This window comes from Billgrantia lactosivorans (assembly GCF_003254665.1).
Taxonomy (GTDB): Bacteria; Pseudomonadota; Gammaproteobacteria; order Pseudomonadales; family Halomonadaceae; genus Halomonas; species Halomonas lactosivorans.
This window is the reverse complement of sequence record NZ_QHGY01000016.1, coordinates 1-57671: the sequence shown is the minus strand read 5'-3', so window position 1 is coordinate 57671 and position 57671 is coordinate 1. Positions and strand designations below refer to the sequence as shown.

General features: G+C 67.1%; 46 protein-coding genes (1 of these 46 running past the window's edge). 26 read left to right on the top strand and 20 right to left on the bottom strand.

From position 1 onward, the window contains the following. The 9 genes from DIS04_RS18920 to DIS04_RS18880 all read left to right on the top strand — a co-directional run. A protein-coding gene (locus DIS04_RS18920; protein ID WP_111415343.1) for a methyl-accepting chemotaxis protein crosses the window boundary here: on the top strand, positions 1-741 show its end. It extends 1020 nt beyond the left edge of the window; the window shows 741 of its 1761 coding nt (coding positions 1021-1761); its start codon lies off the left edge, out of view; its stop codon occupies positions 739-741. Positions 742-799: 58 nt separating this feature from the next. After that, positions 800-1189 (top strand): chemotaxis response regulator CheY, encoded by a 390-nt coding sequence (gene cheY / locus DIS04_RS18915; RefSeq protein WP_111415342.1) that lies wholly within the window; start codon positions 800-802, stop codon positions 1187-1189. Positions 1190-1228: 39 nt separating this feature from the next. After that, complete coding sequence (gene cheZ / locus DIS04_RS18910) at positions 1229-1921, top strand: protein phosphatase CheZ (protein WP_111415341.1); 693 nt, start codon at positions 1229-1231, stop codon at positions 1919-1921. Between the two features lie 167 nt (positions 1922-2088). Beyond that, a complete protein-coding gene (gene flhB / locus DIS04_RS18905; RefSeq protein ID WP_111415340.1) occupies positions 2089-3285 on the top strand; it encodes a flagellar biosynthesis protein FlhB in 1197 nt (398 codons plus the stop codon). After that, a complete protein-coding gene (gene flhA / locus DIS04_RS18900) occupies positions 3282-5363 on the top strand; it encodes a flagellar biosynthesis protein FlhA (RefSeq protein ID WP_111415339.1) in 2082 nt (693 codons plus the stop codon). Before flhB ends, flhA begins: the two co-directional genes overlap by 4 nt. Before the next feature lie 3 nt (positions 5364-5366). Further along, on the top strand, positions 5367-7577 hold the full coding sequence (flhF, locus tag DIS04_RS18895) for a flagellar biosynthesis GTPase FlhF (protein WP_245904624.1): 2211 nt from the start codon (positions 5367-5369) through the stop codon (positions 7575-7577). Next, positions 7578-8171 carry a hypothetical protein gene (locus tag DIS04_RS18890; protein ID WP_245904622.1) on the top strand — a complete coding sequence of 198 codons (594 nt, stop codon included), beginning with the start codon at positions 7578-7580 and terminating at the stop codon, positions 8169-8171. After that, positions 8168-8590 (top strand): flagellar protein FlhE, encoded by a 423-nt coding sequence (locus DIS04_RS18885; protein WP_111415337.1) that lies wholly within the window; start codon positions 8168-8170, stop codon positions 8588-8590. Before DIS04_RS18890 ends, DIS04_RS18885 begins: the two co-directional genes overlap by 4 nt. Positions 8591-8646: 56 nt before the next feature. Continuing rightward, positions 8647-9351 carry an RNA polymerase sigma factor FliA gene (locus DIS04_RS18880; RefSeq protein WP_111415336.1) on the top strand — a complete coding sequence of 235 codons (705 nt, stop codon included), beginning with the start codon at positions 8647-8649 and terminating at the stop codon, positions 9349-9351. Here the strand turns inward: DIS04_RS18880 and DIS04_RS18875 are convergent. Further along, positions 9348-10550, bottom strand: a complete 1203-nt coding sequence (locus DIS04_RS18875; protein ID WP_111415335.1) for an EAL and HDOD domain-containing protein — start codon at positions 10548-10550, stop codon at positions 9348-9350. The two genes, DIS04_RS18880 and DIS04_RS18875, sit on opposite strands and share 4 nt — an antisense overlap. 85 nt (positions 10551-10635) lie before the next feature. Further along, positions 10636-11412, bottom strand: coding sequence for an EAL domain-containing protein (locus DIS04_RS18870; RefSeq protein WP_111415334.1), 777 nt, complete (start codon positions 11410-11412; stop codon positions 10636-10638). A gap of 311 nt (positions 11413-11723) precedes the next feature. Here DIS04_RS18870 and DIS04_RS18865 point away from each other — a divergent pair, with 311 nt between their 5' ends. Both DIS04_RS18865 and DIS04_RS18860 read left to right on the top strand, forming a co-directional pair. Continuing rightward, positions 11724-12542: a motility protein A gene (locus DIS04_RS18865; RefSeq protein WP_111415333.1), complete on the top strand. Its 819-nt coding sequence runs from the start codon at positions 11724-11726 to the stop codon at positions 12540-12542. Then, positions 12535-13224 (top strand): OmpA/MotB family protein, encoded by a 690-nt coding sequence (locus DIS04_RS18860; RefSeq protein ID WP_111415332.1) that lies wholly within the window; start codon positions 12535-12537, stop codon positions 13222-13224. Before DIS04_RS18865 ends, DIS04_RS18860 begins: the two co-directional genes overlap by 8 nt. Before the next feature lie 91 nt (positions 13225-13315). Here the strand turns inward: DIS04_RS18860 and argF are convergent, their stop codons facing one another. Further along, positions 13316-14236 (bottom strand): ornithine carbamoyltransferase, encoded by a 921-nt coding sequence (argF, locus tag DIS04_RS18855; protein ID WP_111415352.1) that lies wholly within the window; start codon positions 14234-14236, stop codon positions 13316-13318. A gap of 171 nt (positions 14237-14407) precedes the next feature. On the opposite strand from argF, the gene DIS04_RS18850 reads away from it, so the two are divergent. Together DIS04_RS18850 and DIS04_RS18845 are read left to right on the top strand one after the other, a co-directional pair. After that, positions 14408-14758: a Grx4 family monothiol glutaredoxin gene (locus DIS04_RS18850; RefSeq protein WP_111415331.1), complete on the top strand. Its 351-nt coding sequence runs from the start codon at positions 14408-14410 to the stop codon at positions 14756-14758. Positions 14759-14976: 218 nt separating this feature from the next. Continuing rightward, the gene (locus DIS04_RS18845; RefSeq protein WP_179951308.1) at positions 14977-15621 is read left to right on the top strand and encodes an HPF/RaiA family ribosome-associated protein; all 645 of its coding nucleotides are present in this window, start codon (positions 14977-14979) and stop codon (positions 15619-15621) included. Positions 15622-15645: 24 nt separating this feature from the next. On the opposite strand, the gene rnt is transcribed toward DIS04_RS18845, so the two are convergent. After that, positions 15646-16311: a ribonuclease T gene (rnt, locus tag DIS04_RS18840; RefSeq protein WP_111415330.1), complete on the bottom strand. Its 666-nt coding sequence runs from the start codon at positions 16309-16311 to the stop codon at positions 15646-15648. Positions 16312-16510: 199 nt separating this feature from the next. Between rnt and DIS04_RS18835 the strand changes: the two genes are divergently transcribed. From DIS04_RS18835 to DIS04_RS18825, 3 genes are all read left to right on the top strand, one after another. Next, positions 16511-17731, top strand: a complete 1221-nt coding sequence (locus DIS04_RS18835) for an argininosuccinate synthase (protein WP_111415329.1) — start codon at positions 16511-16513, stop codon at positions 17729-17731. Between the two features lie 132 nt (positions 17732-17863). Beyond that, the gene (locus tag DIS04_RS18830) at positions 17864-18163 is read left to right on the top strand and encodes an HlyU family transcriptional regulator (protein ID WP_111415328.1); all 300 of its coding nucleotides are present in this window, start codon (positions 17864-17866) and stop codon (positions 18161-18163) included. A gap of 101 nt (positions 18164-18264) precedes the next feature. Next, positions 18265-19392 (top strand): DUF294 nucleotidyltransferase-like domain-containing protein, encoded by a 1128-nt coding sequence (locus tag DIS04_RS18825; RefSeq protein WP_111415327.1) that lies wholly within the window; start codon positions 18265-18267, stop codon positions 19390-19392. Positions 19393-19417: 25 nt separating this feature from the next. Here DIS04_RS18825 and DIS04_RS18820 read toward each other — a convergent pair whose 3' ends face one another. The 7 genes from DIS04_RS18820 to DIS04_RS18790 form a co-directional block, all read right to left on the bottom strand. Further along, complete coding sequence (locus tag DIS04_RS18820) at positions 19418-20686, bottom strand: EAL and HDOD domain-containing protein (RefSeq protein ID WP_111415326.1); 1269 nt, start codon at positions 20684-20686, stop codon at positions 19418-19420. Positions 20687-20810: 124 nt separating this feature from the next. Continuing rightward, positions 20811-22814 carry a methyl-accepting chemotaxis protein gene (locus DIS04_RS18815; RefSeq protein ID WP_340148180.1) on the bottom strand — a complete coding sequence of 668 codons (2004 nt, stop codon included), beginning with the start codon at positions 22812-22814 and terminating at the stop codon, positions 20811-20813. Positions 22815-23101: 287 nt separating this feature from the next. Then, positions 23102-25852: an ATP-binding protein gene (locus DIS04_RS18810; RefSeq protein ID WP_111415325.1), complete on the bottom strand. Its 2751-nt coding sequence runs from the start codon at positions 25850-25852 to the stop codon at positions 23102-23104. 4 nt (positions 25853-25856) lie between these two features. Further along, complete coding sequence (locus DIS04_RS18805; RefSeq protein WP_422668244.1) at positions 25857-26057, bottom strand: hypothetical protein; 201 nt, start codon at positions 26055-26057, stop codon at positions 25857-25859. Beyond that, positions 26054-28117, bottom strand: a complete 2064-nt coding sequence (locus DIS04_RS18800; RefSeq protein WP_111415324.1) for a 3'-5' exonuclease — start codon at positions 28115-28117, stop codon at positions 26054-26056. Before DIS04_RS18800 ends, DIS04_RS18805 begins: the two co-directional genes overlap by 4 nt. Next, positions 28117-28488, bottom strand: coding sequence for a response regulator transcription factor (locus DIS04_RS18795; protein ID WP_111415323.1), 372 nt, complete (start codon positions 28486-28488; stop codon positions 28117-28119). The genes DIS04_RS18800 and DIS04_RS18795 overlap by 1 nt, the downstream gene beginning before the upstream one ends. 127 nt (positions 28489-28615) lie before the next feature. Beyond that, entirely contained in the window at positions 28616-28903 is a 288-nt protein-coding gene (locus DIS04_RS18790) for a hypothetical protein (protein ID WP_111415322.1), read from the bottom strand. Positions 28904-29229: 326 nt separating this feature from the next. On the opposite strand from DIS04_RS18790, the gene DIS04_RS18785 reads away from it, so the two are divergent. Genes DIS04_RS18785 through DIS04_RS18775 form a run of 3 tightly spaced genes read left to right on the top strand, consistent with a single transcriptional unit; the run spans position 29230 to position 32271 of the window. After that, on the top strand, positions 29230-30903 hold the full coding sequence (locus DIS04_RS18785) for a carbon starvation CstA family protein (protein WP_111415321.1): 1674 nt from the start codon (positions 29230-29232) through the stop codon (positions 30901-30903). Between the two features lie 15 nt (positions 30904-30918). Next, complete coding sequence (locus tag DIS04_RS18780) at positions 30919-31218, top strand: cory-CC-star protein (RefSeq protein WP_111415320.1); 300 nt, start codon at positions 30919-30921, stop codon at positions 31216-31218. A 45-nt stretch (positions 31219-31263) separates the two neighbouring features. Further along, the gene (locus DIS04_RS18775) at positions 31264-32271 is read left to right on the top strand and encodes an ArsA family ATPase (RefSeq protein ID WP_111415319.1); all 1008 of its coding nucleotides are present in this window, start codon (positions 31264-31266) and stop codon (positions 32269-32271) included. On the opposite strand, the gene DIS04_RS18770 is transcribed toward DIS04_RS18775, so the two are convergent. The 6 genes from DIS04_RS18770 to metG all read right to left on the bottom strand — a co-directional run bounded on the left by DIS04_RS18770 (position 32268) and on the right by metG (position 39578). Beyond that, on the bottom strand, positions 32268-33011 hold the full coding sequence (locus DIS04_RS18770) for a YdcF family protein (RefSeq protein WP_111415348.1): 744 nt from the start codon (positions 33009-33011) through the stop codon (positions 32268-32270). The genes DIS04_RS18775 and DIS04_RS18770 overlap by 4 nt on opposite strands. Positions 33012-33024: 13 nt before the next feature. Continuing rightward, complete coding sequence (locus DIS04_RS18765; protein ID WP_111415318.1) at positions 33025-34086, bottom strand: carboxysome shell carbonic anhydrase; 1062 nt, start codon at positions 34084-34086, stop codon at positions 33025-33027. Positions 34087-34180: 94 nt separating this feature from the next. Then, the gene (gene nth / locus DIS04_RS18760) at positions 34181-34819 is read right to left on the bottom strand and encodes an endonuclease III (RefSeq protein WP_111415317.1); all 639 of its coding nucleotides are present in this window, start codon (positions 34817-34819) and stop codon (positions 34181-34183) included. Positions 34820-34845: 26 nt separating this feature from the next. Then, the gene (locus tag DIS04_RS18755; protein ID WP_111415316.1) at positions 34846-35619 is read right to left on the bottom strand and encodes an RnfABCDGE type electron transport complex subunit B; all 774 of its coding nucleotides are present in this window, start codon (positions 35617-35619) and stop codon (positions 34846-34848) included. Positions 35620-35724: 105 nt separating this feature from the next. Further along, on the bottom strand, positions 35725-37311 hold the full coding sequence (locus DIS04_RS18750) for a sensor domain-containing diguanylate cyclase (RefSeq protein ID WP_111415315.1): 1587 nt from the start codon (positions 37309-37311) through the stop codon (positions 35725-35727). Between the two features lie 224 nt (positions 37312-37535). Then, entirely contained in the window at positions 37536-39578 is a 2043-nt protein-coding gene (gene metG, locus DIS04_RS18745; protein ID WP_111415314.1) for a methionine--tRNA ligase, read from the bottom strand. Between the two features lie 231 nt (positions 39579-39809). On the opposite strand from metG, the gene DIS04_RS18740 reads away from it, so the two are divergent. Beyond that, complete coding sequence (locus DIS04_RS18740; RefSeq protein WP_111415313.1) at positions 39810-40079, top strand: hypothetical protein; 270 nt, start codon at positions 39810-39812, stop codon at positions 40077-40079. Between the two features lie 173 nt (positions 40080-40252). Next, entirely contained in the window at positions 40253-42628 is a 2376-nt protein-coding gene (locus tag DIS04_RS18735) for a DNA polymerase II (RefSeq protein WP_111415312.1), read from the top strand. A 48-nt stretch (positions 42629-42676) separates the two neighbouring features. Here DIS04_RS18735 and DIS04_RS18730 read toward each other — a convergent pair whose 3' ends face one another. The 3 genes from DIS04_RS18730 to DIS04_RS18720 all read right to left on the bottom strand — a co-directional run bounded on the left by DIS04_RS18730 (position 42677) and on the right by DIS04_RS18720 (position 47920). Beyond that, positions 42677-45901, bottom strand: a complete 3225-nt coding sequence (locus DIS04_RS18730) for a transglycosylase domain-containing protein (RefSeq protein WP_111415311.1) — start codon at positions 45899-45901, stop codon at positions 42677-42679. A gap of 134 nt (positions 45902-46035) precedes the next feature. Continuing rightward, positions 46036-47514: a tRNA uracil 4-sulfurtransferase ThiI gene (thiI, locus tag DIS04_RS18725; RefSeq protein ID WP_111415310.1), complete on the bottom strand. Its 1479-nt coding sequence runs from the start codon at positions 47512-47514 to the stop codon at positions 46036-46038. Positions 47515-47635: 121 nt separating this feature from the next. Continuing rightward, the gene (locus tag DIS04_RS18720) at positions 47636-47920 is read right to left on the bottom strand and encodes a hypothetical protein (RefSeq protein WP_111415309.1); all 285 of its coding nucleotides are present in this window, start codon (positions 47918-47920) and stop codon (positions 47636-47638) included. Between the two features lie 454 nt (positions 47921-48374). Here DIS04_RS18720 and DIS04_RS18715 point away from each other — a divergent pair, with 454 nt between their 5' ends. From DIS04_RS18715 to DIS04_RS18695, 5 genes are all read left to right on the top strand, one after another. After that, positions 48375-50597: a TolC family outer membrane protein gene (locus tag DIS04_RS18715; protein WP_111415308.1), complete on the top strand. Its 2223-nt coding sequence runs from the start codon at positions 48375-48377 to the stop codon at positions 50595-50597. 94 nt (positions 50598-50691) lie between these two features. Beyond that, positions 50692-52878, top strand: a complete 2187-nt coding sequence (locus tag DIS04_RS18710) for a type I secretion system permease/ATPase (RefSeq protein WP_245904620.1) — start codon at positions 50692-50694, stop codon at positions 52876-52878. Beyond that, complete coding sequence (locus tag DIS04_RS18705; RefSeq protein WP_179951307.1) at positions 52878-54320, top strand: HlyD family type I secretion periplasmic adaptor subunit; 1443 nt, start codon at positions 52878-52880, stop codon at positions 54318-54320. Before DIS04_RS18710 ends, DIS04_RS18705 begins: the two co-directional genes overlap by 1 nt. After that, positions 54320-54931: a response regulator transcription factor gene (locus DIS04_RS18700; RefSeq protein ID WP_340148179.1), complete on the top strand. Its 612-nt coding sequence runs from the start codon at positions 54320-54322 to the stop codon at positions 54929-54931. The genes DIS04_RS18705 and DIS04_RS18700 overlap by 1 nt, the downstream gene beginning before the upstream one ends. 145 nt (positions 54932-55076) lie before the next feature. Continuing rightward, on the top strand, positions 55077-57671 hold a 2595-nt coding region (locus DIS04_RS18695; RefSeq protein ID WP_422668238.1), incomplete at its 3' end, for a retention module-containing protein.

Below are 57671 nucleotides of genomic sequence, written 5' to 3'. Positions count from 1 at the left end.
GGCGAAGTGGTGGACCGCGTGGTCAAGACCATGGGAGGCATCTCCGCGAGTTCGCGGAAGATCAGCGACATCACCAGCGTGATCGACTCCATCGCCTTCCAGACCAATATCCTGGCGTTGAACGCCTCGGTGGAAGCGGCGCGGGCCGGCGAGCAGGGGCGCGGTTTCGCCGTGGTGGCCGGCGAGGTGCGCAACCTGGCCAGCCGCAGTGCCACCGCGGCCAAGGAGATCAAGGAGCTGATCGATGGCTCGGTGGCCCAGGTGAAGGAGGGCTCGAGCCTGGCCGAACAGGCCGGCGAGACCATGGACGAGGTGGTCAGGGCGGTACGCCGCGTTACCGACATCATGGACGAGATCTCGGCGGCTTCACAGGAGCAGAGCGATGGCATCGAGCAGGTGAGCCAGGCGGTGGGCCAGATGGACCAGGTCACCCAGCAGAACGCCTCGCTGGTGCAGCAGGCCACCGTTGCCGCTGCCTCGCTCGAAGAACAGGCCAAGCGCCTCGAGCAGGCGGTCGCCGTCTTCCGCCTCGCGGGGGACGCGCAGCCGGCGCCCGGTGCCGGTGCGGCCCAGGCCCCCGCGGGCGCGGCGCCGTCGGCGCAGCGTGGCGGCGTGCGTGCCCTGGCAGGGCCGAACGCCGGGGCTCGCCCCGCCACTCGCCAGGTGGCCGAGGTCGACCCCAAGCCCAGGCGCAAGACCCAGGCAGAGCCCGTTGTCGAGGGTGACTGGGAAGAATTCTGACCCTGACGGCATGCCAACGCCGTCCGTTTACCGTTACCTGAAAGATGAGGAATACCCGATGGCTGACAAGAACATGAGCTTTCTGGTGGTCGATGATTTCCCGACCATGCGCCGGATCGTTCGGAGCCTGCTCAAGGAGCTGGGCTACACCAACGTCGAGGAAGCGGAGGATGGCCAGGAAGCGCTGAGCAAGCTGCGTTCGGGTTCCTTCGAGTTCGTGGTCTCCGATTGGAACATGCCGAACCTCGACGGCCTGGAGATGCTCAAGCAGATTCGCGCCGACGACGCCCTCAAGCAGTTGCCGGTGCTGATGGTCACCGCCGAGGCGAAGAAGGAGAACATCATCGCGGCTGCCCAGGCAGGGGCCAGCGGCTACGTGGTGAAACCGTTCACCGCCGCCACGCTGGAAGAGAAGCTCAACAAGATTTTCGAAAAACTGGGCAAGTGACGCCGGCAGGTGAGTCCCGCTTGCGAAGGAGAGAATGAGATGAGCGCAAACGAGCAGCCTGGCCAGGCTCAACCGACTGGTGCCGCCGGCGAGGAGCTGGTCCAGCGCATCGGACAGCTGACCCGCATGCTGCGGGAAAGCATGCGCGAGCTGGGTCTGGACAAGGAGATCGAGAAGGCGGCCGAGGCGATTCCCGACGCGCGGGATCGCCTGAGCTACGTGGCGACGATGACCGAGCAGGCCGCCGAGCGCGCCCTCAACGCCATCGACCGCGCCCAACCGCTGCAGGACTCGATCAGCAACGGGGCCGAGTCGCTGGACAAGCGCTGGGCCGAGTGGTTCGCCGAACCCAAGGAGCTCGACGAGGCACGCGACCTGGTCAAGCAGACCCGCTCCTACCTGGCCGACGTGCCCGACAAGACGCAGGCGACGCAGAAGGAGCTGCTCGAGATCATGATGGCCCAGGATTTCCAGGACCTGACCGGCCAGGTGATCAAGAAGATGATGGACGTGATCCGCGAGATCGAGCACCAGCTGGTCCAGGTGCTGATCGACAACGTGCCCGAGGAAGTGGCGCGCGAGAACATGCAGCGCAAGGCCAACGACCAGTGGGAGAACGAAGCGCGGCGCAGGGAGGAGGGCCTGCTCAACGGTCCGCAGATCAAGCCGGGAGTCGATGTCGTCACCAACCAGGATCAGGTGGACGATCTCCTCGACCAGCTCGGCTTCTAGGGGCGGGCAGCCGCAAGCGGCTGGCCTGTCTCTTCTTTTACCGCTGCTCACTCTCCCCGCGCCGAGGGTCGTGGCCGATAAGGCTACGATCTTCGGCGCTTTTTGGCGTATCGCCAGTCTGCCGTTGACGCCACAATGGCCACCGTGCGGAGACGTGTACGGGTGCCATGGCCGACGAGAGCAGTGATCAGGAAAAGACCGAAGAGGCCACGCCACGACGCCTGGAGAAGGCGCGCGAGGAAGGCCAGGTCGCCCGTTCCCGCGAGCTGACCACCTTCATGCTGCTGTTGGGCGGCGTGGTGGGCATGTGGTCGATGGGCGCGCTGCTCTACGACCAGCTGGGGCTGGTGATGGAGCAGGCCTTCCTGTTCGAGCGTCGCCAAGCCTTCGAAACCGGTCCCATGCTCAGCAATGTGCTCGACCTGGCGAACTGTACCCTGGTCACCATGCTGCCGCTGTTCCTGTTGCTCACGCTGGTGGCCCTGGTGGCACCGGCCCTGCTGGGAGGCTGGCTGATCTCGGCCAAGTCGCTCAAGCCACAGCTGTCGAAGCTCAACCCGTTCAAGGGGCTGAAGCGCATGTTCGGCACCCAGGCGCTGGTCGAGCTGTTCAAGGCGGTGGCCAAGTCGGTGCTCATCGGCGGGGTCGGCATGGCATACCTTTATTTCAAGCGCGGCGAGTACCTGTCGCTGATGGATCAGCCGACGACCCAGGCGCTGGCCCGCGCGCTGATGATGGCCGCCGAGGCCTGCGGGCTGATGGTGCTGACGCTGCTGGTGGTGATCCTGATCGACGTGCCCTACCAGCTCTGGAGCCATGCCAAGAAGCTGCGCATGTCGAAGGACGAGATCAAGCGCGAGCACAAGGAGTCCGAGGGCGACCCGCACGTCAAGGCGCGGATTCGCTCCCAGCAGCAGGCGATGGCACGAAGCCGCATGATGACCAAGGTGCCGGAGGCCGACGTGATCATCACCAACCCGACCCACTACGCCGTGGCGCTGCAGTACGACGAGAAGCGCATGGGGGCGCCCCGGGTCGTGGCCAAGGGCGCCGACATGGTGGCGGCGCGCATCCGCGAGCTCGGCGAGGCCGCCGGAGTGCCGCTGCTGCAGGCGCCGCCGCTGGCGCGTGCCCTGTATCATCACGTCGACCTCGAACACGAGATTCCACTGGACCTGTATACCGCCGTGGCGGAAGTCCTGGCCTGGGCCTTCCGGCTCAAGCACGTATCACAAGAGGGGGGAGAGGTGCCGCCTACACCCGAGAACTTGCCGATTCCGGAGAGCCTGGCAGTGCCCGCGGCCGATGTGGCCGACGGCAACACTGAGCCGGGGCCGTCCGAGCCCGATGGAGCGCGTCGATGAAGTCCCTGAGCCATCTCATCGGGCGCCGCGACTGGGTCGGCGACGTGCGCATGAAGCTGCTGGCCGGCCCGATCCTGATCATCATGATTCTCGGCATGATGATCGTGCCGCTGCCGCCGTTCGCGCTCGATCTGCTGTTCACCTTCAACATTGCGCTGGCCATCATGGTGCTGCTGGTCAGCATGTTCACCCAGAAACCGCTGGACTTCGCCGCCTTCCCGGCGGTGCTGCTGTTCACCACGCTGCTGCGGCTGTCGCTCAACGTCGCTTCGACGCGGGTGATCCTGATGGAGGGGCACCAGGGCGGTGATTCGGCCGGCAAGGTGATCGAAGCGTTCGGTGAGTTCCTCATCGGCGGCAACTTCGCCGTGGGCCTGGTGGTGTTCCTGATCCTCGTCATCATCAACTTCATGGTCATCACCAAGGGCGCCGGGCGCATCGCCGAGGTAGGCGCGCGCTTCATGCTCGATGCCATGCCCGGCAAGCAGATGGCCATCGATGCCGATCTCAACGCCGGCCTGATTGGCGAGGAGGATGCCCGCAAGCGGCGCTCCGAGGTCGCCCAGGAGGCCGATTTCTACGGCTCCATGGACGGCGCCAGCAAGTTCGTGCGTGGCGACGCCATGGCCGGCCTGGTGATCATGGTGGTCAACGTCATCGGCGGCCTGCTGATCGGCATGCTCCAGCACGGCATGGGGTTCGGCGATGCCGCGAAGACCTATACCCTGATGACCATCGGCGACGGCCTGGTGGCGCAGATTCCCGCGCTGGTCATCTCCACTGCCGCCGGCGTCACGGTGTCGCGCGTCAACACCGAGCAGGACGTCGGCCAGCAGATGATCGGCCAGCTGTTCGTCAACCCCCAGGTCATGGTGCTGGCGGCGCTGGTCATGGGGCTGCTGGGCCTGGTGCCGGGCATGCCCAACATGGTGTTCCTGATCTTCACCGGCCTGCTGGCCGGCCTGGCCTGGATGCTCACCCGCCAGCAGGAGCAGCGCCTGGTGGCGCAGGAGCTCGACACCGAACCGCCACCGACACCCGAGACCCCCGAGGCCAGCTGGGAGGATGTCCAGCTGGTGGATACCCTGGGGCTCGAGGTCGGGCATCGCCTGATCCCGCTGGTCGACCAGCGCCAGGACGGCGAGCTGCTGGGACGCATCAAGAGCGTGCGCAAGAAGTTCGCCCAGGAGGTCGGCTTCCTGCCCGCCGTGGTCCATATTCGCGACAATCTCGAGCTCGGCGCCAACACCTACGTGATCACCCTCAAGGGGGCCGAGATCGGCCGCGCCGAGGCGTTCCCGGGCCAGTGGCTCGCCATCGATCCGGGCCAGGTCACCGGCCAGCTCCAGGGCACGCCGACCACCGATCCGGCCTTCGGCCTGCCGGCCGTGTGGATCGACGGCAGCCAGCGCGAGCACGCCCAGGTCTACGGCTACACCGTGGTCGACGCCGGCACGGTGATCGCCACCCACCTCAACCACCTGCTGCACCGCCACGCGGCCGAGATGCTGGGGCGCCAGGAGGTCCAGAAGCTGCTCGACAAGCTGGGCGAGGAGCAGAAGTCGCTGGTCGAGGACGTGGTGCCCAAGGCGATCAGCCTGACCGTGCTGCAGCGTATCCTGCAGAACCTGCTCGAGGAGGAGGTCTCCATTCGCGACATGCGTACCATCCTCGATACCCTGGCGGAGTATGCCCCCCAGCAGCAGGATCCCAACGAACTGACGGCGCTGGTGCGGATCATGCTGGGCCGTGCGATTACCCAGCAATGGTTCCCCGGACGCGATACGCTGAACGTGATCGGCCTGGACGCCCAGCTCGAGCAGGTCCTGCTGCAGGCGATGAACGGCAACGGGGCGCTCGAGCCCGGCCTGGCCGAGACCCTGATGAGCCAGACCGAGCAGGCCGTCGAACGGCATGAAGCGAGCGGTGAACCGCCGGTGCTGGTGGTGCAGCATAGCCTGCGTCCGCTGCTGGCCCGTTTCCTGCGCCGGCGCATGCGCCACCTGGTGGTCATGTCGCAGGCGGAGATACCCGATGATCGGACGCTGCGTATCGTGACGCTGGTGGGAGGTCGATAAACGATGAGTGTCATGCGTTTCGTGGGCGCCAACAGTCGCGAGGCCATGCGCCAGGTGCGCGCTGCCCTGGGTGACGAGGCCCTGATCCTGGCCAACCGGCACACCGAGCAGGGGGTCGAGATCCTGGCGATGGCCGAATCGGCAGCCGCGGCCGGCGACGCCGGCGAGCCCGAACCGCGGCCCCAGGCGCCGAGCCGCCCCTCGCCGCCCGCCGCACCGGCGAGCCCGGACCCGGCGCAGGCGTTCGAAGCCATGAGCGCGCGGCTGCTCGAGGAGATGCGCGACATGCGCGCCCTGCTGGCGGGCGGTCAGGGCCAGCCGGCAGCGGCCGCCACGCTCTCCGAGCAGCTGCTCGAGACGATGCTGGCGGCCGGTTTCAGCCAGGCGCTGGCCGACGAGGTGGTCTCGGCCCTGCCCGAGGAGCTTGCGGCCGCAGGCGCACTGGACGAGCGCGCCCTGGCGTGGCTGGGGCGCCAGTTGGCCAGGCGCCTGCGCGGCCTGGACGACGAGGCCGCCTTCATGGATCGCACCGGCATCGTGGCGCTGATCGGTCCCACCGGGGTGGGCAAGACCACCACCACGGCCAAGTTGACGGCGCGCTACGTCATGCGCCACGGCACCCGCCCGGTGGCACTGGTGACCACCGACAGCTTCCGAATCGGAGCGCACGAGCAGCTACGCATCTATTCACGGCTGCTCGACGTGCCGATGTACGCGCTCAACGCCGATCAGCCGGTGTCGGAGCTGCTGGGGCGCATGAAGGGCAAGTCGTGGATCATCATCGACACGGTCGGCATGAGCCAGCGCGACCACCGCGTCATCGAGCAGGTCAGCCATCTGCATGGCGGCGACTCGCCGGTGCGCCTGGTGCTGCTGCTGAATGCGGCCAGCCAGCCCGAGACCCTCGAGGAGGTCGTGGTGCGCTATCGCCAGGCGGCCCAGGCGGCCGGCGGCGAGCTCAACGACTGCATCATCACCAAGCAGGACGAGGCCGGGCGGCTGGCCCCCGTGCTCGACATCGTCATGCGTCACGGCCTGCGCCTGCTGTTCGTCTCGCATGGCCAGCGCGTCCCCGAGGACATGGCGCTCGCCGAGCCCGATGCCCTGATCGACCAGGCCCTGGCCGATCGCACGCCGCTGGCCAGGCCGGCCGCGCGCCAGGCGCCGGAGCCGGTCGTGCGCGGTTCCGGCAACCTGCTGGGGCAGGGCCGGCGCCTGGCCTCGGTGCTGCAGGCGTTGCGCCTGCGGCTGCCGGGCTTCGAGCGCCTCGAGGAGGTGTGGAACCTGCTGGGCATGCCCTCCACCATCCAGCAACAGCGTCTCGACCGTCTGCTGGAGGACTACCCCCGCGACGGACAGGCGCTGGGCATGCTGTGGAGCGAGCGCCGCCGGGTGCCGGGGGAGCGCTGGTCGATGCCGGACGTGGCGCTCGGTCCCGAAGGTACCTGGCTGCCGCTGCCGCTACCGCAGCATCGCCAGGTGGCGGGCCAGCGGGCGCGCCTCGAGGCGGCGCAGGCTCGCCATGCCGTCGAGGTCCATCTGCTCAACGGCCTGCCCGACGGCGAGGCGGGCGAGTGGCTCGAGCGTCATGCAGCCAGCTGGTGCAGCCAGGTGCGCGGCAGCCAGCGCGTCGAGCATTCCGGCGAGCGCCGCAGCCTGGCGTCGCTCGATGGCATTGGCGAGTCCGTCGGCGACCTGCGCTGCCGTTTCCGCGGCGCACCATGCCGTCTCGCCCTCGACAGCCTGGCCGTCAGTGTGGCGCTCAAGGGCAGCCGGCGCGACTCGCAGCGCCTGGAGGCACGCGCCTGGCTGGGGGAGCTTCGCGACGAGGAGAGCGGCAAGGTGCTCGGCAGGCGCTACTGGATCGCGCCGGCGCGGCTGGGGCGTGCGCCCAAGGCGCTGCTGCTGACGCTGCTGCAGGGGGATGTACTGCCGCAGCTGGCCCGTCGCGCCTGGCAGCGCCTGGACCCGGCCGAACTCGGCGAGCTTCGCGCGGACCTGCGCCTGCTGATGGCCAGCGGACTGGCCACGGTGGCGGCCCACCTTGACCTCGCCGAGGACGAGGCGGCGATGGATTTGCGCGCGGAACTGCTGGGGCTTGGCGGCGGTCGCCGTCGGCGGCGCGACGTCGCGCTGCTCGACTCGTTGCTACAACTCTTCCTGGTGCGCGATGCGATTCGCCACCTGGGGCTCGGTGAAAGGGAGACAGGCTAGATGGGATGGGACCAGGCCGCAGGGCTGCGCCAGTGGGCAAACGGCGAGGCGCAGGATTGCCCGACACACGTGGCCGAGATGCTGGTCGAGCTGGCCGCCAGCGGCGCCGACGGCGTGCCCGGGCCGCAGGCTGCCGTCCGCCCCGCGGTGGCCGGGCCGGCGGCCCGGGTCGGCGCCACGCCGCCATCGCGTGCGTCCAGCGGTGCTCAGGACAGGACGCTGATGGTGCTGGGCCTGCCGGGCACCGCCGAGCGTCACACCGCCAGGGTAGCCGAGCTGCTGGAGAGCTGGGCCGGCGAAGGGCGGCGCTGGGTCGGCGATCCACGCACCTGGCGCATCGTCGCCCTGTCCGTCAACAGCCCGCACCTGCCGCTGCTGGCCGCTCAGCAGGCCCGCTGGGCACTGTGGGTCGACGACGACCTGGAGGCGTTTCGTCGCGGCTATCGCCAGCTCAAGCAGATCGCCGCGCAGGGCGGGCCGCGCCGCTTGATCGCCGTGCACCCGCCGGGCGTGGGTCGACAGGGCCTATTGGCCAATCTGCAGTACGTGGCGGACGCTTATTTCGACATCGAGCTGCTGGTATTGGCGCGATGATAGGTGGCAGGAGCCGCTGGCTGGCCGGGGGCGCCCTGTGTGCTTGGGCGGCGGGTATCGCGCTCGCCAGCGGCAGCTGGGTCGCCACCGCGCCCTCGCTGCGGGTGGTCTCGGCCGACCGGCCGCTGGCGTCCGCCGCGCTGCTGCCGCCCTCGCCCGAGCTGGCCAGTGGCCAGGTGATGGGGCGAGTCGGCTGGCAGTACCAGCCGCCGGCCGGCAGCGAGGTGGATGCCTGGCTGTGCCATCCGGGCAGCTGCACGCCGCTGTCGGGGCCGCGCGGACAGACCGAGGCCATGGCAGGGCTGCCGGCCGATACGCCACTGCATTTCCAGTTTTCACTGCAGGATCGCCGGCAGCGTGCCGCGACCCTGCAAGGGCTGCAGGTGATCGTCAACCATGAACCCCTGCAACGTCCCTGACCCCTCGAGCGCCCGAGCTGACGCTCGGGGGGATTGTCAGCCGTGAGAGCAAGCGCATGTACACAGCACGAGGCAAGATCGAACAGGCGGACCTGCTGGATGAGTACCTGCCGCTGGTGAGGCGTCAGGCGCTCTCGATGCAGGTCAGGCTACCGTCGAGCATCGAACTCGACGACCTGATCCAGGCCGGCACGGTGGGACTGCTCGAAGCCATGGGCCGCTTCGACGCGACCCAGGGGGCCAGTTTTGCCACCTTCGCCAGCCAGCGAATTCGCGGCGCCATGCTCGACGAGCTGCGCAGCCGCGACTGGCTGCCGCGCAGCGTCAGACGCAACGCCCGCGCGGTCGACGAGGCGGTGCGCCGCCTGGAGCAGACGCTGGGCCGGCCGGCCGAGGAAACCGAGATCGCCGCCGAGCTCGCCATGGGCCTGGAGGAGTATCGCCAGCTGCTCAACGACACCAACAGCGGCCACCTGCTGCCTTTCGAGGCCCTGATGGCAGAGGGGGTCGAGCCCGGCATCGAGGATGCCTCGATCGATACGCCCTACCGCAATCTGATCGACGAGGAGAAGCGCCAGCAGCTGGCCGAGGGCATCGAGGCGCTTCCCGAACGCGAAAAGCTGCTGATGGCGCTCTACTACCAGGAGGAGCTCAACCTCAAGGAGATCGGCGTCGTGCTGGGGGTGACCGAGTCGCGCGTGTGCCAGCTGCACAGTCAGGCGGTGAGCCGGCTCAGGGCACGCCTGACCGTGGAAGGCTAGAGATTTTCCATCAGCGCCTTGGTGCTTGCCAGGGCGTTCATGTAGCAGCCATGTAACCGGTCGGCAGGCACGTCGTCGATGGCTTCCTCGACCTGGCGCTCGTGGTTCTCGCACAGGGTCAGCACCGCGCCGAGCGGCCCCGAGCGGTGCTTGAGGGCGTCGATGATCGGCGGGCCCAGCGGCAATTGCTCGAGCAGCGTGCTGCGGTCCTCCTCCAGCAGCGCATCCATCATCGAGAACAGGCCGGTGGTGAAGGCGTCCTCGGGCTCGAGCGAGGGGAAGGGCGCGGCCAGGTTGCGGCACATGAAGGCTCGGATCAGCGCCATGCGCAGCACGATGCGTGACGAGGGCTGCAGGCTGGCGAGGGTCAGGGTGAGGATCAGCCGGCGCAGCTCGATCAGCCCCAGCAGCTGTACCGCGCGATGCAGGTCGACCTCCTTGCCGCCACGGTGGAAGTAGCTCGAGTTGGCGCGGCGCAGGATGGCCACGTGCAGGTGTGGCACCTGGACCACCAGCTCGTGGAGCCGGTTGAGGTCGTTGTTGTCCTCGTACAGGGCGCGAATCAGGCGGATCTGGGCGGCACGGTTGCCATGGCGCCCCCGCGGAGCCGAGGCGATGAAGCTGGGCTTGGCGAGATAGTGGCCGTGGTAGTAGTCGCAGCCCATCGCCTGGTAGCGCTCCAGCTCTTCGCGGCTGTCGAGATTCTCGACCAGCAGCTTGACGTTGCGCCCGGGCAGGCGTTCCAGGGTCTCGTCGTCGAGGTCCTGGGGCGAGCCGAGCACGATGATGTCGCAGCGGCCGAGCATCGCCTGCAGGTCCTGTTTCAGCAGGCGGGACGACACGATGACGCGGTAGCCGCGCTCGCGGATGTCGTCGAGGCGGGCGAGCAGATCGGCATCGACCGTTTGCGCCTCGGCGATGCCGAGGGCCAGGCGCGGCGCCGGGGTCGGCAGCAGTTCGGGACGCTCGAGCCACTCGAGCGGCAGGTCGACGAACAGCGTCCTGTCACCCAGCAGGCCGCCGTCGCCGAGCTCGTAGACGGCGCTGGCCAGCGCCCGGGCCGTGGCGGCCATGACGTCCTCGGCCTCGGTGTCGGTGTGTCGGGTGTAGACCAGGCGATCCGCCACGTGGTGATGACTGGCGTCGTGAATCGGCTGAAGGGCGATGGTGAAAGGATCGGGGTCCCTTTGCTCAGACATGCGGTTTGGCTCCGTGCTGGCTGTGATGCAGCGGGAAAAAATGTTCTTGATTCAGGCTGTCATGATCGTGATCGAACCGCTTTACCTACAGGGCTTGCCGCAAGGCCGCGAGCGTCGGCTCGAGGCCCGGGGTCAGGCTCTCCAGGCGGGGGCGGGCAAAGAAGAAGCCCTGCTGCAGGGTGATGCCGCTGCGCGCCAGCCACAGCGCTTCCTCGCGGCTCTCCACCCCTTCGGCCACCAGGTCGATGCCGAGCTCCCGGCCCAGGCGGATGATGGCCCGCAGGATGGACTGGCGGCGTGCATCGCTGTCGCAGTGCATCACCAGGGCGCGGTCGATCTTGAGCCGGTCGGGATGCAGCTCCACCAGCAGGTCGAGATTGGCGAAGCCATTGCCGAAGTCGTCCAGCGCGGTGACGAATCCCGTGTTGCGATAGGCTTCGAGGATGTTGCGCAGGTGCTGCTTGTCCTGCACCTTCTCACTCTCGGTCACCTCGAACACCAGCCGCTGGAGCGGCCAGCCGACCTGGGCGGAAATCGCCAGCGTCGCCTGGATGCAGGCCATGGGTTCGTACACCGCATTGGGCAGGAAATTGATCGACAGGTTCTCGCGCATGCCGAGCCGGCTGGCGAGCTCGATGGCGCGGATGCGGCAGGCCTGGTCGAAGCGGTAGAGCAGCCGAGGCGTGACCTGGGCCAGGATGCTGCCCGCCGATTCGCCCGCGGGGCCCCTCACCAGCGCCTCGTAGGCGGCGATGCTGGCCGAGGCGAGATCGACGATCGGCTGGAAGGCCATGGTGAACGCGAACGGCAGCGGCCCCTCGCAGCGTTCGCAGTGTCCGTCCTTCTCGGCACATCGGTGCATGCTTCCTCCTGTCCGGTCGCTGTCGGCCAACGGGTCGTCCCCCTGCGCGTCGTCCACGCTGCAGGCATCGCGCGTTGGCCAGGCGCAGGCGCCCCGCCTGCGCCACCCGCCATGGCCGGCCAGGGTAAGGCCTGCTGCCGACAAGGATCCCATGATTCCGGTATCGGCCGGAGCCGGCGGAACTTTAGCGGGTGCGAAAGAATTGACCTGGGTCAACTCGATGCGCGCCTTTCCCATTTCCGGCTAAAGTGTCCGCCACTCTCGCCGATACTTCCCCTCAGACGCGATGCCCCGTATTTTCAGGAGCTTGAATGAACCCGTCCACCATTATCGGCATGATCGCCAGCATTATCCTGCTGGTCAGCGTGCTGTTCTTCACCGCCGAGTCGCCGCAGAGCTTCATCAACCTGCCGGGCCTTGCCATCGTGCTGGCCGGTACCATGGCGGCCACCTTCATCAGCTACCCGCTCAAGGAGGTGCTGCGCGTCGTGCGCCTGGTGGGCCTGGTGTTCCGCCGCGAGAACACCTACATGCGCGATGACATCAAGGAGCTGGTGGACATCTCGCGGCTGTGGTTCAAGGGCGACGTGCGGGCCGTCGAGGCGGCACTCGAAAAGGCGCGCAATCCTTTCCTGCGGACCGGTATCCAGCTGGTCATCGCCAATACCAAGGAGGAGGAGATCTTCGACCTGCTGCGCTGGCGCATCGCCCGGCTCAAGGCCCGCGAACACGCCGAGGCACAGATCTTCCGCACCATGGCCACCTATGCGCCGGCATTCGGCATGATCGGCACCCTGGTGGGACTGGTCAACATGCTCGAGGTGATGGAGTCCGGCGACCTGCACGTCATCGGCCCGCGCATGGCCGTTGCGCTGCTGACGACGTTCTACGGGATCCTGCTCGCCAACCTGGTGTTCAAGCCCATCGCCGTGAAGCTCGAGCGGCGCACCGAGGAGCGACTGATCGCCATGAACATGGTGCTCGAGGGCATCTCGCTGATCACCAAGCGCCGCCTGCCGTCCTTCATCGAGGAGACGCTCAACTCGTTCGTCGCCAACTACCACGACGAGATCCGCGACCCCGAAGTGGCCAGGCGCGAAGCCCCCGACGGGGAGGCGCAGAATGCTTGATCGCAGCACGCGCGACGTGCTGCATCCCCCCGCCGCCGAGGTCGGTGACGGGGAGGGCTGGCTGATGAGTTACCTGGATGTGCTGACGCTGCTGATCACGCTGTTCGTGCTGCTGCTCTCGCTTGCCGGCAACGGCACGGCCATCCAGGGGAGCCGTGACGGCGGAGAGCCCCGCATGCTGGTCACGCCCCAGGCCGAGGCCGCGGCCCGCATGGTGGCGGGAGCGGGGCTCAAGCCGCGGCATGACGGTCTCCAGCCGCGCTTCCCCGGGCTCAACATCGAAGGAGTGAGCGTGACCGAGGGGCAGCAGGGGATCACCCTGCGTATCGACGACAACCTGCTCTTCGACAGCGGTCGGGCGATCCTCACGGGGCAGGGGCGCCAGGTGCTGAGCCGGCTGCGCGACATCCTGGTGACGTTCGAGGGGGACATCTCGGTGGAAGGTCACACCGACAGCATTCCCATCGCCAGCGCTCGTTTCCCGTCGAACTGGGAACTCTCCTCCGGGCGCGCCATCGCCGTGCTGCGCTACCTGTCCGACCAGGGCCTGCCGGCCGAGCGGCTGCGTGCGGTGGGCTATGCGGCAACCCGGCCACTGGAAAGCAACGAGACCCCCGAGGGGCGGGCCGCCAACCGGCGCGTGGAACTCCTGCTGCATCAGGAGGCGGTGAGCGACAGCTAGTCTCGGCTGGCGCGTTCGCGCCGCAAGCGTGGGGCGCCAGCCAGGCCGCTGGCCGCCCCGTCGGAACGCATTCCGGCGGGGCGGCGCGGGATCAGTGGTCGACCCGGCCCAGCAGCAGGAACTCGATCAGCGCCTTTTGCGCATGCAGACGATTGCCGGCCTCCTGCCAGACCACCGCCCGCGGGTCGTCGAGCAGGGTCTCGCTGATCTCCTCGCCGCGGTGCGCCGGCAGGCAGTGCAGGAACAGCACGTCGGGCTTGGCGCGGTCCAGCATGGCCTCGCTGACCTGGAAGCCGGCGAAATCTGCCTCGCGCTTGGCCTGCTCCTCCTCCTGGCCCATCGAGGCCCACACGTCGGTGGTCACCAGATCGGCACCGACCACGGCCTCGCGCGGGTCGTGCAGCAGGCTGACCCGGTCGCCGGCCGCGGCGAGGATGTCCTGGCGCGGCTCGTAGCCTTCGGGGCAGCACACGCGCAACTGGAAGTCGAACTGGCGCGCGGCGTTGATCCACGAATGGCACATGTTGTTGCCGTCGCCGATCCACACCGCGGTGCGACCGCGAACGCTGCCACGCAGCTCGGTCCAGGTCATCACGTCGGCGAGCAGCTGGCAGGGATGGTAGTCGTCGGAGAGGGCGTTGATCACCGGCACCGAGCTGGCGGCGGCGTAGGTCTCGAGCCCGGCATGGGAGAAGGTGCGGATCATCACGATGTCGACCATCTCCGCCAGCACCCTCGCGGTATCCTCGATCGGTTCACCGCGACCGAGCTGGGTATCCCGCGGCGAGAGGAACAGCGCATGGCCGCCGAAGTGGGCCATGGCCGTCTCGAACGAGACCCGGGTGCGCGTGGAGGATTTCTCGAAGATCATCGCCAGCGTGCGATTGGTGAACGGGGCGTAGGAGGGGCCCTGGGCACGCAGGCGGTTCTTGATCGTGATGGCGCGCTGGACGAGGTAATGCAGTTCTTCAGGGCTCAGGTCCAGCAGGGTCAGGAAATGGCGTGTCGCCATGGCGATCTCTCCGCGCGAAAAAACCACCATCCTATCCAGCCGGCGGGGGATGCGCAATTCGCTCGTCATCAGTAGAATGGGGCCATGAGCAAAAGGCTGAGCAAGACGCTCAGGTATTCCGCTCCAGCGTCTTCCATAGCCCAGGCACTCTTGATCCAACAGGGAGCACCCATGAGCACTACCATCGAGAACATCCAGCGCCAGATCGGCGAGAACCCCATCCTGATCTACATGAAGGGCACCCCCCAGCTGCCGCAGTGCGGCTTTTCCGCCCAGACCGTGCAGGCCCTGATGTCCTGTGGCGAGCGTTTCGCCTTCGTCAACGTGCTCGACAACCCGGACATTCGCGCCGAGCTGCCGAAGTACGCCAACTGGCCCACCTTCCCCCAGCTGTGGGTCGAGGGCGAGCTGGTGGGTGGCTGCGACATCGTCACCGAGATGCACCAGAGCGGCGAACTGGAAACCCTGATCAAGGACGCGGCGGCACGCGCCAAGGCCAAGGAGGAGGGCGGCGACGCCTGATCCGCCCGCGACAAGCCGTGCCGACAGGGCCCGCGAACGTTCGTTTCGCGGGCCCTGTTCATTTCGGTGGTCGCCCAGGTTACGTCGGGAAACCAAAAGCCAAGGAGTGCCGATTGAAATCCCGCGACCCCGCTACCACGCTGGCTGTCAGGAGCCGAAAAGGATTCAGGCAACGAGGAGGCCTACATTCGCGCTTTCTCGAATGACAGGGAGGTAGCATGCAGACACCCTTGGAAATCACCTACCAGCACGTGTCACGCTCCGCATGGATCGACGAGTACGTCAGGTCGCGCGTGGCCAAGCTCGAGCAGTTCAACCGCGATATCGTCTCCTGCCGCGTGGTCATCGAGCAGACCCAGAATCCCCACAAGACCGGCAACCCCTATCGCGCTCACGTCGAGGTCACCCTGCCGGCCAAGGGCGAGCTCGTCGCCGAGAAGAGCGACAAGGTCACCGATCCCCAGGTCCAGCTGCGTCCCATCATCCGCAACGCCTTCGAGGCGATGGAGAAGCAGCTCAAGAAGCAGACCGCCAAGCGCGACGGCAAGGTCAAGCAGCACAATGACGAACCGATGCCGCCGGTGGCCACCGTGGTGCGGCTGTTCGACAACGATGGCTACGGCTTTCTCAAGAGCCTGAGCGGCGAGGAGTTCTACTTCCACCAGAACGCCGTGCTGCACGGCGACTTCGACCGGCTGACCGTCGGCACCCGGGTGCGCTTCGAGCCCGACGAGGGCGAGGAGGGGCTGCACGCCAGCACGGTGCAGATCATCGACAAGCCGGGCGTCGGCGGGGCGGCCGACGGCGAGGACGATCTCGACCTGCCCGCCGGCTGGGAGCAGGACGCCGGCGCCCGTCATTGAACGAGGGCGCAAGCGCCGCGGCGCTCAGAGGTCGTCGAGGCCCTGCTCACGCTGCGCCAGCGACCAGCCGCCCAGGTCCTTGTAGCGGTTGACCATGGCGCAGAACAGCTCCGCGGTGCGCTCGGTGTCGTAGCGCGCCGAGTGCGCCTCCTGGTTGTCGAACGGTATGCCCGCCGCGCGACAGGCGCGGGCGAGGACCGTCTGGCCGTAGACCAGGCCCGCCAGGCTTGCGGTATCGAAGCTCGAGAAGGGGTGGAAGGGGTTGCGCTTGATGCCGCAGCGATTCACCGCGGCATTGAGGAAGCCATGGTCGAAGGCGGCGTTGTGGCCCACCAGCACGGCGCGGGTGCAGCCGTGAGTCTTGATCGCCTTGCGTACCGGGCGAAAGATCTCGCCCAGCGCCTCTGCCTCGGAGAGTGCCACGCGCTGACGCAGCGGGTCGTCGAGCTTGATGCCGGTGAAATCCAGCGCCGACTGCTCGACGTTGGCCCCGGTGAAGGGCTGCACGTGATAGGCGTAGGTGGCATCGGGCATCAGATTGCCCTCCGGGTCCATGGTCAGCGTCACGGCGGCGATTTCGAGTATGGCGTCGCGCTCGGCGTTGAACCCCCCGGTTTCCAGGTCGACCACCACCGGCAGGAAACTGCGAAACCGCTGCGCCATCATCTCGCGAGTGATCGCCTCGCTCATGCGCCTCTCCTCATCACGTGCCTCTCACTGTCGTTTCCGGGACGGCTCCTTGCCGGCGGGCAAGCGCCGCGGCCGGGCCGATTCTCATCGGCGAAAAGTCTAACAGCTTGGCCGCGATACGTCCCGCCGCCGGTATTCGTCGGGCGGCAGCCACGCTATACTGAGCCTCTTGTGACGTTTACCTGAGAGGAGCCCCCGAATGTCCGATGTCAAGAAGGTCGTGCTTGCCTATTCCGGCGGCCTGGACACGTCCGTCATCGTCAAGTGGTTGCAGGAAACCTACAGCTGCGAGGTCGTGACCTTTACCGCCGACATCGGTCAGGGAGAGGAAGTGGAGCCGGCACGCGCCAAGGCCCAGGCCCTGGGAGTGAAGGAGATCTACATCGAGGACCTGCGCGAGGAGTTCGTGCGCGACTACGTCTACCCGATGTTCCGTGCCAACACCATCTACGAGGGCGAGTACCTGCTGGGCACCTCCATCGCCCGCCCGCTGATCGCCAAGCGCCTGATCGAGATCGCCAACGAGACCGGCGCCGACGCCATCTCCCACGGCGCCACCGGCAAGGGCAACGACCAGGTGCGCTTCGAGATGGGCGCCTATGCGCTCAAGCCGGGCGTCAAGGTGATCGCGCCGTGGCGCGAGTGGGACCTCACCTCGCGCGAGAAGCTGATGGCCTACTGCGAGCAGCACGACATTCCCGTCGACTTCTCCAAGAGCAAGAAGAAGTCGCCGTACTCGATGGACGCCAACCTGCTGCACATCTCCTACGAGGGCGGCATCCTCGAGGATCCCTGGGCCGAGGCCGAGGAGGACATGTGGCGCTGGAGCGTATCGCCGGAAGCCGCCCCCGATGCGCCTACCTACGTCGAGCTCACCTATGAGCGCGGCGACATCGTCGCCATCGACGGCCAGCCGATGAAGCCCCACGAGGTGCTCGAGAGGCTCAACAAGCTGGGCGGTGACAACGGCATCGGCCGCCTCGACATCGTCGAGAACCGCTACGTCGGCATGAAGTCGCGCGGCTGCTACGAGACACCGGGGGGCACCATCATGCTGCGCGCCCACCGCGCCATCGAATCGATCACCCTCGACCGCGAGGAAGCGCACCTCAAGGACGAGCTGATGCCCAAGTACGCCAAGGTGATCTACAACGGCTACTGGTGGAGCCCCGAGCGGCGCATGCTGCAGGCCGCCATCGACGAGACCCAGCAGAACGTCTCCGGGGTGGTGCGCATGAAGCTCTACAAGGGCAGCGCCACCGTGGTGGGCCGCAAGTCGGAGCAGTCGCTGTTCGACGAGTCCATCGCCACCTTCGAGGACGATGCCGGCGCCTACAATCAGAAGGATGCCGAGGGCTTCATCAAGCTCAACGCCCTGCGGTTGCGGATTGCCGCGGGCAAGGGCCGCCAGCAGAGCTGAGCGTCTGTCGATTCTCTGCGAGACGCGCCGGCCAGTGGCCGGCGCTCTCGTTTGGTGGGTTCGCATTGAAAGCCCTCGCAGGGGAAGGACTCGTAGGGAAGAATTCGTAGGGAAGAGCTGTAGGAGAGAACAATGCTGAAGAAGCTATTGGGCGGGTTGTTCGGAAGCGGCGAAGCCAAGCCGGGCAATGCCAAGGCCGCCGAGCCGGTCGAGTACAACGGCTACCAGATCGTCTCGGAGCCGGCCGAGCAGGGCGGCCAGTTCCGCGTGAGCGGCTGGATCCGCAAGCCGGGAGCCGCGGGCGAGACCCTGGAACACCGCTTCGAGCGCTCCGACCTGGTGCCGGGCCGCGATGCCTGCGACCAGCTGATGGTGAGCAAGGCGCAGCGCTACATCGATCAGGTCGGCGACGACATGTTCCAGCCGCGCTGAATCCGCAACGACGCCTGCCGGGGAAGCTCATCCCTTGGCCCAAGTGCCATGCTGTCGCTCCCTCGATACACTCGGCTGACGTGTAGGCGATGGGAGACGATATGCGCGTGCTGCATCGGGCCTCGCCCTGGCGAGAACTCTTCGCCGGCAACGACCTGCCGGCACCGGCCGACCTGCTGGCCCCGCTGTGCGAGGCGCTGGACGAACTGGGGCCGAATCCCGACCTGGCGGCCGCCCACGCCTGGCAGCCGCGCCTGGTCGAGGCCCTGCAGCGACTCGACCTCCCGGCCTGGCGCATCGGCCAACTGCTCAGCGACCACAACGACCAGCTCTACCGGCATGCGATCCAGCTCTCCCTCGACGAGATGCAAGGGCAGGGCTGGGGCACGCCGCCGGTGGCCTTCTGCGTGCTGACGCTGGGCTCCGCCGGGCGCCACGAGAGCCTGCTCGGCCCCGACCAGGACAACGCCATGATCGTGGCGGACTACCCGGACGCTCGCCATACCGAGATCGACGGCTTCTTCCAGGCGCTGGGAGAGCGCTTCACCGCAAGGCTCGACGCGGCCGGCATTCCGCTGTGCCACGGCCATGTGATGGCGCGCTGGCCGATGTGGCGCAAGCGGCTCTCGGAGTGGTGCGAGCAGCTCTCGCTGTGGACCCGCGAACGCCGGGTCAAGCGCGTGCAGCAGAGCAACATCCTGCTCGATTTTTATCCGGTGTTCGGCGATGCCGGCCTGGCCGAAGCGCTGGCCGATCACGTCGAGCGGCTCATGCCGCGGGCGGGCCTGTTCCTCGACGAAATGGCCCAGCTGCTCGACGAGCTGCCGGTGGCGCTGGACCGGTTCGGCCGGCTCGCCGCCAGCGACGAGGAGGCGCCGCACGTCAACGCCCTCAATCTCAAGCGCCAGGGCCTGCTGCCGCTGGTCAACGCGGTGCGCCTGCTGGCGCTGCGCCATGCCGTACGGGTGCCCGATACACGCCGCAGGCTGTCGGCGCTGGTGCTCAAGGAGGCGCTGTCGGCGCGCCAGGCGAGGGCGGGCGTCGCGGCCATGGATCGCCTGCAGGAGCGCCTGCTCGCGGCGCAGCTGACGAGCCTGAAGGCGGGCGCCACGGCGGATGGCTGGATCGACATGGCCCGGCTGGAGGACGACCAGCGCCTGCTGCTGCGCCACGACATGCAGGTGATTCGCAGCCTGGTCAGGGCGGCCCGCAGCGGCAGCGCTACCTAGTCGTCCGAGCCGGCTGGCCGGTCGTTCAGCTCAGCGAATCGAGCGAGGCGATCAGTTCGAAAGCGTCGCACTGGGCTTGGCGATAGAGCCTCAGGAGACTGGCTTGCTCATCGCTGAGTCCTGTCTCACGCATGGCGAAATGACGCTCCGTCATTTCTATTCGCTGCAGGATGCTGCCATACGCGCCCTTTCGATGAAGGATGGCCTCGGTTGTCGTGGCGTCGAGCTGGAGGCAATGGAGAAACTCTTCTCGCGGAACACCGAACAGGAGCTCAGCCGTGGATAGCAGTCCCACAAAATAGGCATTCTGTTCACATACCGCATCGTGCTGGGCCAGCATTTCGCAAGCCTTGGCTCGCGTCAGTGCCAATTCGGCATGCTCGGACTGGGCGTCTCCGAGCAGGCCGAACAGCGCGACCCAGCTTGTCAGTCGGCGCAAGCCAAGATGTGTCACCACTCCTCTCAGCGAATTGATGGGAGTGCTTGGACGGTAAAAGGCGCTGTTGGCTACCCGGGTCAGCTTGAGGGCCATCTCCGGGTCGGCCTGTATCAGGGCGATGACTTCACTGGTGTCGGGCTCGGGCTGATGGAGAGCACGAAGCAAGGCTGCGGCTTGCAGCGTGGCTGCGGGAATTTTCCTGCCATATACCGGCATTGGCCGCGCATGATAGTAGCCTTGAAAGAGTTCGAAACCCAACTGCCGGTAAAGATCGCGTTCTTCTCTGGTTTCCACCCGCTCTGCGACCCACTTGAGCTTCAAATGCGACAGTCTGGCCTTGTGTCTTTGCACTTCAGCGGGATCGCAGGCCGAGATATCGACTTTCACATACGATGCCAGGGCAAGCAGGGGCTCCCATTCAGGATCGAAGGCGAAGTCGTCCAGGGCAATCCGGTACCCTTGGCTCTGGAGGCAGCGCACTGCCGCAACCAGATCCCTGGTGGGTACCATGCGCTCCACCAGCTCGATGACTGCATGCCTGGGTGAAAGCGGCAAGAAGTGCTCTGAAAGCAGGATGTCAGCCGATACATTGACGAAGGCGGGTACCTTGAGCGCCTTTACCTTCTGGGTCATGGCGGTGTGGAGTTGGTAGACCACTTCAGCGGTAGCGATACTTTCGCCGATTTCCGTCGCGCTGAGACCGGTTTCGTTGCGATACAGCAACTCGACCGCATAAATCTTGTCGTGCTGGTCAAGAATTGGCTGTGAAGCCAGCAGAAGGCTATCTGCACTACCGATTCCCTGTGTCATTCCCTTCATCTCGGCTTGTAGATCCTTCAGCTTCAGATCGTCCAAAAGGAAATATTCTTTAACACAGGTTAAGGAAATAGGGTTCAACGCAGCATGAATCGAAGCTCGCGGTGGCTGCAGTCCGGCAGGCAGCCGCCGTTCAGGGCGGCTGCCTGCTACGAAGCGAGCCTCAGAAGGTTTCCCACTCCTCCTCGACTTCCTTCTCGCGCCTGGGCTGTTGCGGTTTGGGGTCCGCCACCGGTCGAGCCACGGCCGATGTGGGCGCGGCAAGGGCGAGCCGCGATGGTGGTTGCGGCCGTGCAGCGGGGCTCGCAGGCGCATCGCCCAGCACGAACGTCGACATCAATTCATCGAGCAGGCGAGCATTCTCGTGCATGGTCGAGGCCAGGCTGGCACTCTGGCTGACCATGGCGGCATTCTGCTGGGTCATGGTATCCATCTCTGCCACGGCAGTATTGACCTGCTCGATTCCCGCGGTCTGCTCGCGGGCGCCGGCGGTGATCTCGTTGATCACGTCGGAGACCTGGACGACGCTCTGGCGCAGCTCCTCCATTCGCTCGACCACGCCCTTCACGATGGTGCTTCCTTCCTGGGTATGCTTGACCGAATTGTCGATCAGGCCGCGGATGTCCTTGGCCGCATCGGATGAGCGGCTGGCCAGGTTGCGTACCTCCTGGGCTACCACGGCGAAGCCGCGGCCGTGCTCACCGGCGCGAGCCGCTTCCACCGAGGCGTTGAGCGCGAGGATATTGGTCTGGAAGGCGATGGAGTCGATCAGGCCGATGATATTGCCGATCTTGTTGGCCGATTCGTCGATGGCCGCCATCTTGCTGCTCATCTGCGTCATGGCTTCATTGCTACGCTCGGCCACGCCTGCGGCTGTCACTGCCAGGCCATTGGCCTGCTCGGAGGCTTGGGCGGTGTGCGATACGGTGGAGTGAATCTCTTCCATGGAGGCCGAGGTTTCCTGCAGGTTGGCCGCCGCCTGTTCGGTGCGCGAGGAGAGCTCCTGGGTACCGTCGGCAATGTCGCCTGCTCCGGCCAGGACCATGCGGGCATTCTCGCGTACCTGAAGCAGGGTATCCTGCATGCGCTCGACGAAGGCGTTGAACTGGGCGGCGAGCTGGCCCACTTCGTCCTCGCTGTCCACTTTCAGACGCTGGGTCAGGTCGCCCTTGCCCTGGGCGATATCGGCCATGGCAAGGGTGGTGCGGCGGATGGGTGACAGCACCTTGCGTGCGGAGATCGTCACAATGGTCAGCAGCAGCGCCAGCGTAGCCACGCCGGCAAGCATCAGCGAGAAGAGCAGGCTTCGGCTGACACCGGTGAACACGGTGTCGGGAATGGCGGCGGCCAGCGCCCAGCCATCGGTTCCGTCTATCGGGTGCCACAACATGGTCAGCGCCCCCCCATCAGGCGAGGACACCTGTCCGCTACCGGAACCCCCTTCCATCATCCGCTGGCCCAGGGCGTTGGCACCGCTGAACCCGGCCTGGTCGGCTTCGGTAACGCGCAGCTCCATGCGGACCTCGGGGTCCGGATGAGCAACGATCATGCCGGTACGGTCGACCATGTAACCGTAGCTGCCTTCCCCGGCGTCGATCGCCGAGGTGATGGCGGAAACCGCCTCCATCGAGAGCGTGATACCCAGCAGGCCGACACGCTTGCCGCGTGAATCGAAGATCGTCTCGGCGACCACAGCCGTCGGTTCTCCGCTGACGAGAGAGATTACCGGGTTGCCGAGCAGCCGGTCGGCCGTACCGTCGAGCACCAGTTCCCTGAAGTAGTCACGTTCGGAGATATTCACGCGAGCGCCGGTGTGGGTAATGGTTTCGCCGCTGGCATCGGCAAAGTAGAACGACTCGATGGTGGCATCGCCCGGGTGGCGAGACTCCAGCCATTCGAGGTGCGACTCCACGTCGACGGGCTCGGCGAGGCGCTCATCCTTGGCCAGCCCGCTCAGCAGGGTTCGGTAGCCGGCGATCCAGACGCCGATCTCGTCGGCGCGGGCTTCTACCTGGCGCATGCTGGAATTTTCCACCATGGGAGGAATGGTGGTGTTGAGCTGGGTATGCACGATGACGCCGAGGGCCAGAAATGCCGCCAACAGCGGCAGGCCGATGGCGCCGAGTAATTTTTGCGTAAGTGTCAAGCGGGACAGTGCTCTCATCATGGGCTCTCTTGCTGGGCTCTTTTGCTGGGCTCTTTGGTTGGCTGTCGTTGCGTTCCGCGTCGTGCAGGTTCCGGTGGTTCATGACGCACGGCGCTATGTCACCCGCAGGAGGGGTGAGCAGTGCCGGAGCGGATCAGCGCGTTATTGTTATTGAGTGCGAGGAACAGTCGGGCGGAGGAGTGGCCGCAGCCACTCGGCATGAAGGTTATCGGCAAGAGGGGACAAGACTTTAGCCTGCTCAAGAAGCACCTTGACCGGCTTGGTGCTAGACATGGGCGGTTCGGGGCCTAGATACGGGGCCGATGGCTGTCGAATGCCTCGGGCAGCTCCATCACCAGGCTGGCCCCCTTCAGCGTGGGGGCATCCTCGACCCACAGCCGCCCGCCCAGGTGGGCGACGATGCCGCGGCTGATCGGCAGGCCCAGGCCGCTGCCGCGCGGGCGGCCGCGGGCCTTGCCGCTGGCGGCGCCATGGCGCTTGACCTGGTGGAACTTCTCGAACACCCGCTCGCGTTCGTCGGGCGCGATCCCCGGGCCGTTGTCCTCGACGCTCAGCCTGAAGCTCTGCTTGTGCCGGGCCAAGTGAAGGCGCACGCGCGGGTCGTCGTCGGCGGCGAACTTGCCGGCGTTGTCGAGCAGGTTGATGATCACCTGCTCCAGGCGATCGGGGTCGCCGATGACCGGTGCCTCGTCGAGTTCGAGGTCGACCGCCAACGACACGCCGCGATCCTCCTGCAGCCGGTGCACCGCATCCACGCTGTGGCGCACCAGGGCCACCAGGTCGAGACGCTGGGGGTTGAGCGTCAGGCGCCCGCTTTCCAGGCGCGCCAGGTCGAGGATCTCCTCGATCAGCCGTGACAGCCGCTGGCTCTCCAGCACCACCACCTCGAGAAAGTGGACCCGCTTTTCCTCCGGCAGCTCACGGTTGTCGCGCAGGATCTCGGCAAAGGCGCGAATCGAGGTGAGCGGCGTCCTCAGCTCGTGGCTGACCATGGCGACGAACTCGTCCTTGAGCCGGTCGAGCTCGCGCAGGCGCTCGTTGGCCGCGCGCAGCTCCTCGCCGATGCGCGCCAGCTCGTTGGATTTCTGCTCCAGGCGGCGGTTGTACTCCAGCGTCTGCGAGGTGGTGTCGAGAATGCTGAGGATGGACTCGAGGTCCAGTGCCTCGCCGCGCACCACCGAGTTGATCAGCACCCGCGCCGACGCGCTGCCCAGCGCCCCCGACAGGGCCTGTTCGGCGCGGGCGATCAGCGCCGGCGGAGCGGGGGTCTCGTCGTCCTGGCTGCCCTGGGGGGCGGAGAGTATCCGTGCCGTGGTCCCGGCGCCCAGGTAGCGGTTGAGCAGGCTCTTGAGCTCGCCGCGGGTGGTCTGGCCGCGCCACAGCGAAGTGTGCTGCAGGCCGGGGTTCATGGCCTCGGTGAACAGCGCCGCCTGGGTCTGCTCCACCGGGGTCTGGCGGGTGAACAGCGACACGCCGACCAGCAGCCCGACGTTGGCCAGCAAGCTCCACAGCAGGGCGTGGCTGTAGATGTCGAACCCCTCCAGGCCGAACAGCGCATAGGGGCGCAGCCAGGCCAGGCCCAGCGGGCCATGCTCGAGGAAGGCGGCGTCGAGCCAGCCCGACTGGGCGAAGCCCGGCAGCAGCAGGGTGTAGCACCAGGTCAGGAAGCCGGCCAGCAGACCCAGGGTCGCACCGGCCCGGGTCGCGCCGCGCCAGTACATGCCGATCAGCATGGCCGGGGCGAACTGGGCGGCGCCGACGAACGACACCAGGCCGATGGTCACCAGACTGTAGGAGTCGCCGATCAGGGCGTGGTAGAGGTAGCCCAGCAGCAGGATCAGCACGATCGCCACGCGGCGAATGCCCAGCAGCCAGCCGGCAAGCTCCCCCTGGGAACTCAGGTGGAGCCGCTTGGAACGCAGCAGCAGCGGCATCATCAACTGGTTGCTGACCATGGTGGAAAGCGCAATGGTCTCGACGATCACCATGCCGGTGGCCGCCGACAGCCCGCCGATGAAGACCAGCAGCGGGATGCCCTCGATGCCGGCGGAGAGCGGCAGGGTGAGCACGAAGCTGTCGGGGTCGCCGTTACCCATCGGCAGCAGCAGCCCGGCCATGGCGATGGGGATCACGAACAGGTTGATCGCCACCAGGTAGAGCGGGAACAGCCAGCTGGCGCGCCTGAGGTGACGCTCGTCGACGTTCTCGACCACCAGCACCTGGAACTGGCGCGGCAGGGTAAGGAAGGCGAGAAAGGCGAGCACCAGGGTACCGACCCAGCCGATGGCGCCGCCCGGCACCGCGTCGAGGCTCAGTGCGCCGACCAGCTCGGGCGAGTCGGCCACCTGGCGAAACAGGTCGCCGGGCCCGTTGAACAGCACGAAGGTGACGAAGACGCCGACGGTGAGAAACGCCACCAGCTTGACCAGCGACTCGAAGGCGATGGCCGCCACCATGCCCTCGTGGCGCTCGCTGGCGTCCAGGTGCCGCGTGCCGAACAGGATGATGAACACCGCCAGCACCAGCGCCACCCAGAACGACTTGTCGGTCCAGAAGCTCTCCTCGGCGAGGCGGAACTCGGCCGCTTGCGGATAGTTGACCAGCACCGCATGGCTCAGGGTGATCGCCTTGAGCTGCAGGGCGATGTAGGGCGTGATGCCGATCAGGGCGATCAGTGCCACCAGTGCGCCGAGGCTCGAACTCTTGCCGTAGCGCGCGCTGATGAAGTCGGCAATCGACGTGATGCGCTGGGTGCTGGCGATGCGCACCATCTTGCGGATCAGCATGGGGGCCATCAGCATGGCCAGCGTCGGGCCCAGGTAGATCAGCAGGAAACTGGGGCCGAACTCGGCGGCCCGGCCCACGCTGCCGTAGAAGGTCCAGGCGGTGCAGTAGACGGCGATCGACAGGGCATAGACGGTGGGCGAGCCGATCACCGAGCGGCCCTGTTCGGCGCGCCGGTCGCCCCAGGCGGCGATCACGAACAGCAGCGCCAGGTAGCCGAAGGCGACCGTCAGCACTACCGGGTCGGTTCTCATCGCGTCAGCTGTCCTCTTGCCGATGCTCCATCAGCCAGGCGGCCAGCCCGATGACGAGCAGCCAGGCCACGAACAGGTAGAACGGCAGCCAGGAGAGCCCGGCGGCGGGCGGCCGGTCGAAGACGAGTACCAGCGGTGGCGAGAACAGCAGTGCCGCCAGGCCGATGAGGGCCACCAGCCGGGCGTGGGAGCCGGAGGCATTCACGTACAGGCGTCCTCGCGGTCGAAGGCGGTGGCCTGCAGCGCCAGCGCCTGCTCCAGGGTCTCGATGCCGCGCGCCTCGAGACGCGGCAGCAGCGCCAGCCACAGCTCGGCCGTGACCCGTGCGTCGCCGATCGCCGTGTGGCGGGTCCCCGGCGGGAAGCTGAGGTCATAGCGTTCGGCGAGGGTGTCCAGGTCGTGGCCGTCCAGGCTTTCGTCGAGGGCGCGGGAGAGCAACAGCGTGTCGAGAACCGGCATCTCCAGCGGCGTACCGCTGCCGGTGGGCTGCAGGGCCAGCAGGTCGAAGGCGGCGTTGTGGGCCAGGATCACCGCATCGCCGACATAGTCGCGGAAGCGCGGCAGCACCACCGGCAGCGGCGGGGCGCCGGCGACGTCGCTGTCGGTGATGCCGTGAATCGCGGTGCTGGCCGGGGGAATCGGCTTGCCGGGATCGACCCGCACGTCGAAGGTGTCGCTGGCCAGCAGGCGGCCGTTGACGATGCGGCAGGCGCCGATGCTGATCACGGTATCGCCGCGGCGCAGTTCGAGCCCGGTGGTCTCGGTGTCGAAGGCCACGATCTCCAGTGCGCGCAGCGGGCGCCGGGCCAGCTCGGCGTCCGGCGGCGGCAGATCGGCGATGCCGAAGTCGTGGAATTCCGGCCGCGGCGGCAGCTGGCTGGGCGGGGCGCCGACGCGATCCATGGCGGGCAGCGGCAGGCGCAGGCGCGCATGCTGCCCATCGCTGTCCGCCAGGCTCCAGGCGTCGCTGGCATGCTGGCGCAGCAGGTCGCCGACCCGGGGCGAGAGTGGCAGCGATTCGATCCGCTGCTCGCACCAGGCCGCCAGCTCCCGCTGCGGCAACGGTCTCCCGGGCCAGATCAGGTCGAGATAGACGCGACGGTTGCCGAGCAGGATCTCGCCTTCGAAATGCGTGGTGTCGGCATGCTGGCTGAGCCGCTCGAGCAGCGTCACGAGCATGACCAGCAGCGCCGGGGCGTCGCCCTTGAACCAGGCGGGCATGCCGATGGGTAGCACCTCGATGGGGCCGTCGCCGAGCCGCTCGTTGAGCGATTGCCACAGGTCGTTGGACCACAGCGGCACCAGTCGTTCGCCCTGCTGCTGCATGTCCTCGATCAGGCGCCCGAGATTCTCGATCTCGTCGCCCAGGGCGCGGCTCTCCTCGTCGATCACCGCTTCCAGGCGCTCGCGCAGCGTGTCGTCGATGTGACGCGCAAGGCGCACGCTGCCCAGCGCCTCGGCGGCACTGGCCAGGCTGGCGCCGTGCCGGCGCAGCGGCCCCATGTGCTGGGCCAGCCCGGCCCGGGCGCCCATCTCGCTGGTCCAGGCGGCCGTGGCATCGGTCAGGGTGAGCAGGGTCTCGCCGTTGCTCTGCGGCACCCGGCGCATCACGGTGTGCAGCCAGCGCGCATCGCAGGGGAGCAGCAGTTCCCGCGGCGAGCCGTCCTCCGGCAGTTGCCCCAGCGCATCCTGCAGGCTCGAGATCGGCAGCAGCGCATCGAGGCGCTTGCCGAGGCCGAGCCCGGGGTGCTTCTCGAACAGCTTCTCGGCGGCCTGGTTGAACAGCAAAACCCGACGATGGTGGTCGCACAGCAGCAGTGGCGTGTCGAGCACCTGCAGCAGCGTCTCGAGCTCCTGGCGGATGCGGGCCGCGCTGCGCGCTCCTTCGGCGTGGGCCGTGGCCAGGCGTTGACGGTCGCTGCGCCAGGCCTCGCGCATCCGCACCAGGTCCGGGCCCAGGCCGCGCAGCCAGCCCTCGGGGGGATAGTCGTCGCGGGCATCCGGGTTGGCCACCAGGCGCGCCAGCTGCACCTGCAGGTGGCGCAGCGGGGTGAACAGCATGCGTTCGAGCAGCAGGCCGACCAGGAAGATGGTGACGCCGCCCGAGAAGCAGCCGAGCCACAGCACGAGGCGGGCGAGCCCCTGGGGCTGGAACAGGCTGTCGAGCCAGGCCGCGAAGAGGGCGCCGCCCAGCAGGCTGACGCCGCTGAGCAGCAGCCACAGGCCGATCAGGCGCTGGCGCTTGGGCAGCTTGCCCCCTCTCATCAGGCGTCCTCGGCCAGCAGGGCCTTGACCTTCTCGACCAGCGCCTGGGTCGAGAAGGGCTTGGTCACGTAGTCGTCGGCGCCCAGGGCGAGGCCCTTCTCGCGCTCCACCTCGCGGCCGTGGGCGGTGAGCATGATGATGGGCAACCGGGCGTGACGGGGATCCTGGCGCAGCTGTTCGAGCACATCGAAGCCGCTGATGCCGGGCAGGCTGATGTCGAGCAGGATGAGGTCGGGAGCGGTCTGCTCGACCTTGGCCAGGGCGCCTTCGCCATCCTCGGCCGTCTCCACCTCGAACCCGGCCTGCTGCATCAGGAACTCCAGCGACAGGACGATGTTGGGTTCATCGTCCACCACCAGCACCTTGGCCATGCATGACTCCTTGAGCGTCGTTGTATCTTGTTGATTGTCAGTCTAGTGCGCGCGAAGGGAGCAGCAAAGGCGACCTTGGCACAAGGCGCCCGACGCGCCGGGTGGCCGAGGCGGGAACGGTTGGCGTTCAGTGCGGTTCGTCGCCGTTGTTCTCGAGGCGCCGCGACTTGGGCCCCAGCGGGCCGAGCCACAGCCATACCTGAAGCAGTACCAGCAACGGCAGCAGCCAGGCCGGGGCGCCGGTGGTGCGGGTCAGCACATGGTAGATCAGGTAGGCGGTAACGCCCGCGGCCAGGCCCACCAGGCTGAAGGTGAAGGCGCGCGCCTGGCCCGGCGGGCGGGTGACGCGGAACAGCAAGCCGACGAAGGCACCGAAAGCGCCGGCCATGGCGAGTTGCAGCAGGATCTCTTGCATGGGAAGTCTCGTCGTCAGGAGGCTGGCTTCTTTCCGGCAGGGTAGCGCGGGCTTTTTCCCGGGGCTGTAAGACCTTGGATCAAGCCCCGCGGCAGGCGTAGGGTGGTGAATACCGTGGCTGGGCCTCGCTCGCCGGTATTTCAGGTTCAGTCTACGACTTTAGGGGTAAAAGGCTGGCCGGGTCAGGCCGAAAAGTGGACTTGTCAGGTCACACTGCGCATCCTTGCCGGGCAGCGCCAGGCGCACTGCCCCATCGCTGACGCCTCGCCCAACAGGCGGAGCGAAAAGAACGAAAAGGAACCTTCCTCAAAAAGGAGCTGACCAGAATGAGTGCTATCGTCCTGCTGGTTCTAGGTCTTGCGGGGATGGCCGCGGGGTACTTCATCTACTCGCGATTCATTGCCGCCAGGATCTACCGCCTCGATCCCGACTTCAAGACGCCCGCCCACGAATTCGAGGACGGGGTCGACTTCGTGCCGACCAACCGCTATGTCCTCTGGGGGCATCATTTCACCTCGGTGGCGGGCGCCGCGCCCATCGTCGGGCCTGCCATCGCGGTCATCTGGGGCTGGCTCCCGGCCTTCCTGTGGGTCGTGCTCGGCACCGTGTTCTTCGCCGGCGTGCACGACTCCGGCGCGATCTGGGCCAGCGTGCGCAACAAGGCCAGGTCGGTCGGGGCCCTGACCGGCGACGTCGTCGGCGCCCGTGCGCGCAGTATCTTCATGATCGTCATCTTCCTGGTGCTGCTGATGGTCAACGCGGTGTTTGCCGTGGTGATCGCGGGGCTGATGATGAATTTCTCCAGTGCGGTGGTGCCGGTATGGGGCGCCATCCTGGTGGCGCTGATCATCGGTCAGCTGATCTACCGTCGCGTGCTGAGCCTGGGGATGGTGTCGTTGCTCGGCGTGATCGCCCTCTACGCGCTGATCTTCATTGGCCCCTCGGTGCCGATCCAGATGCCTGCCGAGGTGGGCGCCCTGTCCGGCAATGCGGTGTGGATCCTGATCCTGTTCGCCTACGCCGCCATCGCCTCGATGCTGCCGGTGTGGGTGCTGCTGCAGCCGCGCGACTACATCAACGGGTTGCAGCTGTTCATCGGCCTGATCGTGCTCTATGGCGCCATCGTGCTGCTCAACCCCAGCGTGGTGGCGCCGATGATCAACGGTGACCTGCCGGCGAATACCCCGTCGATGCTGCCGCTGCTGTTCGTCACCATCGCCTGCGGGGCGATCTCCGGCTTCCATGGCCTGGTCTCTTCCGGCACCACCTCCAAGCAGCTGAACAAGGAGACCGACGCCCGCTTCGTCGGCTACTTCGGCGCGGTGGGCGAGGGCATGCTGGCGCTGGCCGCGATTCTGGCCGCCACCGCCGGTTTCGCCTCCTTCGCCGACTGGCAGGCGGTCTACACGGCGTTCGGTGCCGGCGGCGTCAACGCCTTCGTCGAGGGCGGTGCCTACATGATCCACAACGGCCTGGGGCTGCCCGAAGCCACGGCGGCGACCATGCTGACGGTGATGGCGGCGCTCTTTGCCGGCACCACCATGGACACCGGCCTGCGCCTGCAGCGCTACATCTTCCAGGAGTGGGGCGAGATCTATGGCATTCAGTGGATGAACAAGAACGTGCCCGCTACCCTGCTGGCCGTGGGCAGCTGCCTGCTGCTCGCCTTCGGCGCGGGCGGTGCGGACGGTACCGGTGGCATGATCATATGGCCGCTGTTCGGCACCACCAACCAGCTGCTGGCGGGCCTCACGCTGCTGGTCGTCACGGTCATGCTGGTGCGCCTGCGCCGGCCGATGTGGTACACCCTGGCGCCGCTGTGCTTTTTGCTGGTGATGACCATCGCCGCGCTGCTCATCCAGCTGCGCACCTTCTTCAACGATGGCAACTATTTCCTGCTGTTCCTCGATATCGTGGTGCTGATCGCCGCGATCTTGGTGGCGATGGAGTGCGCCTCGGCGCTGAAGCGCTCCCGGGCGGAGGTGGCCAGGCAGGAGTGACCGGAGGAGGTCGTGATGAGCGACGATCGTGGCCCGCATGATCCTCGTCTCGAACGGATTCGGGCCTGGCTGAGCCAGGCCCGTTTCTTCGCCGAGGAGGTCTACTCCGCCCGCTATCGCGGCGCCATCGCCCGTGCGCGGCGGGACGAGGACGACCTGTTCATGCTGCTGGTGTTTGCCGAGATGATGGGCGTGCCCAACCCCGCCGCCTACTACACGCTGGAGCTGCAGCCGCTGCTGCTGGAACGCTTCCACGAGTGGCACCGGCGCATGGGCATGGAGCACTCGCCGCTGGATCATTTCAGGTGTTGCTAGTCGCCGGATTAGCCGCGTAGCCACCATGCTTCGTAGGGTGTGAACATGAGAGAGTTACTCGACAAACGCCTGCTCTGGGTGGGCGGCAAGGGTGGGGTGGGCAAGACCACCGTGGCCGCCTCGCTGGCGGTGCTCGCCGCGCGTCGCGAGCGGCGTGTGCTGGTGGTCTCCACCGACCCGGCCCACAGCCTGGGCGACGTGTTCGACCGCGAGCTGGGCGATGCGCCACGTCGCCTGCTGCCCAACCTGGATGCCATGGAAATCGATCCGGACGCCGAGGTAGAGGCCCACCTGGCGCGGGTCACCGAACAGATGCGCCGCTACGCTGCGCCGCAGATGATGGCCGAGCTGGAGCGTCAGATGCACCTGACGCGACAGTCGCCGGGCACCCAGGAAGCCGCGCTGCTGGAGCGGTTGTCGCGTATCGTCACCGACGATGCCGCACCCTACGACCTGGTGATCTTCGATACTGCGCCTACCGGGCACACCCTGCGCCTGCTGACCCTGCCCGAAGCCATGGCGGCCTGGACCGACGGCCTGCTGGCGCACAACCGCAGGTCCGAGGAGCTGGGCAAGGTGCTTTCCCACCTGACGCCCAGGCGCGGGCGCGACGTCGCCACGCCGTTCGACGATCCCCAGGAGGACGCACTGAGCGATCTCGACGAGCGCACCCGCGACGTGGCACGTACCCTGATCGAGCGGCGGCGCCTGTTCCACCGTGCCCGGCGCCGCATCGAGGATGTCGAGGGAACCGGCTTCCTGTTCGTGATGACCCCCGAGCGGTTGCCGATCCTCGAGACCGTGCGTGCCGTGCAGGCGCTCGAGGCGGTCAAGGTCCCGGTGGCCGGCGTCGTGGTCAACCGGGTGATCCCCGACGCTGCCGACGGGGAGTTCCTGCGTGCCCGGCGTGAGCAGGAGGCCAGCTACCTGATGCGCATCGACGAGCAGCTCGCGCACCTGCCGCGGCCGCGACTGCCGCTGCTGCCGAGCGACGTCCAGGGCATCCCGGCGTTGGAGGAGCTGGCGACGCGACTGGAGGGCGTCGGCTTCTAGGGCAGCAGCCCGCGCAGCCGATGCGCGGCTCGTCCCAGCCATTCGTGCAAGGCGCGCGTACTCTGGTTGAGGTGGTAGGCTCGCGGCAGCCAGGCCGCGAGCCCCTCGGGCGGCGGGCTGGTGAACTCGGTGGGGGCGGGTATGACGGCCAGGCCGCGGGACTCGAACTCCGCCACGGCCCGCGGCAGGTGCCAGGCCTGGGACACCACGGCGACGCGTTCGATGCCCTCGGCGCGCAGCATCTCGGCGCTGAAGCGGGCATTCTCGGCGGTGCTGCGGCTCTCGCCCTCCAGCCAGCGCGCCGGCACGTCGAAGACGTCGCGCAGCGCGGCGGCCATCAGGCTCGCCTCGGCAAACTCCTCGTCATGGACGCGGCCGCCGCTGACCAGGATCGGCAGTTCGGTCTGGCGATGCAGGTGGGTGGCGTAGGCCAGCCGGCGCCAGGTGGGATTCGCCGGCGCATCGCCCCAGCCGAATTCCGGAGCACGGTAGTCGCGACCGCCACCGAGGACGACGATCGCCTCGGCGCTTTCCAGCTGGGCTCGAGCCGGAACGGGGTAGGGCTCCAGCCCCTGGCGCAGCGCATGGCTGGCCATCGGCGTGGCGAGCAGCAGCAGGCCGAACAGGCCCAGCATGATCAGCAGGGCGCCGAGAAAGCGCCTGGGGCTGAGCAGCAGGCCTAGCAGCACCAGCAGCACGTTGAGCGTGGGCGGTAGCAGCAAGATCTTGAGCAGCGTCATCATTGCCTTCCGGTCAAGCGTGTTCGACGAGTTCCAGCCTGCGGCTGGGCCAGTGCACGACGGCGGTTCGCGAGGTCATGCGATGCGCCAGGCCGGGGTGCTCCCGGGCGATGACCTGGGCGGCGAACTCGGCGAGGAAGCACGACTTCAGCTCGGCGCGGGCGCGGTCCACGCCGACCGTTTCGTAGGGGGTCGAGGCCAGCAGCAGGAAGCCGTCGTCGGGGATGCGGCCGGCCTGCATGTTGGCCTCGATGATCGCCGCCGCGGTGCCGATGGGTTCGGAGAGGTCGGGGCTGTAGGGGCCGACGATCAGCGCGGTGTTGGGCAGATGGAGGAAATCGAAGCCCCGCCCGACGCAGATCACCCACTCGCGATGCTCGATGTCGAGCTCGCGGGCGGTGCCGCGCAGCGCGTCGACATGCTGCAGGTTGCCTTTCAGCAGCGGCAGCAGGTCGCGGCGAATGTCGGCGGGCATGGCGGGGCACAGGCCGGCGAGGCGGCGCTCGAGATCGCCTTCCGCGGCTGGCGTGAGTCCGCTGAGGTCGAGGGTCGCGCCGTCGTCGCCATGGACGATGAGCGCATCGGTGTCGGTCTCGAAGCCGCACACCAGCGGGTAGACGTGCCGGTGGTCGCGGCCGAAGATGCGTTCGGCCTGGCGGCGGATCTGGTGGGCATGGGCGAGGGCGGCGCCGGCATCGCAGGCGAAGCCGGCGCAGCCGCGCGTGCGCTCGCCGCGCGAGAAGTGGTAGCTGATGATCAGCAGCACGCCGCTGCCCGCTCGAACGGCGTCATTGACGGCGTCGGTGAGCATCTCGCCGAGGTAGGGCCAGCCCAGGTGAAAGATCCCGCCCAGGTTACGGAACGGGGTGATGATCCCTAGCGGCGTGCGGGTGGCGTGGGGCAGGTGGATGCGCCCATCCATGCACTTCATGGCCAGGATCCGCGTGGGATGGTTGGCCAGGTAGCGCTCTCTAGCCAGCCAGGCAGAAGGGCTGCAGAAGGTGTCGGCGTGCTCGCGCGAAAGCGCCAGCAGCGCTTCGATACGCTCACCGATGGGGCGGTCGTGCAGTGGCATGGTGCGACTCGGTTGTTGTTGTGATGTGTTGTTGCGTTATCCTCCCTGACTGTGCCGATTCATGCAAAGCCTTCATTAGTCTCAGGCGTTGAGTTCACGCCGGGTCGACCTTCTCCTTGTATTCGCAGAGGTCCTCGATCACGCAGCTGCCGCAGCGCGGCCGCCGCGCCACGCAGGTGTAGCGGCCGTGCAGGATCAGCCAGTGGTGCGCATCGCGGCGAAACTCCCTGGGCACGTGGCGCAGCAGTTTCTGCTCGACCTCGTCGACGTTCTTGCCGGGGGCGAGACGGGTGCGGTTGGCGACGCGGAAGATGTGCGTATCCACGGCGATGGTGGGCTCGCCGAAGGCAGTGTTCAGGATCACGTTGGCGGTCTTGCGCCCCACCCCCGGCAGTGCCTCGAGCTCGGCGCGGGTGCGCGGCACTTCGCCGCCATGCTTTTCGACCAGCAGGCGGCAGGTCTTCATCAGGTTCTCGGCCTTGGTGTTGTAGAGCCCGATGGTCTTGATGTGCTCCTTGAGCGCCTCGAGGCCGAGGTCGAGGATCGCCTGCGGGGTGTTGGCCACCGGGAACAGGCGGGCGGTGGCCTTGTTGACCCCCACGTCGGTGGCCTGGGCGGAGAGCAGTACCGCGGTGAGCAGCTCGAACGGCGTGCTCCAGTTCAGTTCCGTGGTGGGTTCGGGGTTGTGCGCGCGCAGGCGGGCGAAGATCTCGTAGCGTTTCTGGGCATTCATGCGGGGGTCTCGTTGCGATGGCTCGCTCACTGCGATTCGGGGGCCAGGGCCGCACGCGCTTCCACGAGCATGGCGGTGGCGCGCTCGAGCTGTGCCTCGGCCTGGCGGCAGGCCTCGTCGTCGTGGCGCCGCTGGGCGCTTTCGAACTGCTGACGAGCCCTGCGTACCGCCTGTTCGGCCGCCTTCACGGCCAGCTGGCGCTGGCGCTGCTGCGGGGCGGGGCCGCTGCGCGAACCGTGCGTTCCCTGGCGAATCAGGCGGCGCTGCCGCTCCAGGCGTTTCTCCCGCTCCTGGCGGGCCAGGCGCTGCTGGCGTGCCTGATAGCGCCGTCGCCCCAGCTCTGCCCGCCGCGCCAGGTACGCCTGGCGCTCGGCCTCATCGCCGGCGGCCTGCCACTCGGGGTGTGCTACCAGGTCGATGCAGTCGACGGGGCAGGGTGCCACGCACAGCTCGCAACCGGTGCACTCGGCGGTGATCACGCTGTGCATGCGCTTGCTGGCGCCCAGGATGGCGTCGACCGGGCACGCCTGGATGCACTTGGTACAGCCGATGCACTCCGCCTCGCGGATGACGGCTGCCAGCGGCGACTGGGCCGGCGCTTCGAGGGGCAGAGGCGGGCGAGCGGTCAGCTCGGCCAGGCGCTGGACGGTCTCCTCGCCACCGGGAGGGCAGCGGTTGATCGGCTCGCCGGCGGCGATCGCCTCGGCGTAGGGGCGGCAGCCCGGATGGCCGCACTTGCCGCACTGGGTCTGCGGCAGCAGCGCGTCGATGGCGTCGATCAAGGTGCTGTGGCCCGTCACGTCGTCTCCTGATGGGGCGCAGGTGAGGTGTCAGCACAGGCTGACGGTCGGCCATTATACGCGGCGGCCCGCCATGGGCATACCGCCCGGGCAGGCGCTCGGCTGCTAGCGTTCGACAGGGCTGAGCTGGTCGCCGGTGCGATAGGCTTCGACCCGGTTGCGCCCGCCGGTCTTGGCCTGGTACATGGCCTGGTCGGCGGCGCGCATGATGTCGGACGGGGTCGTCATGTCCGCTTGGTGGGCGGCGACGCCAATGCTGACGGTCACGTTGGCGCTGGTGGGGGAGACTTCGTGCGGCATCTCCAGTGCATTGATGGCTTTCAGCAGCTCGCGGGCGTGGGCAAGCGCGATATCGAGCGAGGTACCGGGAAGCAGGACGCTGAATTCCTCGCCGCCGGTGCGGGCCACGAGGAACCCATGGGGCTTGAGGCAATCTTCCATGCACTGCGCCAGGGTCATCAGGCAGATGTCGCCGGCCTGGTGGCCGTAATGATCGTTGTACAGCTTGAAATGGTCGATATCGATCATCATGGCCGAGGTGCGATGGCGGGCGTTGCGCAGGCTCAGCGCCTCGGCGAAGCGCTCGTCGAACAGCCGGCGGTTGGCCACGCCCGTCAGGGGGTCATGCTGGCTCAGCTCCAGCAGCTGTTCGGATTGCTTGCGCTGATGGTCGAGCAGGTGGCGGAATTCCCGCGCCAGGGTGCCGATCTCGTCGTGGCGAGCCGCGAGACTGTGGGGCATGGCCGGGAGTACGACCTCCCGGTGGACACGCTGGGTGTAGTGGGTGAACTGGCGCAGGGGAGACAGCACCATGCGTTCGAGCAGCCACAGCACGATCAGCAGAGTGACGATCAGCACGCCCCCGGTCCAGTAGAGGGCGAAGCGGAAGGTTTCCAGGCTGGCCTGGTAACGCTGACGGGGAAGCAGGGCGTCGATGCGCACGGCGCGGCCCGATGGCAGAGCCGGAATGAGGCGCTGCGCCGCCATGTGCGTCGGCGAGACGCGCTCCAGGTGCTGTATCGGGCCCTCCTGCTGGGCCACGGGGCTCAGCTCCAGCGAGATGCCGGTGGTATCGCGCAGCTGCGCGATCCAGGGCTCGTCGAGCGGGCGTACCACGGCGAGCCAGCCGGCCGATGGCGACGCTTCCTGACTCTGGTGGATCGGCGACAGGGCCGCCATGGCGAGTGCTGACCGTGACAGCAGCCAGGTGTCGGTGTCATCGTCCGATTTCTGCTCGATATGGCGGGCGAGGAAGGCCACGGCCGGGGCGGCCCAGTCGCAGGGGGGGCGGATGCCGGGACAGGAGGTGAATGCTCCATCCTCGTCGTAGCCGACCACCCAGTAGGCTTCGTTGTTTGCGTCGAGAAAGAGCATCATCTCGAGATCGAGCGTTTCGAGGGTGTCCTCGTAGAGGTTCGAGTCGACGTACTCGGGCCGCTTCCCGCTGACGAAGTCGTGGGAGTCGTCCCAGTAGGCCCAGTCTTCCACCAGGCGGCGCATGTGCTTGAGTTCGCTGCCCAGGGCGCGCTCGGCCCGGTCGAGTTCGGTGCTGGCGAAGGTTTCCTCGTCTTCCAGCAGGATCGGCATGATCTGGTAGCGCGCGATCAGGATCAGGGCCAGCAGGGCCAGGCACAGCACGCCACACAACGACAGCAGGAAACGGTTACGCAGCGAAGTGAGTACTGTCGTCATGAGGCACGCCTGTGTTCATGCCGCCCCCCCAGGTGTCAGGTTCGGCACCGGTGTAGGTGATGGCTTACAAGGTCTATCGGCTTGGGATTACAAAACTTTAGTAAAACTCAGTTTTGTCGTCGCAAAGTGCCACGTTCGGCCCACGTTGCCCCAATGATTGGCGTCTTTTGCTCATTTGGCAAAGAAAAGCGCGGCCTGGGCCGCGCTTTTCCTGGCGCTACCGTTCATCTTACCCGCTGGCCGGGTTCGGCGCCGGAATCCGGCGACAGCAGATAGATGCCATCGTCGTCTCCCGCCGCGAGCACCATGCCTTCCGAGACGCCGAAGCGCATCTTGCGTGGTGCCAGGTTGGCGACCATCACGGTCAGGCGGCCCTCCAGCGCCTCGGGGGCATAGGCCGAGCGTATGCCGGCGAAGACATTGCGCGTCTCTCCGCCCAGGTCGAGGGTAAGCTGCAGCAGCTTGTCGGCGCCCTCGACGTACTCGGCCTTGGCGATGCGCGCGATGCGCAGGTCGACCTTGGCGAAATCGTCGAAGGCGATCTCGCCGCCGATGGGGGCGTCGGCCAGCGGCCCCTTGGCGCTCTCTTTCAGCTTCTGTTCTTCCACCAGGTCCTCCTTCGATGCTGCCATCATGGCATCGATCTTCTCCCGTTCGACGCGGGTCATCAGCGGCTTGAACTTGGCGACCTCGTGGCCGAGCAGCACCTCGTGGCGGCTCGCCCAGTCGAGCGTGTCCAGCTTCAGGAATTCGCGTGCCTGCTCGGCCATGGCCGGCACCACCGGCGCCAGATAGACCATCAACTGGCGAAACAGGTTGATGCCCGCCGAGCAGATCTCCAGCACCTCCTGCTCGCGGCCCTCCTGCTTGGCCAGGACCCACGGCTCCTTGTCGGCGATGTAGGTATTGGCTTCGTCGGCCAGCTCCATGATCTTGCGCACGGCGCGGCCGAACTCGCGGGTTTCGAAGTCCTCGGCGATGCCGTCGCCCGCGGCGATGAAGCGAGCGACCAGCTCCGGCTCGGCACAGTGGCTCGAGAGCCGGCCGTCGCCCAGCTTCTTGACGAAGCCGGCGCAGCGGCTGGCGATGTTGACCACCTTGCCGACGAGGTCGGCATTCACCCGGGCGGCGAAGTCCTCGAGGTTGAGATCGAGATCGTCGACCCGTGAGGTGAGCTTGGCGGCAAAGTAGTAGCGCAGGTATTCGGGATTCAAGTGCTCGGCGTAGGTCGCCGCCTTGATGAAGGTGCCGCGCGACTTCGACATCTTGGCGCCGTTGACGGTGACGAAACCGTGGCAGTTCACCGCCGTGGGCGTGCGGAACTCGGCGCCGTGCAGCATGGCCGGCCAGAACAGCGCATGGAAGTAGACGATGTCCTTGCCGATGAAGTGGTAGACCTCGGCCTCGGAGTCCTTTTTCCAGTAGCTGTCGAAGTCGATCCCGGTCTTGTCGCACAGGTTCTTGAAGCTGGCCAGGTAGCCGATCGGCGCGTCCAGCCAGACATAGAAGTACTTGCCCGGGGCGTCGGGGATCTCGAAGCCGAAATAGGGCGCGTCGCGGGAGATGTCCCACTCGTTGAGGCCGGACTCGAACCACTCCTGCAGCTTGTTGCCGATCTGGGTCTGCACGTGGCCGCCTCGGGTCCAGCGCTTGAGGAAATCGGCGAAATCCGGAAGCTTGAAGAAGTAGTGGGTGGAGCTGCGAACCTCGGGCGTGGCGCCGGAAATGGCCGAGACGGGGTCGATCAGCTCCGCCGGGGTGTAGGTCGCGCCGCAGGCCTCGCAGTTGTCGCCGTACTGGTCGGCGGTTCGGCACTTGGGGCAGGTGCCCTTGATGAAACGGTCGGCCAGGAACAGCCCCTTGACCGGGTCGTACATCTGCTCGATGTCGCGGGTGGCGATATGGCCGCGGTCGCGCAGGCGAGTGTAGATGAGCTCGCTGAAGTGGCGGTTTTCCTCGGAATGGGTCGAGTGATAGTTGTCGAAGGCGACCCCGAAGGTGGCGAAGTCGGCCTGGTGCTCCCTGGAGACGCGCTCGATCAGGGCTTCCGAGGAGATGCCCTCCTGCTCCGCGCGCAGCATGATCGCGGTGCCGTGGGCGTCGTCGGCGCACACGTAGTGGCACTCATGGCCGCGGCTCTTCTGGAAGCGCACCCAGATATCGGTCTGGATGTACTCCAGCAGGTGGCCAAGGTGAATCGAGCCGTTGGCGTAGGGCAGGGCACTGGTGACCAGGATCTTGCGCGGGGCGCTTGCGTTGTTCGACATATCGGCTCTGATATTCCCAGGAAAAACAGACCCTCGATTGTATCTGTCTTCCCCTTCCACTGCATCTGCCGCGGGTTTGGGTTGGCGCCCAGCACGAGGGTTGGGGTAAAATGCCTGCATCCGTCGTCGATAGGTCAAACGGATGGACCGCGGCGACAGGACTCACGCATAGCCCGTTACGCATCATCCAAAAAACGAACGAATGACTGATCCCTTCGTGAGGATGATACGATGAAACTGCGACTCACCCTGCCCCTGCTGCTGATTGCCGCCCTGCTGGCGGGCTGTAGCAGCAACGCCCTGGCGCCGCGCTATACCAGCGAAAACCCTGACATCATGCGCATCAGCGATGAGCAGCCGGCCAACCCCGAGAAGACCGTCGAGGATCTCGGCTCCTACTGCGTCGAGGTCACCGAGACCTGGAATTCCCACGGCACCACGCCGGACGGCCAGACCCTCTGGGCCAAGGATACGCAGCGGGCCGTCGTCCCGTGTGATTGACCCCTGCCAGGGTGAAGCAACGGCATTACCGGCCCATGCCTCGGCATGGGCCGGTTTCGTCAGGGCGCCGCGTCAGCCGCATGGCGGCAACGGAGCCCGGCACGGCGACGGTCGGCGACAACCCTTGGCCCGCTGGGTAGAATGACAGGCATGACGGCGGGCGAGAGGCGACGGTGGAACAGCAGGGGTTCGTGCTGACCCGGCACTGGCGGGAGTCGGCCGCCGGCACCGAGGTCTCGTTGTGGCTGGCCACCGACGCCGGGCCACGCCACGTGCGCCTCCCGGTGCAGCCCTCAGTGGCCTTCGTGCCCGCCGAGCAGCGCGACCGGGCCGAGGCTCTGCTGCGCGGCGAGCGCGACGTCGAGCTGCGCCCGCTGGAGCTGTGCGACTTCCGGCAGCGGCCCGTGTTCGGCCTGTACTGTCGCCAGCATCGCCAGTTGATGCACCTCGCCAGGCGCCTGGGCGAGGCCGGCATCGAGGTCTACGAAGCCGACGTGCGACCGCCGGAACGCTACCTGATGGAGCGCTTCATCACCGCGCCGGTGTGGTTCTCGGGAAGGGGGGATACCGACGGCACGCTGAGCGAAGCCCAGCTCAGGCCAGCAGCACAATACCGCCCCCGCCTCGCACTGGCCTCGCTGGATATCGAGACGAACGCCAGCGGCGAGCTCTACTCCATTGCCCTCGAGGGTTGCGGCGAGCGCCAGGTCTACATGCTGGGGCCCGCCAACGGGCAGGACGGCGAGGCCGAACGCCAGCGCGACTTCACGCTGACCTACTGCGATAGCCGCGCGGCGTTGCTGGAGCGCCTCAACGGCTGGATGGCCCGGCACGACCCGGATGCGATCATCGGCTGGAACCTGGTGCAGTTCGACCTGCGCATCCTGCAGCGGCACGCCGAGCGACTCGGGGTGCCGCTGCGGCTCGGGCGCGATGGCGAAGTCCTCGGCTGGCGCGCCCATGGCAGCAACCCCCACCACTTCTTTGCCGCCGCCGCCGGGCGGCTGATTGTCGACGGCATCGAGGCGCTGCGCCAGGCGACCTGGCGTTTCGCCTCGTTCAGCCTGGAGAACGTCGCCCAGGAGCTGCTCGGCGAGGGCAAGGCGATCGACAATCCCTACCAGCGCATGGACGAGATCGACCGCATGTTCGCCGAGGACAAGCCGGCGCTGGCGCGCTACAACCTCAAGGATTGCGAGCTGGTGACGCGCATCTTCGCGCGGACCGAGCTCATCGACTTCCTGCTCGAACGGGCCAGCATCACCGGGCTGCCGGCCGATCGCAGCGGTGGCTCGGTGGCGGCCTTCTCGCACCTCTATCTGCCGCGCATGCACCGGCTGGGCTTCGTGGCGCCCAATCTGCCTCTCGGCCGCGAGGCTGGACAGGACAGCCCCGGCGGCTTCGTCATGGACTCGCGGCCGGGGCTCTACGATTCGGTGCTGGTGCTGGACTACAAGAGCCTCTACCCCTCGATCATCCGCACCTTCCTGATCGACCCGGTCGGCCTGGTGGTGGGGCTGGAGGCGCCCGAGTCCGAGACGGTGCCCGGTTTCCGCGGGGCCCGCTTCTCGCGCACGCGGCATGCGCTGCCCGAGATGGTGGCGCGGGTATGGCAGGGGCGCGAGGCGGCCAAGCGCGAGGGCAATGCGCCTCTCTCCCAGGCCCTCAAGATCATCATGAACGCCTTCTACGGCGTGCTCGGCTCGCGAGGCTGCCGTTTCTTCGACCCGCGGCTGGCCTCGTCGATCACCCTGCGCGGCCACGAGATCATGCGCCGTACCCGGGAGCTGATCGAGGCCGAGGGCTACCGGGTGATCTACGGCGATACCGACTCCACCTTCGTCTGGCTGGGGAGTGCCCATGAGGAGGCAGAGGCCCGGGCGATCGGGCAGCGCCTGGCAGCGCGGGTCAACCGCTGGTGGACGCAGCATCTCGAAACGGAACACGGCCTTGCCAGCGCGCTGGAACTCCAGTTCGAGACCCACTATCGACGCTTCCTGATGCCCACCATCCGCGGCGCGGAGGAGGGCAGCAAGAAGCGCTATGCGGGGCTGGTGCGTGATGCGGCGGGTGCCGATCACGTCGTGTTCAAGGGACTGGAGACGGTGCGCGCCGACTGGACACCGCTGGCCAAGACGTTCCAGCAGGAGCTGTACCGGCGCATCTTCGTCGGCGAACCCCATCGCGACTATGTGCGCGACTACGTGAAGCGCACGCTGGCCGGGGAGTTCGACGAACGGCTGGTCTACCGCCGTCGCCTGCGTCGCCGGCTCGACGAATACCGTCGCAACGTGCCGCCCCACGTGCGCGCCGCACGCATGGCCGACGAGCTCAACTACCGCCTGGGGCGCCCTCGGCAGTACCAGCACGGCGGCTGGATTCGCTACGTCATCACCGTGGCGGGGCCGGAGCCGCTCGAGGCTCGGCGCTCCGCCATCGACTACCAGCACTATCTCAGCCGTCAGCTGCAGCCGGTGGCCGACGCCATCCTGCCCTTCCGGGGCGACGACTTCTTGAGCCTCATCGACCGCCAGATGGGCCTGTTCTGAGGCGGCGGGCAGGCCGTCGCCGTGACATTGGGCTCGGCGGCTCACCCATTAGCGCAAGGCGAGATCCGGCGACGGGGGCGTGTCTTCGTCGGCCTCGGCGGGCAGCGGTTCCGCTTCGCCGTCGTCGGCGAAATGGTACTCCTCGCGGGGCTTGGCCTGGCAGCCGCCTGCCCCGGATTCCAGGTAGGGACGCAGGATCGGTTCCATGCCCTTGAGCACCTGAACCGGCAGGGCCGAGGTGAAGCGGAAATCGTCCGAGGCACTGCCCGCGACGTAGGCGGTGAGGGTGCCGAAGTGGTTGTCGCCGAGATAGAAGACGAAGGTGGCGGTGCGGTTGCGCGCGGTGGAGCTGATGACCTGGCCGCCGCGGCCCACCGTTTCGAAGCGGTTGTTGCCGGTGCCGGTCTTGCCGCCCAGCACCAGCGGGGTGCCGTCCTCCAGCGTGAAGCTGCCGTGCAGGCGTCTGGCGGTGCCGCCCTCGACGACCTGCGCCAGCGTCGCACGCAGCACGGCCGCCACTTCGGGGGCCATGACGCGTTCGGCTCGCCCTGGAGCCGGCAGGAAGCGGGTCTCGTAGGGCGTGCCGGCGGCGAAGTGCAGTTCGTCGATGCGCAGGGTAGGCTGCCTCACGCCATCGTTGAGGATGATTCCCATGAGTTCGGCCAGCGCCGCCGGGCGATCCCCCGACGAGCCCACGGCGGTGGCCAGCGAGGGTACCAGGTGCTCGAACGGGTAGCCCAGGCGCTGCCAGCGCTCGTGTATGTCGAGGAACGCCTCGACTTCGAGCATGGTGCGGATGCGCACGTCGCGGGCGCTGCGGTGTCGCGTACGGAACAGCCAGCCGTAGACCTCCTGGCGCTCGTCGACGCTGGCGGCGGCCGCCTCGGCGAAGCTGGCGTCCGGGTAGTCGAGCAGGTAGCCCAGCAGCCACAGCTCCAGCGGATGGACGCGAGCCACGTAGCCCTGGTCGGTGAGCGAGTAGTTGCCGGGCGCGTAGCGTTCATGGAGCGTGGCAATCTCGCCCTCGTCGAGGCGGCTGGTGCCGGGTAGCCAGGCGTCGAGGAAGGCGGCGAGATCGTCCTGGCCGGCTTCGGGAAACAGGTAGCGGTGCACCGCGGCAAGGCGTGGCGCGGAGGCCTGGAGCCCCCCGAGGAAGGCGGCGAGGCGCTGGTCGTTCCCCAGGTCGCGGTACTTGTGCCAGAAGCGTTGCAGGAAGGTGCGCCCTTCACGGTCGGCGAACAGGCGCAGGTACTCCAGGCGACGGGGGTCGCCGTCGTCTTCCAGCAACTGGCTGCGGTGCTCGTTGAGGTGCGTGCTGTAGCGCACCAGGTCCCGCATCAGGCGGATGAAGGGCAGGTTGAGCGACTCGCGCATGGCTTCGGTGAGGGTCGGGTTGCGCCCGTTGTCCTCGCGGCGGAAATTGCCGAACGTATGCTGGCCGCCGCCGGTGAAGAAGGTTTCCGCCGGGCTCGCCGAGTAACGCCGCTCCATGGCCATGGCCAGCAGCTCGTCGAGTGCCAGCCCGGGGGTCTCGATGAGCCGGTCCAGCACCCAGCGGCTGAGGAAGTCATGGCGGTCGGTCTCGATCGCGCGCAGCGCCTCGGGGCTTGTTCCCGCATGGCGGGCATGCAGCTCGGCGATCACTTCCAGGTAGGTGGCCAGCACCCTCAGCTTGGCGGTGGAGCCGAGTTCGAGCTTGCTGCCCGAATTGACGTCGAAGGGCTGGTCGGTATTGTCGGTCTGCACACGCACCAGGAAGCCGTCTTCGCCGCGCTCGAACAGGGTGAAGCTGTAGCTCACGTCCTGGGTTCGATCGGCCGAGAGCAGGCGCTCCCCCAGCAGGCCGACCTCGCCGGCGAACGCGGGGTCCGCCAGGCGACGCAGATAGCCGCTGACCTCGCGTTGCAGGCTGGCGTCGAGCGTGGTGCGCGCGCTGAGGTCGAGCCGGTCCAGGTCGTACAGCGACATGCCCAGCATGCCGCCGAGGCGCTGCCGGGCCACCTGGATGCCCTTGTCAGGCTCGATGCGCAGGTCGAACGGCGCCTCGCCGCTATCGCGGAAGGTCAGGCGCTGCGCCAGCGCCGCCTGGGCCAAGGGCTCCGTCACCACGCCTTCCTGCCGCAACAGGCGCAGATAGCTGTCGGTCAGTTCCTCCAGTCGGTGGCGACCGCCGGACAGGTACCAGGAGGGCCGCCGCTGGGCGATCATCAGCGCCACGACCTGGCGCAGGGCCAGGCCCTGTTCCGCGTGGCCGTCGACCTCGTCGAAGCCGCTGGCAAGGCGCCGGTTGAAGGTATCGAAATCGGTGCCGAACCAGGCCCACAGGCCGTCGCCGATGCCATGCACCTCGCCGTAGCCGGGGGCGGCCGACAGCGGCACGGTGTTGAGATAGTCGAGCGCCACGTCCTGCCGTGCGGTGAGGGTCTGGGGACCATGCTGGTAGCTGCGCACGCTGGCGGAGACCATCTGGCGCAGCTTCTCCCGCGATGAATCGGTCAGGCCTCGGGGAGAGTGGCGATACTTCTCGAGCTGCGTGGCCAGCGTGCTGCCGCCGGCCGCCTGTCCGGGAAGGTCCAGGGCCTTGCCCACCTGGGACAGCGCCGCCTTGGTGAAGCGCGGCCAATCGACGGCGGGGTTGGCGTAGGGCGTGCTCTCGTCGAGCAACTGGCGGTTCTCGATGAACAGCAAGGTCTGCAGCACGAGCGGCGGGATGGCGTCGAAACTGGGGTAGTGGCGCTGGGGATGCCGGAACCGGTAAAGGGAGTCGCCCCGGCACTCCTCGATGTGCAGCCCGGCCTGGGTCTTTTCCGCATAGGGCGGGAAGAAGCCGCGGCGGGTGTAGTCGAGCAGGGCAGGCGAGAAGCTGGCCTGCTCGGCGATCTCGTAACCGCGGGAAAGCAGGCGAGCCTCGATTTCGGGCAGCACGGTATAGCCCAGGCGCTGGTCGAAGGGACCGTGGTCGGGAAACTGGATCCGACCGCTGCTGCCCGGCTCCAGGGTATAGCGCAGGGTCGCCGCGTAGCGCGAGAACTCCTGGGCCTGGAAGTGCGACGTCTTGGCCTCGGCGACCAGCAGCGTGGCGAGTGACACGCCGAACAGCAGCAGCAGGATGCCCAGGCCCAGGTAGAGGTAACGATGGGACGACGCTACCTGCGGGGCCGGAGCGAGCTTCGGTTCCTGAATGAGAGGCGAGCGCTTCTCGAGCGACTCGCCGTTGTCGAGCCACGCCACGGCAGACGAATTGCGGCGTGACGAAGCCCTGCGCGCACCCATGCGTCACTCCCCACCCGACCGCGACCTGTTAATTTCGTTTTAGCGCAGTCCAGCGGGGCGATAAAGTGGTTGCTAAAAAAGAATTTGTAACCGCAGCGGCCAGTGCGGTGCTGGCGCGGCCCGGCGGGCATGCGCTAGCGGGTGCGGTAGACCCCGAAGTGCCGCAGCCCCCGGTCGTGCAGGTGCATGGCCTGCATGCGGCTCATCACGCCCTGGTCGCAATAGAGCAGGTAGCGGCGATCGTCCGGTAACTGCCCGGCGCGTGACTGGAGCTCGAAGAAGGGGATCTCCAGGCACTCCACCTGCTCGAGCCTGAGCGGGGCGGCCTCGCGCTCCGCTGCGGGCCGGATGTCGATCACGCTGACCTCGGCCGTGTTGGCCATGGCCTGCAGGTCGGTCACCACCTCCAGCTGCGGCTCATCCTCATGGGGTAGTGGCTCCATGAGCCGGTCGGAGCGCGTCAGCACGGCAAGATCCACGGCGGCATCGAGGACGCTGAAGTCGAAATTCGCTTCGGCGGCTACGACCTTGTCGTGTCGCGCCTGGGTATTGGGGCGCTGGGAGACGGCGCCGCACACCTCAGGCATGCCTTCGGCGAACGGCGCGGTGCCGATCTGGCGGGCGGTGTCGATGATGGCCTGCTTGTCCTCGGCGATCAGCGGGCGCAGGATCGGCACCTCGCTGGCTTCGTCGATGAGGACCAGGTTGGTCAGGCTCTGGCTCGAGACCTGGGCAATGGCATCGCCGGTCACCAGCATGGGGATGCGCGCCCGCGATGCGATACGGCTCGCCGCCCGCACCATCATGCGCTTGAGCACCACGCCGATGAGGCCATCGGGGATAGCGCGCTGCAGCTCCGCCACGACCCCTTCGAACGGCACCGAGTAGAACTTCACCCGATGCGAACGGCCGTAGGTGTCCCACAGGTGATGGGATACCTCGCGTACGGCGGCCTCGTGGCCGGCGCCGCCGAGCTCGAAGAACAGGAAATGGGTCTTGATGCCGCGACGCATCATCTTCCACGCCGCGACCGGCGAATCATAGCCGCCCGAGATCAGCGCCAGCGCCTGGCCCTGCAGGCCCAGGGGGTAGCCGCCCAGCCCCGGCCAGCGCTGGCGCACCAGGCGCAGGCGGCCCTCGACCACGTCCACCCTGACGTCCACCTCCGGTGCCTTGAGCTGGACCCTGGAGCCGGGTGCGGCATCGAGCAGCGCCCTGCCAAGGTGGCGCTCGAGGTCCTCCGAGGTGAAATCATGTACGCCCCGTCTCTTCACCGTGATGCGAAAGGTGCGCCCCGCGATCGCATCCCGCCAGACCGGCAGCAGCCGCTCGGCCGTATCGGCAAAGGAGACGAAGGGGACCTCCTCGACGCACTGCACTTCGTGGATGCCGGGTATACGGCAGAGCATCGCTTCCAGGCGGCGGTGCCAGTCGGCGGGGGCGTCCTCGGGTATGCGCACCTTCAAGGCATCCCAGCCACCCTGCACGTGCAGGGAATCGCCCAGCGGGCGCAGCACGTTGCGGATGTTGCCGACCAGGCAGCGGGTCATCTGGCGACGCACGGAGCGTGACTTGATGGTGATCTCGGGAAACAGCTTCAGCAGGTAATACATTGGCAAGGCACTTGTAAAAGATTTGGAAAACAATTGCTTGCCATTATACCAGAGCCGCGGGGCAGGCGTGTGCACGGCGGGCGCGAACGGACGCCTGGCGGCCGTCCGGCCCGGCAATCGCTCAGTAGAGGGCCTGCTCCTCGCTGATCACCTCCTTGAGCAGCTCGAGGAACAGCTTGTCGGCCTCCGAATGTTCCTGCGGATCCTCGGGAATGTGGACGCTGGTGGTATCGGAAATCTCATTGGCAATGCGAGCCTGGGCCCCTTCGGGGTTGCCCTCGCCGTAGTGTCGGCGTGCGATCTCCAGGGAGCGTTCCAGGATCTGCGGCTCCTGGAGCAGTTTCTTGATAAAGCCGCGCAGCTCGGTGATGACCCGCGCTTTCTGGATCTCGGATGAGGCAGACATGACGTCTCTCCTTGTGCTGATGGCCCATGTCGGTCATGGGCTGACGATAGCATGTTTGCCGGTTGTCGGGAGAGCGCCGCTGCTGGCCTCGGGGCAAGGTGAGCACAAGCGTGCCGCTCGGCCGCTGATGTTGACCAGGCCATGCCAAAGGTTGACAGACCGTGGTGAGAAACTATTGGACTTTTCTCCCGGCTCGTTTACGCTAGCTTACAAAAGTACAACAAAAATACCTGGCAACCTGTAATGCGCCCACAGTAGTGCCCTCAGCAGTCGCTGTGGCAGTTACTCAAGCTTACATTCACTGTGTTGATCAGGTGCAGCCGGTCTTCAAGGGAATCGGGAATGGATGCACCATCCGGCACGCCGGATGAGCCCCGCCATAACAAGAATATGACTAAAAAACCGACGGATAGCCTGTGCAGATGGGGCATCCGCAGCATGACAGGGAACACCCATGACCTATGCAATCGACCTCTCAGGTGCCCAGCGGCTGGCCAAGACCGTGATGGTGGGCTCCTCTCTTGCGCTTCTCCCGCTGACCGCTGCGGTCGCCCAGACGCTGCCGGAAGGCCTGGCGGCTCCCGGTGCCGCCGATATCCAACAGGTGGTGCGACAAGCGCTCTCCAGCAACCCCGAAGTCAAGGCGGCCATGAACGGGCTGAGTGCCGCGGGGCATGACGTCGGTGTGGCGCGCGGCAACTATCTCCCGAGCATCGACCTGACGGCGGGCATCGGGCGAGAGGCGCGGGAGGGCGATGGACGCGGCAGCTACGACACCGACTTCGCCGAGCTGAGCCTGAACCAGATGCTCTACGATGGCTTCGCCACCCGCAGCGAGGTCGAGCGACTCGACCGCGCCGAGCTGGTGCGCTACTACGAGCTGCTGGGGGCCAGCGAGAACGTGGCACTCGAGGCTACCCAGGCCTATCTCGACGTCAGCCGCTACCGCGAGCTCGTCCGGCTGGCCCAGGATAACTACGCCGAGCATCTGCGTGTCTACAACCAGATCGAGGAACGCGTGCGCTCCGGTGCCGGGCGCGGGGTCGACCTCGAGCAGATCAGCGGCCGCCTGGCCCTGGCCGAATCCAACCTGATGACCGAAGCCTCCAACCTGCACGACGTCACGGCACGCTATCAGCGTATCGTCGGTGACCTGCCGGCCGAGGACCTGGCGCCGCCGCCATCGCTCGACGTTCGCCTGCCGCCGTCGGTGAGCGAAGCCGTGGACCTCGCCTTCCAGGGCAATCCCGAATTTCACGCCGCCATCGAGAACATCGAGGCGGCGAGGGCGGAGCAGGCGGGCAGCAAGGCCGGATTCCAGCCGCGCCTGGATCTGCGCGGGCGCACGGGCGTCAACAACAACGAGAACGGCTACGATGGCTTCGGCCGGCGCGATCGTCACAGCATCGAGCTGGTGGCCAGCATGAACCTGTATCGCGGTGGCAGCGACCTGGCGTCGTTCCGCGCCGCCAGCGACCGCGTCGAACAGGCGGTGGACCAGCGCGACCTGGCCTGCACCAACGTGAGGCAGACCACCCAGATCGCCTTCAACGACACCCAGCGCCTGCGCGAGCAGATTCGCTATCTCAACGACCACCGGCAGTCGATCGATCGCGTCCGTGGGGCCTACCAGCAGCAGTTCGACATCGGTCAGCGCACCCTGCTCGACGTGCTCGACAGCGAGAACGAGTACTTCGAGGCCAGCCGGGCCTACACCAACGCCGAGTACGACATCGCCCTGGCCGATGCCCGCACGCTCGCCGCCATGGGCCAGCTGATGCAGGCCCTCGGCGTGATGCGCGACGACATGCCGACCCTGGCCGAGATGGGCAGCGACGGCGTGGCGCTCGACTCCAGCGTCCTCTGCCCGCTCGAAGGGCCCGGCGGCTATACCCTGGCCGACTTCACCCGTGGCATCAGTGCGCCGGCACCCACCCGCGCTCCCGACATCACCCTCTCCGCCGATGCCCTGTTCGCCGTCAACAGCGCCGAGCTGGGCCCCGATGCACGTCAGGAGCTCACCGAGCTGGCGGGGCAGATCCGCGAGCGCGACGACCTGGCGCGGGTCTTCATCGCCGGGCATGCCGACAGCACCGGCAGCGATGCCATCAACGATCCGCTCTCCCAGCGACGTGCCGACAGCGTGGCGGAATACCTGGCCGAGCAGGGAGTCGACAGCGGCCTGATCCAGACCCGCGGCTATGGCTCACGCCAGCCGGTTGCCAGCAACGATACGGTCGAGGGGCGTCGTCAGAATCGTCGCGTGGAGGTCACCCTCGAGCGGGTGGGCGAAAACCTCGATCTGACCTCGCTGAAGGCGTGGCCGGGCCAGGACGTCGAGCGCGCCGCTCCGCCGAGTGCTGCCTCGGCCTGGGCCGCTACCCAGGCCGTTGCCGGCATCTATGGCGAACTGGACGCACTGCTACCGAGCGAGCGACCCGCGGTGAGTGCAGAGCCGGGTGCCTTCCTGCAGGTGGCGGCACTCAGCAGCTCCGAGCGCGCACAGCGCCTGGCCAACCAGCTCAGCGACACGCTCGCCCAACCGATGCGGCTGGTCAGCACTTCCAGCCTGCATCGGGTGCAGCTCGGCCCCATCGGGGATCCTGGCGAACTGGCGGCCCTGCGTACCGAGCTGAAGCGTCTCGGCTACGCCGACAGCTACGTCGTACGAGGCTGAGATTGAACGACCTGGGAACGCTGCCTGGGCCGGAATCGGCACGGGCAGCCATCGTTTTCTGGTTCGACCCCGTCCGGCATCGCCGGGCGGGCTCATGGCCGAGGTCATCGTGACGCAGCAAGAAGTCCTGGACGCCTCCCTGGGTGCCGCATGCACGGCCGTTGGCGACGAACTGCTCGAATGCCTGCAGACCATCGCCCTGGCCCACGATCATGCGGTCACACCCGACTCGCTGACCGCGGGCCTGCCGCTGGAAGAGGGCCGCCTGACGCCGGGCGTCTTTCCTCGTGCCGCCGCCCGGGCCGGCATGACCGCACGCATCGTCAAGAGCCGCTTGGGGCAGCTGAACCCGGCGCTGCTGCCTTGCATTCTGCTGCTGGAGCCGGGGCGTGCCTGCGTGCTCGTGGCGCTGGATCTCAAGGCGCGACGGGCGCGGGTCATCTTCCCCGAGCTCGGCGATGCCGTGAGCGAGGTCGAACTCGATGGCTTGAGCCAGGGCTACAGTGGCCAGGCGATCTACGTGCGCCCACGCTTCCGTTTCGATGCGCGCGGCCCCGAGGTCGGCCAGCAGCGCTCACGCCATTGGTTCTGGAGCGTCATCCGCGAGAACCGTCGGCTCTACCGTGACGTGATCGTCGGCTCGGTGGTCATCAACCTGTTCGCGGTGGCGATGCCGCTGTTCGTGCTCAACGTCTATGACCGCGTGGTGCCCAATCACGCCACCGAGACCCTGTGGGTACTGGCCGCCGGCATTTTCATCGTGCTCTGTTTCGACCTGGCGCTGCGCATGATGCGCAGTGCCTTCGTCGACCTGGCGGCGAGCCGGGCCGACGTCAAGCTCTCTTCCCGGATCATGGCCCAGGTACTGGGCCTGCGCATGGAGGCCAGGCCCGCCTCGACCGGCTCGTTCGCCTCGACCCTGCAAGCCTTCGAATCGGTGCGCGCATTCATCGGTTCGGCCACGGTGGTGGCGCTGGTGGACCTTCCCTTCGTGCTGTTCTTTGCCGCCATCATCGCGCTGATCGGCGTGCCGCTGGCGCTGCCCGTGCTGGCGGGCATCGTCATCGTGCTGCTCTACGCCATGGCGGCCCAGGGCAAGCTGCACGAGCTTTCCGAAACCACCTGGCGGGTCAGCGCCCAGCGCAACGCCAATCTGGTGGAGTCGCTGTCGCAGCTGGAAACGGTCAAGACGCTGCGCGCCGAGAGCCGCCTGCAGGGAACCTGGGAGAAGGCCACGGCCTTTCTCTCGCGGACCTCGGCCCAGTTGCGCCTGGTCAGCACTTCGGTTTCCAACGTGGCGATGTGGGCCCAGCACACCGTCGCGGTGTGCGTGATCCTGATCGGGGTCTACCAGATCATCGACGGCAACCTCACCCAGGGGGGGCTGATTGCCGCCTACATGCTTTCATCTCGCGCCATGGCGCCGGTGAGCCAGGCGGCCGCGCTGCTGGCCCAGTACCATCAGTCATCGACCGCCTTGAAGTCCCTCGACGATGTCATGCAGCGCCCCGTGGAGCGGCCCGAAGGCAAGACGTTCATCTCGCGTCCGGTCGTGCGCGGTGAGATTCGTTTCGACAAGGTATCGCTGCGCTACCCGGACGAGGAGCGTGACGCCCTGCGTGACATCTCGCTCAGGATCGAGCCCGGCGAGAGGGTGGCCCTGCTGGGGCGCGTCGGTTGCGGCAAGACTACGCTCAACAAGCTGCTGCTGGGGTTGTATGCCCCCACCGCGGGCTCGGTGATGCTCGATGGCGTCGACCTGCGCCAGTTCGACCCCGTCGAGCTGCGGCGCCATGTCGGCTACGTGCCGCAGGACGTCAGCCTGTTCTTCGGTTCGCTGCGCGACAACATCGTCGCCGGCGGCGGCAGCGATGGAGTCGATGACGAGTCGCTGCTGCGCGCGATCAGGCTCAGCGGCCTGGAAAGCCTGGTCAACGGCCACCCCCAAGGCGTCGAGCTCCAGGTGGGCGAGCGCGGCCAGATGCTCTCCGGCGGCCAGCGCCAGGCCGTGGCCATCGCGCGAGCGCTGGTCCACGACCCGAAGATCCTGCTGCTCGACGAGCCGACCAGCGCCATGGATCACGCCAGCGAAGAAGCTTTCAAGGCCAGTCTCGGAGAGTACGGCGCCGGCAAGACCCTGATCGTGGTGACCCACCGCACCTCGCTGCTCTCGCTGGTCGATCGCATTATCGTCATCGACGCCGGCAAGGTCGTGGCCGACGGCCCGCGCGACAAGGTGGTGGAGGCGCTGCGCAAGGGCCAGATCGGGAGGGCCAACTGATGACCGCCATGGCCCCCAAGGCGAAGGGCAAGAGTGCCGAGCAGCAGGGCTTCGAGGCGATCGGGCGATTCACCGACGTGGGCGGCAGGCCATTTCGTCCCTTCATGGACCGCCTGTTCTCCAAGCGGGTCACCTCCGCCCACCTCAACCGCGACTGGGCCAGCGACGCCGACTGGGCACGCATGCAGCAGGACCCCATCCGGGCACGGCTGTTCCTCTACACCGTGCTGCTTGCCTTCGGCGCACTGATCGCCTGGGCCTACCTGGCTTCGATCGACGAGGTGACGCGGGGTACGGGGCGGGTGATACCTTCCAGCCAACTGCAGAAAGTGCAGTCCTTCGACGGCGGCGTGGTCCAGCAGATCCTGGTGCGCGAAGGGGAGCTGGTGGAGACGGGCCAAGTGCTGATGCGTATCGATCCCACTCGCTTCGTTGCCAACTTCCGCGAGAACCGCGCCCAGGCATTGGCGCTCCGTGCCCGTGCCGAGCGCCTTCGCGCCCTGGTCACCGACACCCCTTTCGAGCCCGACGCAGCCTTGAGCCAGGAAGCACCGAACATCGTCGACCAGGAGCGTGAGGTCTACGAAAGCCGGCGCGAGGAGATGCGCGAGCAGGAGAGCATCCTGCGCGATCGCATCCGCCAGCGAGAAGAGGAGCTCAACGAAGCCGAGGCGAGGCGCGATACCGCCCAGCGCGAGGCCAACATGGCCAGTCAGGAGCTGAACCTGACACGACCGCTGCTGGCCTCGGGGGCAGTCTCGGAAGTCGACATCCTGCGCCTCGAGCGTGAGGTGTCCCGTGCCACGGGCGAGCGGAACCAGGCGGCCGCCTCGGTCGCGCGCCTCGAAGCCGCGGTGGAGGAGGCTCGCACCCAGCTGCGCGAACTCGGTGTCGAACGGCGCAGCGAATGGCGCAACGAGCTCGCCCAGACCATCGGTGACCTCGGTGCGCTCGATGAATCCAGTGCCGGCCTGCAGGACAGGGTGCGCCTCGCCGAGGTTCGCTCGCCGGTGGATGGCGTCGTGCAGCGCCTCGGCATCAACACCCTCGGCGGCGTGGTACAGCCCGGGCAGGAGGTGGTGGACATCATCCCCAGCGACGACCAGCTGCTCGTCGAAGCGCGTATCGCCCCACAGGATATCGCCTTCCTGCGCCCCGGGCAGCCGGCCACCATCAAGCTGACGGCCTACGATTTCGCCATCTACGGCGGCCTCGAGGCCGAGCTGGACCACATCAGCGCCGACACCATCACCGACGACGACGACAACACCTTCTACCTGGTGCGGGTGAGGACGGTGGAAGGAGAAAACCTGGGCAGCGACATCCAGGTCATTCCCGGCATGACGGCCCAGGTCGACATCATGACCGGCAAGCGTACCGTGATGCAGTACCTGCTCAAGCCCGTCTTGCGCGCCTGGAGCAACTCCATGGGGGAACGATGATGGCCACCCTGTTCGTTAGTCAGCGGCGTGGAGAGATTCCGCGGCTGCTCAGTGCCTTCCCCGATGCGCGCCGAATCACCCCCAGCCAGGCACGCGTCATGGCGGCCCATGGCGATCGGATATGGCTGATGGCGGATCATTCGGATTGGCCCGGGTTGACGAGGGCGCTGGCGGAGCACGGCGCCGTCATCGTCGTCATGTCGCTGACGCCGAGCGAAACGGAGGCCCTCAGGGCGCTGCAGGCCGGGGCGCGTGGTTATATTCATGCTCTCTCGCCCGTCGAACTGCTGGGGCAGGTGGCCCTGGTGACAGGCAACCAAGGCATCTGGGTGCCGGCCGAGCTGCTCGGCAGGGTGCTTGGGGCCGCTTTCAACAGCTTGGGTGGACGAGAAAGCCTGCCGCCGGAGAATCTCTCCGCCCTGACGGAGCGGGAACGCGCCGTGGCACTGGCGGTCGCCGAGGGGCGTAGCAACAAGGAGGTCGCTCGGCGGCTCGACATCACCGAACGTACCGTCAAGGCGCATCTCGGCGCGGTGTTTCGCAAGCTCGGCGTGCGCGATCGCATGCAGCTGGTACTCCGCCTGGCCAAGCAGGACGAGCATATCGTCTGACCGACCACCTCCCCCTGAAGAACTCGTTGCCTGGCTTGCGTCGCACGCCAGCTTTTTTGGCGCTTTCCACCGTGCATCGGCTTTCCGTTACACCCTGTCCATCGGTCCAATGTTTTTGTATCGAGATGTAACTTAATGTGACTTCATGAGCCGTGATAGCGCAGGGGCGCCGTGCGGACGGAACACCATGACGACACCTTCTGGGAGACTGGACATGGCCATCGCCACCGTCATTTCGATTACCGGTCAGGCCTGGGCACGCGATGCCGAGGGCAATCTGCGCGAACTGCGCGTGGGCGATACCCTGCAGGAGGGTGAGGTCCTGATCACTTCCGACAACGGAAGCGTCGAGCTGGATTTCGGCGACGGGCTCGATCCGGCGCTCGTCGAAGGGGGGGAACAGGTGGTCATGACCGCGGAGCTGGATGCCGACGAAACGGCCGACGCTTCCGAATTCGCGGCAATGGACGAGGACCTCGAAGCCCTGCTGACGGCGCTGGACGACGACAGCGTCGACCTGCTCGAGGTGCTCGATGCCACTGCGGCCGGCGCCGGCCCCGGGGGCGGTGCCGACGGCGGCCACAGCTTCGTGCGCCTGGCGCGCATTGCCGAGAACGTCGACCCGCTGGCGTACGAGTATGGCCTGGGTCAGGCCAACGACCTGCCGGAAGTGGAAGGCGCCTTCTTCGGGATTGTCGAGCCGTCCGCCGGCACTCTCGATGCTTCCCTGTTCGATGTCGAAACGCTCAGCGAAGAGGGGTCGGTCGTCACCGGGGTTCTGCCGTTCTCCTTCGGCACGGGTGTCGATGGCAGCGTGACCTTTGCCGGCATGAACGGCGTCCAGACCCAGATAGGCCAGGAGAGCATCCGCTATAGCTGGAATGACGGTAGCAACACACTGACGGCATCTTCTGAGCGGGGTGATCTTTTCACGCTGCAAGTCAATCCTGCCACGGGCGCCTTCACCCTGACGCAGCTGAACAACCTGTTGCATGAAGAGGGCACGGACGAGGCGCTTACCAGTCTGGTCTTCACCGTCACCAGCACCAGCGGCTCTGCCCAGGGTACGTTGAACGTTTCCATTGCGGACGACAACCCTGTCGTCGAGAGCGTGGAAGCTTCGGAGGCTTTGAGCGAGCTGGCGCTGGAAACCAGCGATGCGGAGCTGGCGCCGACATTCCTGTGGTACATGATTTCCGGGGGCTCTCAAGGCGAAGAGCCGATGCGCGAATTCCCGCTTTACGAAGGCCAGGAGCCGGGTAACGACAATCCGCCTCCGCCGCCGCCGTTCATGTCGAGCAGCCAGGACCTGGCAGCCTTGTTCGAGGCCACTATCAACTGGGGCGCCGATGACCCCGGTTCCGATTCGGCTCGCGATGCCAATACCCAGTGGGGCTATGCACTCTCACTTGGTGGGGAGGGTGAGGGGCCGGTCGATTCCGGCCTGACCGCCGGTGAGCAGCCGATCTTCCTTCACCTCGTCAACGGCATGATCGTCGGCAGCATCAGCGAAACGGCCCCGAGCGTCGAGTCCGGCGCCGAAGAAATCGCCTTCGTATTGCACTTGGACGGCTCGCAGATCTCCCTGGTGCAGTTCAAGGCCATCGACCACTCGAACCCCGAAGACCCCTCCGAGACCATCTCGCTGGCCAACGGCCTGATTGAGCTCACAGGTACGGTAACGGTCATCGACACCGATGGCGATACCGCCACCAATAGCGCAGCCATCGATGTGGGATCGCTGCTCGACTTCGTCGATGATGGACCCGTGCTCGAGCTGGGTGAAGTCGACCTCAGTGACGTCGCCCTCGAGACCCAGGACAGTGAGACCATCGACGGCACTTCCGTTGCTACCCGCAGTGTGGCTGCGGCTTTTGAAGCTGCCGTCTGGCATGGTCATGGCGGCGACGGGGCAGGCGAAGTCACCATCGGTGAATACGGTCTGACCTTGGGCGAGGTCGACCATGGTCTTACTAGTGGCGAGGTACCGATCGTCTTCTCGCTGGAAGACGGCGTTGTCATCGGCCGCGCCGGTGAAGCCGAAGTCCTGCGCATCGAGATCGACTCCGACACCGGTGAGGTCACCGTGACCCAGTCCGCCCCGGTGGATCACGACGAGCAGGGCGAAGACAGCCTCGGCCTGCCGGTCGGCTTGGTGGGTGTGAGCGCCACCGTGACCGTGACCGACGGCGACAGCGACGTGATCAGCGACAACTTGGCCACCGATCTGAGCGGCGTCGTTACCATCGTCGACGACATGCCTCAGGCGGTGGATGACACAGCGACCCAGGCCGAAGAGAACGCGCCNGTGTACAACGACGACGGCACCTTCACCTACACCCCGACGGCGGGTGAGGAAGGGGTGGTGAGCTTCGACTACACCATCACCGACGCCGACGGTGACGAGAGCACCGCGACGGTGACCCTGACCCTTCAGGACGACTCCGAGCCGACCATCGAGATCGGCGGTCCCGGCGTCGACGACGGCCAGGCCAGCGTCGACGAAGCCGGTCTGCCGGGCGGCAGTGCCGATGACGGCTCGCACATCACCAGCGGCACCTTGGCCATTGGCACCGGCAACGACAGCCTGGAGTCGCTGAAGATCAACGGCGAGAACGTCACCGGTGGCGGCACCGTGCAGGGTACGTACGGCAGCCTGGTCGTCACGCTCGTCAATGGCGAGTACAGCTGGACCTACACCCTGGCCGGCGCCACCGACGGTGACACGACCAGCGACAGC

Excerpts from the sequence above, each read along its gene's own strand:
- DIS04_RS18865 (WP_111415333.1), top strand. The coding sequence starts at position 11,724 with ATGAACCCGTCCACCATTATCGGCATGATCGCCAGCATTATCCTGCTG.
- thiI (WP_111415310.1), bottom strand. The coding sequence starts at position 47,514 with ATGTATTACCTGCTGAAGCTGTTTCCCGAGATCACCATCAAGTCACGC.
- DIS04_RS18795 (WP_111415323.1), bottom strand. The coding sequence starts at position 28,488 with ATGGCCAAGGTGCTGGTGGTGGACGATGAACCCAACATCGTCCTGTCG.
- DIS04_RS18810 (WP_111415325.1), bottom strand. The coding sequence starts at position 25,852 with ATGAGAACCGACCCGGTAGTGCTGACGGTCGCCTTCGGCTACCTGGCG.
- DIS04_RS18885 (WP_111415337.1), top strand. The coding sequence starts at position 8,168 with ATGATAGGTGGCAGGAGCCGCTGGCTGGCCGGGGGCGCCCTGTGTGCT.
- DIS04_RS18800 (WP_111415324.1), bottom strand. The coding sequence starts at position 28,117 with ATGAGAGGGGGCAAGCTGCCCAAGCGCCAGCGCCTGATCGGCCTGTGG.
- DIS04_RS18830 (WP_111415328.1), top strand. The coding sequence starts at position 17,864 with ATGCTGAAGAAGCTATTGGGCGGGTTGTTCGGAAGCGGCGAAGCCAAG.
- DIS04_RS18860 (WP_111415332.1), top strand. The coding sequence starts at position 12,535 with ATGCTTGATCGCAGCACGCGCGACGTGCTGCATCCCCCCGCCGCCGAG.
- DIS04_RS18765 (WP_111415318.1), bottom strand. The coding sequence starts at position 34,086 with ATGCCACTGCACGACCGCCCCATCGGTGAGCGTATCGAAGCGCTGCTG.
- DIS04_RS18720 (WP_111415309.1), bottom strand. The coding sequence starts at position 47,920 with ATGTCTGCCTCATCCGAGATCCAGAAAGCGCGGGTCATCACCGAGCTG.
- DIS04_RS18790 (WP_111415322.1), bottom strand. The coding sequence starts at position 28,903 with ATGCAAGAGATCCTGCTGCAACTCGCCATGGCCGGCGCTTTCGGTGCC.
- DIS04_RS18750 (WP_111415315.1), bottom strand. The coding sequence starts at position 37,311 with ATGACGACAGTACTCACTTCGCTGCGTAACCGTTTCCTGCTGTCGTTG.
- cheZ (WP_111415341.1), top strand. The coding sequence starts at position 1,229 with ATGAGCGCAAACGAGCAGCCTGGCCAGGCTCAACCGACTGGTGCCGCC.
- flhA (WP_111415339.1), top strand. The coding sequence starts at position 3,282 with ATGAAGTCCCTGAGCCATCTCATCGGGCGCCGCGACTGGGTCGGCGAC.
- DIS04_RS18880 (WP_111415336.1), top strand. The coding sequence starts at position 8,647 with ATGTACACAGCACGAGGCAAGATCGAACAGGCGGACCTGCTGGATGAG.
- nth (WP_111415317.1), bottom strand. The coding sequence starts at position 34,819 with ATGAATGCCCAGAAACGCTACGAGATCTTCGCCCGCCTGCGCGCGCAC.
- DIS04_RS18835 (WP_111415329.1), top strand. The coding sequence starts at position 16,511 with ATGTCCGATGTCAAGAAGGTCGTGCTTGCCTATTCCGGCGGCCTGGAC.
- DIS04_RS18785 (WP_111415321.1), top strand. The coding sequence starts at position 29,230 with ATGAGTGCTATCGTCCTGCTGGTTCTAGGTCTTGCGGGGATGGCCGCG.
- argF (WP_111415352.1), bottom strand. The coding sequence starts at position 14,236 with ATGGCGACACGCCATTTCCTGACCCTGCTGGACCTGAGCCCTGAAGAA.
- DIS04_RS18875 (WP_111415335.1), bottom strand. The coding sequence starts at position 10,550 with ATGTCTGAGCAAAGGGACCCCGATCCTTTCACCATCGCCCTTCAGCCG.
- DIS04_RS18825 (WP_111415327.1), top strand. The coding sequence starts at position 18,265 with ATGCGCGTGCTGCATCGGGCCTCGCCCTGGCGAGAACTCTTCGCCGGC.
- DIS04_RS18710 (WP_245904620.1), top strand. The coding sequence starts at position 50,692 with ATGGCCGAGGTCATCGTGACGCAGCAAGAAGTCCTGGACGCCTCCCTG.
- DIS04_RS18890 (WP_245904622.1), top strand. The coding sequence starts at position 7,578 with ATGGGATGGGACCAGGCCGCAGGGCTGCGCCAGTGGGCAAACGGCGAG.
- DIS04_RS18715 (WP_111415308.1), top strand. The coding sequence starts at position 48,375 with ATGACCTATGCAATCGACCTCTCAGGTGCCCAGCGGCTGGCCAAGACC.
- DIS04_RS18770 (WP_111415348.1), bottom strand. The coding sequence starts at position 33,011 with ATGACGCTGCTCAAGATCTTGCTGCTACCGCCCACGCTCAACGTGCTG.
- flhF (WP_245904624.1), top strand. The coding sequence starts at position 5,367 with ATGAGTGTCATGCGTTTCGTGGGCGCCAACAGTCGCGAGGCCATGCGC.
- DIS04_RS18775 (WP_111415319.1), top strand. The coding sequence starts at position 31,264 with ATGAGAGAGTTACTCGACAAACGCCTGCTCTGGGTGGGCGGCAAGGGT.
- rnt (WP_111415330.1), bottom strand. The coding sequence starts at position 16,311 with ATGAGCGAGGCGATCACTCGCGAGATGATGGCGCAGCGGTTTCGCAGT.
- DIS04_RS18815 (WP_340148180.1), bottom strand. The coding sequence starts at position 22,814 with ATGATGAGAGCACTGTCCCGCTTGACACTTACGCAAAAATTACTCGGC.
- DIS04_RS18730 (WP_111415311.1), bottom strand. The coding sequence starts at position 45,901 with ATGGGTGCGCGCAGGGCTTCGTCACGCCGCAATTCGTCTGCCGTGGCG.
- DIS04_RS18780 (WP_111415320.1), top strand. The coding sequence starts at position 30,919 with ATGAGCGACGATCGTGGCCCGCATGATCCTCGTCTCGAACGGATTCGG.
- cheY (WP_111415342.1), top strand. The coding sequence starts at position 800 with ATGGCTGACAAGAACATGAGCTTTCTGGTGGTCGATGATTTCCCGACC.
- DIS04_RS18705 (WP_179951307.1), top strand. The coding sequence starts at position 52,878 with ATGACCGCCATGGCCCCCAAGGCGAAGGGCAAGAGTGCCGAGCAGCAG.
- DIS04_RS18870 (WP_111415334.1), bottom strand. The coding sequence starts at position 11,412 with ATGCACCGATGTGCCGAGAAGGACGGACACTGCGAACGCTGCGAGGGG.
- DIS04_RS18700 (WP_340148179.1), top strand. The coding sequence starts at position 54,320 with ATGGCCACCCTGTTCGTTAGTCAGCGGCGTGGAGAGATTCCGCGGCTG.
- DIS04_RS18740 (WP_111415313.1), top strand. The coding sequence starts at position 39,810 with ATGAAACTGCGACTCACCCTGCCCCTGCTGCTGATTGCCGCCCTGCTG.
- DIS04_RS18850 (WP_111415331.1), top strand. The coding sequence starts at position 14,408 with ATGAGCACTACCATCGAGAACATCCAGCGCCAGATCGGCGAGAACCCC.
- metG (WP_111415314.1), bottom strand. The coding sequence starts at position 39,578 with ATGTCGAACAACGCAAGCGCCCCGCGCAAGATCCTGGTCACCAGTGCC.
- flhB (WP_111415340.1), top strand. The coding sequence starts at position 2,089 with ATGGCCGACGAGAGCAGTGATCAGGAAAAGACCGAAGAGGCCACGCCA.
- DIS04_RS18845 (WP_179951308.1), top strand. The coding sequence starts at position 14,977 with ATGCAGACACCCTTGGAAATCACCTACCAGCACGTGTCACGCTCCGCA.